Annotated in this window: 66 protein-coding genes (1 of these 66 cut by a window edge); 60 read left to right on the top strand and 6 right to left on the bottom strand. The window is 39.5% G+C overall.

Features of this window, described 5'->3' with window-relative positions; all coding sequences use genetic code 11:
- Window positions 1–102: 102 nt before the first annotated feature.
- Entirely contained in the window at window positions 103–1248 is a 1146-nt protein-coding gene (gene rpsA, locus PDT38_RS03005; protein ID WP_270798941.1) for a 30S ribosomal protein S1, read from the top strand.
- A gap of 13 nt (window positions 1249–1261) precedes the next feature.
- Complete coding sequence (gene fni, locus PDT38_RS03000; RefSeq protein WP_270798940.1) at window positions 1262–2311, top strand: type 2 isopentenyl-diphosphate Delta-isomerase; 1050 nt, start codon at window positions 1262–1264, stop codon at window positions 2309–2311.
- A 124-nt stretch (window positions 2312–2435) separates the two neighbouring features.
- On the opposite strand, the gene PDT38_RS02995 is transcribed toward fni, so the two are convergent.
- Entirely contained in the window at window positions 2436–2567 is a 132-nt protein-coding gene (locus tag PDT38_RS02995) for a YpzI family protein (RefSeq protein WP_270798939.1), read from the bottom strand.
- A 71-nt stretch (window positions 2568–2638) separates the two neighbouring features.
- Between PDT38_RS02995 and PDT38_RS02990 the strand changes: the two genes are divergently transcribed.
- The 36 genes from PDT38_RS02990 (at window position 2639) to ypjB (ending at window position 34597) form a co-directional block, all read left to right on the top strand.
- Window positions 2639–3241, top strand: a complete 603-nt coding sequence (locus tag PDT38_RS02990; RefSeq protein WP_270798938.1) for a YphA family membrane protein — start codon at window positions 2639–2641, stop codon at window positions 3239–3241.
- Window positions 3238–4137 carry a YIEGIA family protein gene (locus PDT38_RS02985; protein ID WP_270798937.1) on the top strand — a complete coding sequence of 300 codons (900 nt, stop codon included), beginning with the start codon at window positions 3238–3240 and terminating at the stop codon, window positions 4135–4137. Before PDT38_RS02990 ends, PDT38_RS02985 begins: the two co-directional genes overlap by 4 nt.
- Complete coding sequence (locus tag PDT38_RS02980; RefSeq protein WP_270798936.1) at window positions 4134–4328, top strand: capping complex subunit for YIEGIA; 195 nt, start codon at window positions 4134–4136, stop codon at window positions 4326–4328. The genes PDT38_RS02985 and PDT38_RS02980 overlap by 4 nt, the downstream gene beginning before the upstream one ends.
- 129 nt (window positions 4329–4457) lie before the next feature.
- Window positions 4458–5768 (top strand): ribosome biogenesis GTPase Der, encoded by a 1311-nt coding sequence (der, locus tag PDT38_RS02975; protein ID WP_270798934.1) that lies wholly within the window; start codon window positions 4458–4460, stop codon window positions 5766–5768.
- Between the two features lie 15 nt (window positions 5769–5783).
- The gene (locus PDT38_RS02970) at window positions 5784–6824 is read left to right on the top strand and encodes an NAD(P)H-dependent glycerol-3-phosphate dehydrogenase (protein WP_270798933.1); all 1041 of its coding nucleotides are present in this window, start codon (window positions 5784–5786) and stop codon (window positions 6822–6824) included.
- A gap of 532 nt (window positions 6825–7356) precedes the next feature.
- The gene (locus PDT38_RS02965; RefSeq protein WP_172295244.1) at window positions 7357–7560 is read left to right on the top strand and encodes a DUF2768 domain-containing protein; all 204 of its coding nucleotides are present in this window, start codon (window positions 7357–7359) and stop codon (window positions 7558–7560) included.
- Window positions 7561–7580: 20 nt separating this feature from the next.
- Window positions 7581–8297 (top strand): hypothetical protein, encoded by a 717-nt coding sequence (locus PDT38_RS02960; protein WP_270798932.1) that lies wholly within the window; start codon window positions 7581–7583, stop codon window positions 8295–8297.
- A gap of 188 nt (window positions 8298–8485) precedes the next feature.
- Window positions 8486–9964 carry a stage IV sporulation protein A gene (spoIVA, locus tag PDT38_RS02955; RefSeq protein ID WP_270798931.1) on the top strand — a complete coding sequence of 493 codons (1479 nt, stop codon included), beginning with the start codon at window positions 8486–8488 and terminating at the stop codon, window positions 9962–9964.
- Between the two features lie 374 nt (window positions 9965–10338).
- The gene (gene hbs, locus PDT38_RS02950) at window positions 10339–10617 is read left to right on the top strand and encodes a non-specific DNA-binding protein Hbs (RefSeq protein WP_172295250.1); all 279 of its coding nucleotides are present in this window, start codon (window positions 10339–10341) and stop codon (window positions 10615–10617) included.
- A gap of 187 nt (window positions 10618–10804) precedes the next feature.
- Window positions 10805–11377 (top strand): GTP cyclohydrolase I FolE, encoded by a 573-nt coding sequence (gene folE, locus PDT38_RS02945; RefSeq protein WP_270798930.1) that lies wholly within the window; start codon window positions 10805–10807, stop codon window positions 11375–11377.
- A 24-nt stretch (window positions 11378–11401) separates the two neighbouring features.
- Window positions 11402–11632, top strand: a complete 231-nt coding sequence (gene mtrB, locus PDT38_RS02940; protein ID WP_172295254.1) for a trp RNA-binding attenuation protein MtrB — start codon at window positions 11402–11404, stop codon at window positions 11630–11632.
- A gap of 118 nt (window positions 11633–11750) precedes the next feature.
- Window positions 11751–12521 carry a heptaprenyl diphosphate synthase component 1 gene (locus PDT38_RS02935; RefSeq protein ID WP_270798929.1) on the top strand — a complete coding sequence of 257 codons (771 nt, stop codon included), beginning with the start codon at window positions 11751–11753 and terminating at the stop codon, window positions 12519–12521.
- Between the two features lie 4 nt (window positions 12522–12525).
- Entirely contained in the window at window positions 12526–13224 is a 699-nt protein-coding gene (locus PDT38_RS02930; protein WP_270798928.1) for a demethylmenaquinone methyltransferase, read from the top strand.
- Window positions 13225–13251: 27 nt separating this feature from the next.
- Window positions 13252–14214 (top strand): heptaprenyl diphosphate synthase component II, encoded by a 963-nt coding sequence (gene hepT / locus PDT38_RS02925; protein WP_270798927.1) that lies wholly within the window; start codon window positions 13252–13254, stop codon window positions 14212–14214.
- A 319-nt stretch (window positions 14215–14533) separates the two neighbouring features.
- Window positions 14534–14983, top strand: coding sequence for a nucleoside-diphosphate kinase (ndk, locus tag PDT38_RS02920; protein ID WP_270798926.1), 450 nt, complete (start codon window positions 14534–14536; stop codon window positions 14981–14983).
- A 128-nt stretch (window positions 14984–15111) separates the two neighbouring features.
- Complete coding sequence (locus PDT38_RS02915; protein ID WP_270798925.1) at window positions 15112–15879, top strand: CheR family methyltransferase; 768 nt, start codon at window positions 15112–15114, stop codon at window positions 15877–15879.
- Window positions 15880–15950: 71 nt separating this feature from the next.
- Entirely contained in the window at window positions 15951–17123 is a 1173-nt protein-coding gene (gene aroC, locus PDT38_RS02910; RefSeq protein WP_270798923.1) for a chorismate synthase, read from the top strand.
- The gene (gene aroB / locus PDT38_RS02905) at window positions 17123–18208 is read left to right on the top strand and encodes a 3-dehydroquinate synthase (protein WP_270798922.1); all 1086 of its coding nucleotides are present in this window, start codon (window positions 17123–17125) and stop codon (window positions 18206–18208) included. Before aroC ends, aroB begins: the two co-directional genes overlap by 1 nt.
- On the top strand, window positions 18209–18592 hold the full coding sequence (aroH, locus tag PDT38_RS02900; RefSeq protein ID WP_270798921.1) for a chorismate mutase: 384 nt from the start codon (window positions 18209–18211) through the stop codon (window positions 18590–18592).
- Between the two features lie 254 nt (window positions 18593–18846).
- The gene (gene trpE / locus PDT38_RS02895) at window positions 18847–20364 is read left to right on the top strand and encodes an anthranilate synthase component I (RefSeq protein ID WP_270800102.1); all 1518 of its coding nucleotides are present in this window, start codon (window positions 18847–18849) and stop codon (window positions 20362–20364) included.
- Entirely contained in the window at window positions 20336–21361 is a 1026-nt protein-coding gene (gene trpD / locus PDT38_RS02890) for an anthranilate phosphoribosyltransferase (RefSeq protein ID WP_270798920.1), read from the top strand. Before trpE ends, trpD begins: the two co-directional genes overlap by 29 nt.
- Window positions 21342–22106: an indole-3-glycerol phosphate synthase TrpC gene (gene trpC / locus PDT38_RS02885; protein WP_270798919.1), complete on the top strand. Its 765-nt coding sequence runs from the start codon at window positions 21342–21344 to the stop codon at window positions 22104–22106. Before trpD ends, trpC begins: the two co-directional genes overlap by 20 nt.
- Entirely contained in the window at window positions 22099–22737 is a 639-nt protein-coding gene (locus PDT38_RS02880) for a phosphoribosylanthranilate isomerase (RefSeq protein WP_270798918.1), read from the top strand. The genes trpC and PDT38_RS02880 overlap by 8 nt, the downstream gene beginning before the upstream one ends.
- Window positions 22737–23939, top strand: coding sequence for a tryptophan synthase subunit beta (gene trpB / locus PDT38_RS02875; RefSeq protein ID WP_270798917.1), 1203 nt, complete (start codon window positions 22737–22739; stop codon window positions 23937–23939). The genes PDT38_RS02880 and trpB overlap by 1 nt, the downstream gene beginning before the upstream one ends.
- Window positions 23932–24744, top strand: a complete 813-nt coding sequence (trpA, locus tag PDT38_RS02870) for a tryptophan synthase subunit alpha (protein WP_270798916.1) — start codon at window positions 23932–23934, stop codon at window positions 24742–24744. The genes trpB and trpA overlap by 8 nt, the downstream gene beginning before the upstream one ends.
- 6 nt (window positions 24745–24750) lie before the next feature.
- Window positions 24751–25833, top strand: a complete 1083-nt coding sequence (gene hisC / locus PDT38_RS02865; RefSeq protein ID WP_270798915.1) for a histidinol-phosphate transaminase — start codon at window positions 24751–24753, stop codon at window positions 25831–25833.
- 38 nt (window positions 25834–25871) lie between these two features.
- A complete protein-coding gene (locus tag PDT38_RS02860) occupies window positions 25872–26987 on the top strand; it encodes a prephenate dehydrogenase (RefSeq protein WP_270798914.1) in 1116 nt (371 codons plus the stop codon).
- A gap of 10 nt (window positions 26988–26997) precedes the next feature.
- Complete coding sequence (aroA, locus tag PDT38_RS02855) at window positions 26998–28284, top strand: 3-phosphoshikimate 1-carboxyvinyltransferase (RefSeq protein ID WP_270798913.1); 1287 nt, start codon at window positions 26998–27000, stop codon at window positions 28282–28284.
- Window positions 28285–28472: 188 nt separating this feature from the next.
- A complete protein-coding gene (locus tag PDT38_RS02850; RefSeq protein ID WP_270798912.1) occupies window positions 28473–29747 on the top strand; it encodes a tetratricopeptide repeat protein in 1275 nt (424 codons plus the stop codon).
- A gap of 71 nt (window positions 29748–29818) precedes the next feature.
- The gene (locus PDT38_RS02845) at window positions 29819–30370 is read left to right on the top strand and encodes a ReoY family proteolytic degradation factor (protein ID WP_270798911.1); all 552 of its coding nucleotides are present in this window, start codon (window positions 29819–29821) and stop codon (window positions 30368–30370) included.
- Between the two features lie 62 nt (window positions 30371–30432).
- On the top strand, window positions 30433–30879 hold the full coding sequence (locus PDT38_RS02840; protein ID WP_270798910.1) for a YpiF family protein: 447 nt from the start codon (window positions 30433–30435) through the stop codon (window positions 30877–30879).
- A gap of 146 nt (window positions 30880–31025) precedes the next feature.
- Window positions 31026–31532 carry a QcrA and Rieske domain-containing protein gene (locus PDT38_RS02835; protein ID WP_172295292.1) on the top strand — a complete coding sequence of 169 codons (507 nt, stop codon included), beginning with the start codon at window positions 31026–31028 and terminating at the stop codon, window positions 31530–31532.
- Between the two features lie 2 nt (window positions 31533–31534).
- The gene (gene qcrB, locus PDT38_RS02830) at window positions 31535–32209 is read left to right on the top strand and encodes a menaquinol-cytochrome c reductase cytochrome b subunit (RefSeq protein ID WP_172295294.1); all 675 of its coding nucleotides are present in this window, start codon (window positions 31535–31537) and stop codon (window positions 32207–32209) included.
- Window positions 32210–32241: 32 nt separating this feature from the next.
- Window positions 32242–33009: a menaquinol-cytochrome c reductase cytochrome b/c subunit gene (locus PDT38_RS02825; protein WP_270798908.1), complete on the top strand. Its 768-nt coding sequence runs from the start codon at window positions 32242–32244 to the stop codon at window positions 33007–33009.
- A gap of 130 nt (window positions 33010–33139) precedes the next feature.
- A complete protein-coding gene (locus PDT38_RS02820) occupies window positions 33140–33724 on the top strand; it encodes a DUF1405 domain-containing protein (RefSeq protein ID WP_270798906.1) in 585 nt (194 codons plus the stop codon).
- A 69-nt stretch (window positions 33725–33793) separates the two neighbouring features.
- Window positions 33794–34597: a sporulation protein YpjB gene (gene ypjB, locus PDT38_RS02815; RefSeq protein WP_270798905.1), complete on the top strand. Its 804-nt coding sequence runs from the start codon at window positions 33794–33796 to the stop codon at window positions 34595–34597.
- Window positions 34598–34659: 62 nt separating this feature from the next.
- Here ypjB and PDT38_RS02810 read toward each other — a convergent pair whose 3' ends face one another.
- Window positions 34660–35532, bottom strand: coding sequence for a YitT family protein (locus PDT38_RS02810; RefSeq protein ID WP_270798904.1), 873 nt, complete (start codon window positions 35530–35532; stop codon window positions 34660–34662).
- Window positions 35533–35665: 133 nt separating this feature from the next.
- On the opposite strand from PDT38_RS02810, the gene PDT38_RS02805 reads away from it, so the two are divergent.
- The 18 genes from PDT38_RS02805 to PDT38_RS02720 all read left to right on the top strand — a co-directional run bounded on the left by PDT38_RS02805 (window position 35666) and on the right by PDT38_RS02720 (window position 51806).
- Complete coding sequence (locus PDT38_RS02805) at window positions 35666–36001, top strand: nucleotide pyrophosphohydrolase (protein ID WP_270798903.1); 336 nt, start codon at window positions 35666–35668, stop codon at window positions 35999–36001.
- 12 nt (window positions 36002–36013) lie between these two features.
- Window positions 36014–36817, top strand: coding sequence for a 4-hydroxy-tetrahydrodipicolinate reductase (gene dapB, locus PDT38_RS02800; RefSeq protein ID WP_270798902.1), 804 nt, complete (start codon window positions 36014–36016; stop codon window positions 36815–36817).
- 22 nt (window positions 36818–36839) lie between these two features.
- A complete protein-coding gene (mgsA, locus tag PDT38_RS02795) occupies window positions 36840–37253 on the top strand; it encodes a methylglyoxal synthase (RefSeq protein WP_270798901.1) in 414 nt (137 codons plus the stop codon).
- Window positions 37246–37947, top strand: coding sequence for a bacillithiol biosynthesis deacetylase BshB1 (gene bshB1 / locus PDT38_RS02790; RefSeq protein ID WP_270800101.1), 702 nt, complete (start codon window positions 37246–37248; stop codon window positions 37945–37947). Before mgsA ends, bshB1 begins: the two co-directional genes overlap by 8 nt.
- Complete coding sequence (gene bshA, locus PDT38_RS02785; protein WP_270798899.1) at window positions 37947–39125, top strand: N-acetyl-alpha-D-glucosaminyl L-malate synthase BshA; 1179 nt, start codon at window positions 37947–37949, stop codon at window positions 39123–39125. Before bshB1 ends, bshA begins: the two co-directional genes overlap by 1 nt.
- Window positions 39085–40278, top strand: coding sequence for a CCA tRNA nucleotidyltransferase (locus PDT38_RS02780; RefSeq protein ID WP_270798898.1), 1194 nt, complete (start codon window positions 39085–39087; stop codon window positions 40276–40278). Before bshA ends, PDT38_RS02780 begins: the two co-directional genes overlap by 41 nt.
- Window positions 40263–41243, top strand: a complete 981-nt coding sequence (locus PDT38_RS02775) for a biotin--[acetyl-CoA-carboxylase] ligase (protein WP_270798896.1) — start codon at window positions 40263–40265, stop codon at window positions 41241–41243. The genes PDT38_RS02780 and PDT38_RS02775 overlap by 16 nt, the downstream gene beginning before the upstream one ends.
- Before the next feature lie 249 nt (window positions 41244–41492).
- Entirely contained in the window at window positions 41493–42326 is an 834-nt protein-coding gene (gene panB / locus PDT38_RS02770; RefSeq protein ID WP_270798895.1) for a 3-methyl-2-oxobutanoate hydroxymethyltransferase, read from the top strand.
- Between the two features lies 1 nt (window position 42327).
- Window positions 42328–43191: a pantoate--beta-alanine ligase gene (panC, locus tag PDT38_RS02765; RefSeq protein WP_270798893.1), complete on the top strand. Its 864-nt coding sequence runs from the start codon at window positions 42328–42330 to the stop codon at window positions 43189–43191.
- Window positions 43191–43574, top strand: a complete 384-nt coding sequence (gene panD / locus PDT38_RS02760; RefSeq protein WP_270798892.1) for an aspartate 1-decarboxylase — start codon at window positions 43191–43193, stop codon at window positions 43572–43574. The genes panC and panD overlap by 1 nt, the downstream gene beginning before the upstream one ends.
- Before the next feature lie 86 nt (window positions 43575–43660).
- On the top strand, window positions 43661–46447 hold the full coding sequence (gene dinG / locus PDT38_RS02755) for an ATP-dependent DNA helicase DinG (protein ID WP_270798891.1): 2787 nt from the start codon (window positions 43661–43663) through the stop codon (window positions 46445–46447).
- A gap of 140 nt (window positions 46448–46587) precedes the next feature.
- Complete coding sequence (locus PDT38_RS02750; RefSeq protein WP_172295322.1) at window positions 46588–46758, top strand: YpmA family protein; 171 nt, start codon at window positions 46588–46590, stop codon at window positions 46756–46758.
- Between the two features lie 9 nt (window positions 46759–46767).
- Window positions 46768–47256 (top strand): cell wall elongation/penicillin-binding protein regulator TseB, encoded by a 489-nt coding sequence (gene tseB / locus PDT38_RS02745; protein ID WP_270798890.1) that lies wholly within the window; start codon window positions 46768–46770, stop codon window positions 47254–47256.
- A 23-nt stretch (window positions 47257–47279) separates the two neighbouring features.
- A complete protein-coding gene (locus PDT38_RS02740) occupies window positions 47280–48464 on the top strand; it encodes a pyridoxal phosphate-dependent aminotransferase (protein WP_270798889.1) in 1185 nt (394 codons plus the stop codon).
- A 107-nt stretch (window positions 48465–48571) separates the two neighbouring features.
- Window positions 48572–49864, top strand: a complete 1293-nt coding sequence (asnS, locus tag PDT38_RS02735) for an asparagine--tRNA ligase (RefSeq protein WP_270798888.1) — start codon at window positions 48572–48574, stop codon at window positions 49862–49864.
- A gap of 78 nt (window positions 49865–49942) precedes the next feature.
- A complete protein-coding gene (locus PDT38_RS02730; RefSeq protein WP_270798887.1) occupies window positions 49943–50638 on the top strand; it encodes a DnaD domain-containing protein in 696 nt (231 codons plus the stop codon).
- Between the two features lie 17 nt (window positions 50639–50655).
- Entirely contained in the window at window positions 50656–51318 is a 663-nt protein-coding gene (gene nth, locus PDT38_RS02725; protein WP_270798886.1) for an endonuclease III, read from the top strand.
- Window positions 51315–51806, top strand: a complete 492-nt coding sequence (locus PDT38_RS02720; RefSeq protein ID WP_270798885.1) for a YpoC family protein — start codon at window positions 51315–51317, stop codon at window positions 51804–51806. Before nth ends, PDT38_RS02720 begins: the two co-directional genes overlap by 4 nt.
- Before the next feature lie 159 nt (window positions 51807–51965).
- On the opposite strand, the gene PDT38_RS02715 is transcribed toward PDT38_RS02720, so the two are convergent.
- Window positions 51966–54620 (bottom strand): PBP1A family penicillin-binding protein, encoded by a 2655-nt coding sequence (locus tag PDT38_RS02715; protein ID WP_270798884.1) that lies wholly within the window; start codon window positions 54618–54620, stop codon window positions 51966–51968.
- A gap of 58 nt (window positions 54621–54678) precedes the next feature.
- Window positions 54679–55275: a Holliday junction resolvase RecU gene (recU, locus tag PDT38_RS02710; protein ID WP_270798883.1), complete on the bottom strand. Its 597-nt coding sequence runs from the start codon at window positions 55273–55275 to the stop codon at window positions 54679–54681.
- A gap of 53 nt (window positions 55276–55328) precedes the next feature.
- Between recU and PDT38_RS02705 the strand changes: the two genes are divergently transcribed.
- Entirely contained in the window at window positions 55329–56294 is a 966-nt protein-coding gene (locus PDT38_RS02705) for a DUF2515 domain-containing protein (protein ID WP_394356210.1), read from the top strand.
- A 25-nt stretch (window positions 56295–56319) separates the two neighbouring features.
- Here the strand turns inward: PDT38_RS02705 and sspM are convergent, their stop codons facing one another.
- Window positions 56320–56424: an acid-soluble spore protein SspM gene (gene sspM / locus PDT38_RS02700; protein ID WP_270798882.1), complete on the bottom strand. Its 105-nt coding sequence runs from the start codon at window positions 56422–56424 to the stop codon at window positions 56320–56322.
- Between the two features lie 185 nt (window positions 56425–56609).
- On the opposite strand from sspM, the gene PDT38_RS02695 reads away from it, so the two are divergent.
- On the top strand, window positions 56610–56807 hold the full coding sequence (locus PDT38_RS02695; protein WP_270798881.1) for a DUF5446 family protein: 198 nt from the start codon (window positions 56610–56612) through the stop codon (window positions 56805–56807).
- Between the two features lie 60 nt (window positions 56808–56867).
- Window positions 56868–57221 (top strand): YppE family protein, encoded by a 354-nt coding sequence (locus PDT38_RS02690; protein WP_270798880.1) that lies wholly within the window; start codon window positions 56868–56870, stop codon window positions 57219–57221.
- Between the two features lie 55 nt (window positions 57222–57276).
- On the opposite strand, the gene PDT38_RS02685 is transcribed toward PDT38_RS02690, so the two are convergent.
- Window positions 57277–57480, bottom strand: a complete 204-nt coding sequence (locus tag PDT38_RS02685; protein ID WP_270798879.1) for a YppF family protein — start codon at window positions 57478–57480, stop codon at window positions 57277–57279.
- Window positions 57481–57648: 168 nt separating this feature from the next.
- On the opposite strand from PDT38_RS02685, the gene PDT38_RS02680 reads away from it, so the two are divergent.
- On the top strand, window positions 57649–57671 hold the 5' portion of the coding sequence (locus PDT38_RS02680; protein ID WP_270798878.1) for a YppG family protein. Its footprint extends 343 nt past the window's final position; the window shows 23 of its 366 coding nt (coding positions 1–23); it begins with the start codon at window positions 57649–57651; its stop codon lies off the right edge, out of view.

The raw sequence follows: 57671 nt of genomic DNA, 5'->3' as shown, positions 1-57671 counted from the left end.
ATATCCATTTTTGAATGGTTCTCTAATACATATTCGGTCATCTGAATTTATGGATACCGTTTTTAAAAAGCTGTGTAGGTTTGGACCAAGGAGGTTATTGAAATGACAGAGGAAATGAATCAAATTGATGTTCAAGTACCAGAGGTTGGAGATGTAGTGAAAGGTATTGTAACTAAGGTTGAGGATAAACATGTCGATGTTGACGTTCCCAACTGCAAGCAAACCGGTATTATTCCAATTAGTGAATTATCAAGTCTTCACGTTGAAAAAGCAGCAGATGTTGTAAATGTAAATGATGAGCTTGAGCTAAAAGTCACAAAAGTTGAAGAAGATGCTTTGATTTTATCTAAACGTGCCGTTGATGCAGACCGCGCTTGGGAAGACCTAGAGAAAAAATTTGAATCAAAAGAAGTTTTTGAAGCTGAAGTAAAAGACGTCGTTAAAGGCGGTCTTGTTGTTGATATTGGAGTGCGTGGGTTTATTCCTGCTTCACTTGTCGAAGCGCACTTTGTTGAAGAATTTACAGACTACAAAGGAAAGACATTGACATTAATTGTAGTGGAGCTTGACAGAGAAAAAAACCGTGTGATTTTATCTCATCGAGCAGTTGTTGAACAACAGCAGGAAGATAAAAAACACGAATTTTTACAAACACTTGAAGCAGGACAGGTTCTTGACGGGAAAGTTCAGCGCCTGACAGATTTCGGTGCATTTGTTGATATCGGTGGAATTGATGGACTAGTCCATATTTCACAACTTTCACATACACATGTAGAAAAACCATCTGATGTTGTTGAAGAAGGTCAGGATGTGAAAGTGAAAGTTCTGTCCGTTGACCGTGACAATGAACGCATTTCATTATCGATTAAGGAAACACTTCCTGGACCATGGGCTAATATCGGTGAAAAAGTAAAATCGGGAGATATTTTAGATGGGAAGGTTCAGCGTTTAGTAAGCTTTGGTGCTTTCGTTGAAGTGCTTCCAGGTGTTGAAGGACTTGTTCACATTTCACAAATTTCCAATAAGCACATCGGTACACCTCATGAGGTGCTTGAGGAAGGTCAGGATGTGAAAGTGAAAGTTCTTGATGTGAATGAAGAGGAAGAACGCATTTCTTTAAGCATGAAAGAGCTCGAAGAAAATGATAAATCTGAACAGGAAGATTATCGCCAATATCAAGCTAAAGAAGAATCTTCCGGATTCCAACTTGGTGAAATGATTGGAGATAAACTGAATAAATTAAAATAATTTGGTGATAAATGTGACGCGAGCCGAGAGAAAAAAAGAGCATATTGAACATGCCCTGCAAACGAAACAAAACCGTTTGACAGGATTTGATGATATTACATTTGTTCATGTCAGCCTCCCAGAAATGGCATTGTCACAAGTTGATATATCAACCAAAATAGGCGAACTGCTTCTAAGTTCGCCTATTTTTATCAATGCGATGACAGGAGGCGGCGGACAACAAACACTTGAAATTAATAGGGCTTTAGCAAGAGCTGCTGCTATAACAAATATACCGATTGCAGTGGGTTCGCAAATGTCCGCATTAAAAAATCGCGATGAGCGCCCCTCATATGAGATTGTCAGAAAGGAAAATCAAAAAGGGCTTGTCTTTGCCAATCTCGGCAGTGAAGCGACGGTTGAGCAGGCCAAACAGGCAATCGACATGATTGAAGCAGATATGCTTCAGATTCATCTGAATGTTGTACAGGAAATTGTCATGCCTGAAGGAGATCGCTGCTTTACTGGTCGTTTGCGCAAAATCGAGGAGATTTGCCAAAAAGTCAAGGTTCCTGTTTCTGTTAAGGAAGTCGGCTTTGGAATGAGCAAAGAAACTGCAACAAAACTTTTTCATGTAGGTGTGACTGCGGTAGATGTCGGTGGCTTTGGTGGGACGAATTTCTCAGAAATAGAAAATTTGCGCAGAAAAAAAACGATCGATTTTTTCAATGATTGGGGCATTACAACTGCCAGCAGTGTCGCAGAAGTTAGTTCTGCCTGCTCAGATCATCCGATCATTGCATCAGGAGGCATTTCTAGTGCTCTTGATGTGGCGAAATCAATTGCTTTAGGAGCATCTGCTGTTGGTATGGCTGGTTATTTTCTAAAAGTACTGAAAGAGTCTGGTGAAGACGCTTTAATTGAAGAAATCGGAAATGTGATAAAAGATTTGAAGAGAATTATGACTGTATTAGGATCGAACACGATCGAAGACCTTCAAAAGACCGCTCTTGTCTTAAAAGGGGATACGTATCATTGGCTAAAAATGAGGGGAATGGATCCTTCTAAGTATAGCAAGCGTTAAATGTTTTATACGGTATGAGTTCTGTCGTTGAACTCATACCGTATTTTTTTGCCTATCTATCAGAACGAACCGAACCATAATAAAAAACCTCTTAAGAGCATTTGCTCCTTAAGAGGTACATCTTTTATGAATTCCGCTTTCTGGCTTCTTCAGCACTTTCTAAAGAAGTAGCACCATTATGCTCGATTGACTGATCACGATCAGATTCAGTTCTCCGCTGTTTTTTTAATTTTTTTTCCTGTCGATCTTTTCCCACTTCTGTTCACTCCTTGTTTCACGTTTAAAAATCTTTTTGTCATCCAATACTTCATAATGGAGGTCGAAAAAATGGATGAATTCTACTATTTTTGGTCAATGTGGATGATGTGGGTTTTGACAACTTTTATTCTTGAGAAAAATAGAACCCGTCTCTTGGCCTCAGCTTTTATTCTGCTCAACATGACATTAAGTATGTATCAATTGAAGATTATTTTGTTTTTTAATGTTGCTTATTTATTGTTTTATACAGGTGGATATGTGATGGGGGGTTATTTTTCACTATATAAAAGTATAAGACGATTATTCATTCACTTAACAATGGTTTTTGCTTATGGTTTTGTATTTCTTTTTGCATTATATGATCCAGTTTGGTTTATCCTAAAACCTGAGTGGTTGATCATTATGCTATTTGTCATGCTAACGGTGGCTTTTGAAAAAAAGTTTATAAACCGCTTAGTGATGTTTACACTTGGCATGTGTCAGGGAGAGTTTTTATATGCTCTTGTACTGAAGAAGATTTATGCAGATGTGATTGTCGGGGGATTCACTTGGCTATCAATGTGTTCGGGGGGTGTCGTTTTAATTTGGGGTATTTCCCAATATGAACAGCTTGTGCAGTATATTTATCAAAAATGGAAACGAATCAATAAAGGAGCAACAAAAATGTCATGAGTCAGTATACTTATCCGATTATCTTAGGTATTCTTGCTGGAATTGTTGTTAGATTGTACATGTTAAGAACGGATTATCGCCAGTATCCCACTTATCTACACGGAAAAACGATACATATCGCGCTCGCACTAATCGCTGCAAGCATTGGTTCGATCATTATACCTTCTATATTAAAATCGGATTATACTGCGATCACATTCTTAACGTTGGCCGCTAGTCAATTCAGGGATGTCCGCAACATGGAACGGGAAACTTTGACCCAATTAGATGGTTATGAACTTGTTTCAAGAGGCAGCACTTATATTGAAGGGATTGCGATCGCTTTTGAAAGTCGGAATTACATTGTCATTTTTACGTCGCTTCTGACTACTTTATGTTATATTATCTTTTCATCGATCTGGGCGGGATTAGTGATGGCATTTTTTTGTTTAATTGCCGGGAAAGTCTTGATGTCAGGCAGTTTTATAAAAGACATCGTTGATATCGAATATAAAAAACCACATTTTGATGGAAAGGGGCTTTATGTGGAAGATATTTATATTATGAATATTGGACTTCCTGAGAAACAAAAGCTAATTCTTGAACACGGTATGGGGTTTATATTGAAGCCGAAAAACTTTAATGCTGCAGTAACAATTGCAAATCTCGGGCAAAGACAGGCGATTTTGTTTGATGTCTCTAATGTGCTTGGCGTTTACCGAGATACTGGTGAACCAGCTCTGACACCTTTGGCGAAAAGGGATATTGATGATGGAAGAGTTGCGGTCTTTGTTTTACCTGCTATAAAAGATAAGGAAACAGCCATCAAGGTCATTGGAGATGTACCGACGCTTGAAAATGCGATCCGCATGCCGATGGAGTTTATCAATGAAAAGCATAAAAAGGTGATTCGATGAGTCAGTCAATTGAGAAATTTATACTAGCAGTCGTAACAACGAAACGCGATCGGGTCATTGGAGGCACAGCAGCATTTTTTTGTGATAGTCAAGAAGAAATGAATACGTATGCTAAAAATCTTGAAGCAATACTTGATGGAATTGCCCACGGAATTGGAGATGATCTCTACTTGATTGTGAAACATTTTTAATTACAGTTGTGATCTTCTTAGAAATTGATATAATATATTAGTTAAGCCCTTCTGTGTTGAGAAAAAGAAGGGCTTCTTTCTGAACATTGATGAGAAAATGCTTCGAAGAGAATTGAAAGGAAGGGTTCTATGGGAAAACCTGTCGTAGCCATAGTTGGAAGACCCAATGTTGGGAAGTCTACGATTTTTAACCGGATTGCAGGCGAAAGAATTTCAATTGTGGAAGATACACCTGGTGTGACCCGGGATCGGATATATAGTTCTGCTGAATGGCTGAATCATGATTTTAATCTGATTGATACCGGGGGAATTGAAGTTGGTGATGAACCGTTTTTAGCACAAATTCGACATCAGGCTGAAATCGCTATGGAAGAAGCGGACGTCATTATTTTTATGACGAATGGGCGTGAAGGTGTCACTAGTGCAGATGAAGAAGTGGCAAAAATATTATACCGAACAAAAAAACCAGTTGTTCTTGCGGTTAATAAACTTGATAATCCCGAAATGAGAGCAAATGTCTATGATTTTTATTCACTCGGTTTTGGTGAACCTTTCCCAATTTCAGGTACACATGGACTTGGATTAGGCGATTTACTTGATGCTGTGAGTGAACATTTTAAAAACATACCTGAGACTAAATATGAAGATGAAGTGATTCAATTTTGTCTGATAGGCCGGCCGAATGTGGGAAAATCGTCACTTGTGAACGCTATGCTTGGAGAAGAGCGCGTCATTGTTAGCAATATGGCTGGGACGACACGTGATGCCATTGATACAAGGTTTACATACAATCAACGCGACTTTGTCATTGTTGACACTGCTGGGATGAGAAAGAAAGGAAAAGTCTATGAGTCAACAGAAAAATATAGTGTGCTCAGAGCTTTAAAAGCGATTGATCGTTCAGAAGTTGTTGCTGTTGTGTTGGACGGTGAAGAAGGTATTATTGAACAGGATAAGCGAATTGCCGGATATGCACATGAAGCAGGGAAAGCTGTTGTCGTGATTGTGAATAAATGGGATGCAGTTGAAAAAGATGAAAGTACGATGAAAGAATTCGAACAAAATATAAGAGACCACTTTCAATTTTTAGATTATGCGCCAGTTTTATTTATGTCAGCATTAACGAAAAAGCGGATCCATACAATGATGCCTGCTATCATTACCGCGAGTGAAAACCACTCGATGAGGGTTCAAACCAATATTCTAAATGATATTATCATGGATGCGGTGGCGATGAATCCAACGCCGACTCATAATGGACAACGTTTAAAAATCTATTATGCAACCCAAGTGGCTATTAAGCCGCCGACTTTTGTTGTGTTTGTTAATGATCCGGAGCTTATGCATTTTTCTTATGAGCGATTTTTAGAAAATCGGATCCGTGATGCGTTTGGATTCGAGGGAACACCCATCAAAATTTTCGCAAGAGCAAGAAAATAAAAGAGGTGTAAGGAAATGAAAAAAGTAACGATTCTTGGAGCTGGAAGCTGGGGAACTGCCTTATCACTCGTTTTAGCAGATAACCGCTATGATGTGATGGTATGGGGAAATCGAGAAGAACAAATTCGGCAAATCAATGAACAGCATGAAAACAGCGATTATTTGCCAGGTGTCAAGCTGCCTGACACAGTAAACGCTACAATGGATTTGCAAGCTGCACTAACCGATATTGACACCGTGATTATAGCTATTCCAACAAAAGCAATTCGCGAAGTACTTAGACAAGCAGTGCCTTTCATTAAGAAAAAAATTATTTTTGTCCATGTTTCTAAAGGAATTGAGCCTGACTCACTGCTAAGAATTTCAGAAATGATGGAAGAAGAAATACCAGCAGATATTAGAAAAGACATCGTCGTTCTCTCTGGTCCAAGTCATGCTGAGGAAGTAGGCTTGCGCCATCCAACAACAGTGACAGTTTCTGCACAGAATAACATTGAAAATGCCCAAGCGATACAAGATATGTTTATGAATCAGAACTTTCGAGTGTATACCAATCCTGATATTATCGGAGTCGAGCTGGGTGGCTCCTTGAAAAATGTCATTGCGCTTGCCGCTGGAATTACGGACGGCTTAGGTTATGGTGATAATGCAAAAGCTGCTTTGATTACACGGGGGTTGGCAGAAATCGCTCGTTTAGGAACAAAGATGGGCGGAAACCCGCTAACATTTTCTGGTTTGACGGGAATTGGCGATCTCATTGTAACATGTACAAGTGTCCATTCACGAAATTGGCGTGCCGGTAATATGCTAGGTAAAGGCTGTAAACTTGAAGAAGTGCTTGAAGAAATGGGTATGGTTGTTGAGGGGGTACGCACTACAAAAGCGGCATACCAGCTCTCACAGAAATATCATGTTAAAATGCCGATCACTGAAGCGTTGCATAAAGTATTATTTGATGGTAAAAAAGTTGAGACAGCTGTCGAAGGATTGATGGCAAGAGTGAAAACTCACGAGATGGAAGATATCGTCAATACATTTGAAAACCGAATGAAATAAATAGACTGTACAGACTCTTTCCTGAAATTTGTTATAAAAGCTGAAACATTTTGGTGACTTAGGCAAGAGAGGATACATTTGTCCGAAGACTTGCATAAAATACAATCGAAGTCTAGAAGAGCTGTATCTAAACATCTGGGTTTTATAGTCTGATTGTCAGCCTGAAGTAAAGTCCCCCTCTTTGCTTCAGGCTTTTTTCTATTTTCTATACTGATATAAAATTGGGAATTTTGTTGAAGTTCTGGTTTTTCTTATATAAAATGAAATGTAGCGCTTCCAGATTTCTCGAGCTCGGAAGCCCACTTCTTGAAATGTGGATTTGCAAAACATAAGAATTTAGTCGAGTGCCATGAATAATCGATGGTTATCATCAATCAGTCATCTTGAGACACCCTTATCATGAAAGAAGGCTGTTCAAAACAGAAATGGATTGCGAACGTGTAGTCCTTCAAGAATCTCACCCGTCGCATCGTAAGGTGCAGGGTTTGAGGCTTTAGCTGTGGGAGTCACAATAAAGAAGGAGGGTTTTTGTGTGAGTCTTGGTCTGTTAAAAATGTGGTTTGCCTTGGGATCAATGGGACTAATGTTTTTAGCGGTGATAGCCATCTACATAAGTAGATATAGATTGAAAAACCGCTTTTTCAAAATATTTATATCATGTTTGGCATATTCATGTATGGTTGTCTCTGGAGTGATTGTCTTTATTGTTGTCTTCAGTGGTCCTGTCAATGATTAATGTTTAAAAGGAAGATGAAGATGAAAAAATTTCATGTGCTGATTTCATTCTTGTTTACAGCATCTATTTTAAGCGGATGCTTATACCCTGAAGAAAGAAAGTCACAGAACAATGTTTCCTATCAAAATCAGCTCGCTGTGGTACAAGCAGCGGTAGATAAGTTTAAAGAAGCGACGGGAGGGCTTCTGCCAATTAAAACAAGGGATATGTCTGTTCCGGTCTATCAAAAATATCCTATTGATTTTAATAGATTGACACCTCGCTATTTAGAAGAAGCACCTGGTACTTCTTATGAAAATGGAGGGGAATATTTATATGTTTTAGTAGATGTAGAAAAAAAACCAACAGTTAAGCTGATTGATGTCAAAATGTCTGAAACGATCAGCGACCTGAAACTTCGAGTGGATATGTATAAACAACAGTATCGTTATCCGCCATATCAAAAAGTGGTCTCTAAACATTTATTTATGCTTGATTATCATAAATTAGGCTTAAAAGACGCACCATCTGTTACCAGTCCGCTTACAGGTACCTCCTTGCCGCTTCTCATTGATGAAAAAGGGGACATCAAAGTGGATTACCGCCTTGATTTAGCCTCACTACTTAAAAAATCAGGAAAAAAAATAAAACCCGGTGAACAAATCCAAGATTTGATCTGGAAGGAAACTCCGTTTGTTCCAGCGTTTTCAGTCAAATACACTGTAAATGACAAACAGGAGCCTGTTTTTTTACAATGAAAAGAAGTTGTCATGAACCTTTCTCCTCTGCATACAATTAGGAGAAAGGTTTTTTCATGCATGGCGAGAAGAACTTTACTTAAAGCTGTCATATTGAAATAGGACAACGTCATACAATGTAGTGTCCTGTTTTTGATTGGTGAAGTAGTGAAAATTTGACAAGGATTGGAAGTCCGGGAGGGGATCACTTGGAAAAGGTCGATATTTTCAAGGATATCGCTGAACGAACAGGAGGCGATATATACTTAGGTGTCGTGGGTGCTGTACGTACAGGAAAATCTACGTTTATTAAAAAATTTATGGAGCTGGTGGTGCTCCCAAATATCAACAATGAAGCAGACCGGGCGCGGGCACAAGATGAGCTCCCGCAGAGCGCTGCTGGTAAAACGATTATGACAACTGAACCGAAGTTTGTTCCAAACCAGGCGATGTCAGTTCATGTCAGTGATGGACTTGATGTGAATATAAGGCTTGTTGACTGTGTCGGCTACACAGTACCTGGTGCAAAAGGTTATGAAGATGAAAATGGTCCGAGAATGATTAACACACCTTGGTATGAAGAACCGATTCCGTTTCATGAAGCAGCTGAAATCGGTACGAGAAAGGTTATTCAGGAGCATTCAACAATTGGTGTTGTCATTACAACTGATGGTAGCATCGGAGAAATTCCTAGACAGGATTACATTGAAGCGGAAGAAAGAGTGATCGAAGAGCTTAAAGAGGTAGGAAAACCATTCATCATGGTGATCAATTCCGTTCGACCGCATCATCCTGAAACAGAAGCACTCCGAAATGAATTGATGGAGAAGTATGATATACCTGTTCTTGCAATGAGCGTTGAGAGCATGAGAGAAACTGATGTCCTCAGCGTGCTTAGAGAAGCACTATACGAGTTTCCCGTTCTTGAAGTCAATGTTAACCTGCCTAGCTGGGTGATGGTTCTAAAAGAAAATCACTGGCTTCGTGAAAACTATCAGGATTCAGTTAAAGAAACCGTCAAAGATATTAAAAGATTAAGAGATGTCGATCGTGTTGTTGGCCATTTCAGCGAATTTGACTTTATTGAGCGAGCAAGCCTTGCTGGCATTGAGATGGGGCAAGGAATTGCAGAAATCGACTTGTATGCCCCAGATGATTTATACGATCAAATCTTAAGAGAAGTCGTTGGTGTTGAAATTAGAGGCAAGGATCATTTGTTACAGCTGATGCAGGATTTTGCCTATGCAAAGACAGAATATGACCAAGTATCAGATGCATTGAAAATGGTCAAACAAACTGGCTATGGAATTGCCGCTCCAGCACTAACTGACATGAGTCTTGATGAACCTGAAATCATCAGACAAGGTTCAAGGTTTGGTGTCCGTTTGAAGGCGGTCGCACCATCCATTCATATGGTTAAGGTTGATGTAGAAAGTGAATTTGCACCAATTATCGGAACCGAAAAGCAAAGTGAAGAGCTTGTCAGATATTTAATGCAGGATTTTGAAGACGATCCACTATCCATTTGGAATTCCGATATTTTTGGCAGAAGTCTTAGCTCGATTGTCAGAGAAGGGATTCAAGCAAAACTGTCACTCATGCCAGAAAATGCAAGATATAAACTAAAAGAAACATTAGAACGCATCATCAATGAAGGTTCTGGTGGTTTAATTGCGATTATCTTATAAAAAGGAAGACCTCTTAAGACTGGGAGGTCTTTTTTGTTTATCATGAAGTTCCCATTTGGAAATATCGGAAAAATATTGAGTAAAAAAGTAAAAACAGGAATATTTGTTCGCGTATTTCAGTTTAAACCTTGACGAATAAGGGATCTAAGCTTTAAAATGCTTGATATGGCTTTTCATATGTGTTAATCTACATACAGAAAATCTTCACTCTATTGGACAAACGCTCCTCTAGAGATGAAATTTTCTTTAAAAGCTGTGAAATGCCTTTTCTATATTTATTTGAAATTTCTTTCAAACAGGTATAGAAACAGGTTGAACTGTGAAGAAATGATGATAATCTATTGATTGATCCCTTTTGGGAGGAGGTGAAAGGCATGAACAAGACAGAACTAATTAATGCAGTTGCAGAAGCAAGTGAACTTTCTAAAAAAGACGCTACTAAAGCAGTTGATTCTGTTTTTGATACAATTTTAGAAGTACTTAAAAACGGTGAAAAAATTCAATTGATCGGTTTTGGTAACTTTGAGGTTCGTGAGCGCTCAGCTCGTAAAGGACGCAACCCTCAAACTGGTGAAGAAATCGAAATCCCTGCAAGCAAAGTCCCTGCTTTCAAACCAGGTAAGGCACTTAAAGACGCTGTAGCAGGAAAATAGTAGTATGTATAATTTATACATACGATGTTGTTTCTTCACAAAAAAGCCCCTTTTATAAGGGGCTTTTCATATTTAATAGAGTGGTGCTAAAACTTGACTGTCAAAAAGTCTTTCATTTTGCTTTTATAAGCTGAAGTATGCTAGAATCTGTATTAAATGTATGCGTTTTTTGGAGGATTATAAAATCATGAGAGAAATGAATAAAGAACAGATTGAACAAGCAGTTCGGCTTATATTAGAAGCAATTGGCGAAGATCCAAACAGGGAAGGTCTTCTTGATACACCGAAAAGGGTGGCAAAAATGTATACTGAAGTGTTTGCCGGATTAAATGAGGACCCTAAAGAACACTTTAAAACGATTTTTGGCGAAGATCATGAAGAACTCGTTCTCGTTAAAGATATTCCTTTTTATTCAATGTGTGAACATCATTTGGTTCCTTTTTATGGAAAAGCACATGTCGCTTATATTCCGCAAGGAGGCAAGGTAACAGGTCTTAGCAAGTTGGCAAGAGCGGTTGAAGCGGTGGCAAAACGTCCTCAACTACAGGAACGGATCACGTCAACGATTGCCGATAGCATTGTTGAGACTTTGACACCTCATGGAGTAATGGTGGTTGTTGAAGCAGAACATATGTGTATGACAATGAGAGGTGTTAAAAAACCAGGAGCAAAAACGGTCACGTCTGCAGTCAGGGGAACATTTAAAGAAGATGTTGCTGCCCGCTCTGAAGTTTTGGCGCTCATTAAACATCACGATTAAAAAATGAAAAGGTGTGCAACGAATATGAACAATAATCAATTAAATGATTTTGTGGTCATTAAAGCCGTTGAGGACGGTGTCAATGTGATTGGTTTAACAAGAGGAACAGATACAAGATTTCACCATTCGGAAAAACTCGATAAAGGTGAGGTCATGATCTGCCAGTTTACCGAGCATACTTCTGCTATAAAAGTCCGTGGAGAGGCTCTCATTCAAACAGCCTACGGTGAGATGAAAAGTGAAGCAAAAAAATAAAGACTTTTCTTAATGAATTAAGGTATAAGCCGATAATTTTCATCATATTATGTTATACTTGAATTTTCTTCGTCGAATTACGAGAAAATCTGCGAATTTTGGGACAAGGGTGATATCTTTGCAAGACATCTACGGACATTTATCACATTTAAAAATGAAGCTGAATCAAAAACTGTCACATCCATATCTAGCTAAGCATCTGACTGCACCGAAGGTAGATGAGGATAAGCTGTTTCTTTTGAATGCTCTGTTTGATGAAACAGATTTAAAAGAAGCTGACAAGGAGAATTACATTTTAACGGCGATGCTTGTTCAGACAGCCCTTGATACCCATGATGAAGTGACAACAGCAGCTTCAATTAGACAGGATGACGATAAAAATCGTCAGCTGACAGTTTTAGCAGGGGATTACTTTAGCGGCATGTACTACTCTCTGTTATCGGGTATGAAGGATATTTATATGATTCGGATACTTGCTGCTGCAATTAAAGAAATAAATGAACATAAAATAAGAATTTACGATCATTCAACAAAAGACTTAGACAGCCTTAAGAAAAGTATCAGCATAGTCGAAGCTTCACTTTTCCATCATCTTGCTGACCATTTTCACTTACCTCATTGGAAGTCTGTTGCCAATGACTTTCTTGTGTTTAAGCGGCTTGTTGTTGAAGCGAAACATTCACGATTAGTCGAGACGATTTTGCAAGAAGAATTCTCAACGGATCCGGCTACATGTGAGCAATTAGCAGAAGAGGCTTATGAAAAAGCAAAAAATGAGATCCGCCAATACCTTGTGAAACAACCTGGCGTTCAGAAATGGCTCTTGGATCGTTTGCAGGAGATTAAGCCTGAAAAGCGAACCTATCATCAGAAAGTGGAAGAAGGGTAAGATCATGGAGCAGTCTAAAGAACAGCGTGTACACGGGGTTTTCGAAAAAATATCTCAAAATTATGATCGGATGAATTCAGTTATCAGTTTTAAACAGCATAAAAAATGGCGTGACAAAACGATGAAGATAATGAATATTCAAAAAGGAGCAAAAGCGCTCGATGTCTGTTGTGGAACAGGTGACTGGACCATTGCACTTGCCGATGCTACCGGAGAGACAGGCGAGATTAAGGGGTTAGATTTCAGTAAAAATATGCTCAAGGTTGCAAAGGAAAAGACTAAACCCTACAGACAGGTTGAATTGCTTCATGGAAATGCAATGGAATTGCCATTTCCTGATGATACGTTCGATTGCGTCACCATCGGTTTTGGACTTCGCAATGTTCCAGATTATTTAACCGTCTTAAAAGAGATGACGCGAGTGGTAAAACCTGGAGGACAGGTCGTATGTCTTGAAACGTCTCAACCGGAAATATTCGGGTTTAAGCAGCTGTACTACATTTATTTCCGTTTTCTTATGCCGGTATTTGGAAAGCTATTTGCAAAAAGTTTTAAAGAATATTCTTGGCTTCAAGAATCAGCAAGGGAATTCCCTGGTATGAAGAAACTTGCGGGTTTATTTGAGGAGGCAGGATTAGAAAATGTTCAATATCATGCATTCACAGGCGGTGTAGCAGCTACACATGTCGGTTGGAAGCGATGATGCTGATAGGACTTAGGTGAAATCAATATGAAATTAACAACGTTATATTCTTTTTTAAACGAAGATATTGATTTAATAGAAAAAGAACTTGAAAAAACTGTGCATTCTGATTACCCTTTATTGAGTGAAGCCAGCCTTCACTTGTTGCAGGCTGGAGGTAAACGGATTAGACCGGTGTTTGTCCTCCTTTGCGGCATGTTTGGAGATTATGATATTCATAAGATTAAAAATGTTGCTGTTTCTTTAGAGTTGATGCACATGGCTTCACTCGTGCATGATGATGTCATAGATGACGCTGAGCTCAGAAGAGGACAACCGACAATTAAAGCAAAATGGGATAATCGAATTGCGATGTATACAGGGGATTACTTATTTGCCCGCTCACTTGAATCCATGACCAAAATAAACGAACCAAAAGCCCATCAAATTTTATCACAAGCTCTTGTTGACGTATGTCTTGGAGAAATTGAACAAATCAAAGATAAATATAACATGGAGCAAAATCTCAGAACCTATTTAAGAAGGATCAAGCGAAAAACGGCGCTATTAATTGCAGCCAGTTGTCAGCTGGGTGCGATAGCTTCTGGAACTACTGAAAAAGTGCATCAAACCCTTTATTGGTTCGGCTATTATGTAGGAATGTCTTATCAGATTATTGACGATATTCTTGATTTTACTTCAAGTGAAAAAGAGCTTGGTAAACCGGTGGGAGGCGACTTATTGCAAGGAAACGTTACACTTCCGGTGTTATTTGCTCTTCAATTTCCTGAGCTAAAAGCGAAATTAAAACTTGTCAACAGTGAAACAACCCCACAGCAAATTAAACCTATTATTGAAGAACTGAAAAAAACCGATTCGATTGAAAAATCGTTTAAAGTAAGTGAAATGTATTTGAATAAAGCGTTTCGCCTTCTTGAAACATTGCCAAAAAACCGAGCGCGAATAACACTTTCTCAAATTGCAAAATACATTGGAAAACGCAGGTTTTAGCTTAATCAGCGAGAAATTGCGCACCTCTATAGGGGTGATGTAATGAATCGCTTTTTTTGTTTCAATTATGTTAAAACTAATGGTACTCTCGGAAGACCTTTATGCAATGGATTGGTGGTGAGGGAAATGATAAGCAAAAGGAGATTGTTTTGTCATAACGAGTCAAGTTTCTGAGCGATGTGTAAGCGGGGGTGCTCAAATTAGACAAATGAATCTATAGTATGAATATTGAATACCCTTTATTGATTAATTGTTCGAAAAATGTTATATTTCCGATGTAGTATTTGAAAGCCTATACATATAGTGGGGTGGAGAATTGATGATGGAAAAAACGTTTGTGATGATAAAGCCTGACGGTGTTCAGCGTCAGCTTATCGGTGAAGTCTTATCAAGGTTTGAACGAAAGGGTTTACAGTTAATCGGAGCAAAACTAATGAAAATTTCCGAGGAAACAGCTGGAAAACACTATCAAGAGCACAAAGAAAAACCTTTTTTTGGCGAACTTGTTGACTTTATCACATCAGGTCCAGTGTTCGCTATGGTATGGAAAGGTGAAGATGCGATTTCGATTGCTAGACAGCTCATTGGTAAAACAAACCCTAAAGAGGCTTTACCTGGTACAATACGCGGCGATTTTGGGATGATTGTTGGAAAGAACATCATTCACGGGTCAGATTCTTCTGAAAGTGCTGAACGAGAAATTAATTTGTTTTTTCAACAAGAGGAGCTTGTTGAGGAAGAAAAATTAATCAACAAATGGATTTATTAAAATAGAAACATAAAAAACACTTGTTTCCACATTAAGGAAACAAGTGTTTTTACGTTAAATATACAATTTTTTATGAAAACAGGCTATAATTGTACACATATCATCATGAGTGAATGAGGAGAGAAGACATGGACAATTATAACTTCTTTGTAGATAAATGGAAAAATATAACTGGTGTAGATTTAACTTTATATAAAGAAACCCAAATGAAAAGAAGGTTAGCTTCTCTTTATGCTAAGAAGGGCTACCGTGATTTTAAGGAATTCGCACTGGCACTTGAAAACAATGACAGTCTTCTTCAGGAGACGTTAGATAGAATGACAATTAATGTTTCTGAATTTTATAGAAACTATAAAAGGTGGGATGTACTTGAAAAAACAATTCTTCCCTTATTAAAACCAACCAAAAAATTAAAGGTATGGAGTGCGGCATGTTCAACAGGAGAAGAACCATATACATTGTCAATGATCCTAAGCCAACAACCAGACCTGACCGCCTATCAAATTATTGCAACTGATATAGATGATAAAGTATTAGCTAAGGCTAAAGAAGGAATCTACCAGGAAAGATCCTTGCAGGAAGTTCCGAAAGCGATGAAAGAAAAATATTTTACACAAAACGGAAGTTATTATACCGTTAAAGATGACATCCGAAAAAATATTCAGTTCCAAAAACACAACTTATTAGCAGATCCATATGAAACAGAGTTTGATATCATTGTCTGCCGTAATGTATTGATATATTTTACCGAGGAAGCAAAAGAAGCGATTTTTCACAAATTTAGCCGTAGTTTGAAAAAGAATGGAGTATTGTTTGTGGGAAGTACAGAACAGATTTTTAATCCGGAAAAATTCGGTTTTAAATCAACAGATACGTTCTTCTATCAAAAAAGTTAGCTGACTTTTGTATAAGGGGTGTGTTATAGTTTTACTTAAAAGCGTTAATGTGATGAAGGGAGATTGGAATCATGAGATATTTAACAGCTGGCGAATCTCACGGTCCTCAGCTTACAGCGATTATTGAAGGAGTCCCTGCAGGACTGCAGATCACGAAAGAAGATATTAACCATGAACTTTTGAGACGGCAAAAAGGATATGGTCGGGGCCGGCGTATGCAAATTGAAAAAGATCAGGTGGAAATTACAAGTGGTGTCAGGCATGGTCGTTCTCTCGGATCTCCGATTGCACTTGTCGTTGAAAATAAAGACTGGGCCCACTGGACTAAAATCATGGGCTCAGAACCGATTTCAGAAGAAGAAGAACAGGAAATGAAGCGGCAAATATCAAGACCGAGACCAGGGCATGCTGATCTAAACGGTGCGATTAAATATGGCCACAGGGATATGCGAAATGTACTCGAACGTTCTTCAGCTAGAGAAACAACTGTCCGGGTTGCTGCAGGTGCGGTTGCCAAAAAAATCTTGTCTGAGCTTGGTATTCAAGTGGCAGGGCATGTTTTGGAAATTGGCGGAATAAAGGCAGAGCATACAAATTACACTTCAATTGAAGACTTGAAAAAAGTGACGGAAGATTCACCTGTCAGATGCGTTGATAGTAAAGCTGGGAAAGAAATGATGGCTGCAATTGACAAAGCGAAAGAAAATGGTGATTCGATCGGTGGAGTAGTTGAAGTCATTGTAGAAGGGGTGCCTGTTGGGCTCGGTAGCTATGTGCATTACGATCGCAAACTCGACAGCAAGCTTGCTGCTGCGATTTTGAGTATCAATGCTTTTAAAGGTGTTGAGTTCGGAATTGGCTTTGAAGCAGCAAGAAAAAACGGCAGTGAGGTTCACGACGAAATTATTTGGGATGATGAAAAAGGATATACACGGTCAACAAACCGACTTGGAGGACTAGAGGGCGGTATGACAACCGGTATGCCAATTGTAGTCAGAGGTGTGATGAAGCCAATCCCAACTCTATATAAACCACTAAAAAGTGTTGATATTGAGACGAAAGAGCCGTTCAACGCCAGCATTGAACGTTCTGATTCTTGTGCAGTCCCAGCGGCCAGCGTTGTGGCCGAAGCAGTTGTAGCTTGGGAAATTGCGAGTGCAATCGTTGATCAATTTGGCGTTGATCAAATGGAACGGATCGCTGAAAATGTTGAGAAAATGAGAGAATTGGCGAGGGAGTTTTAATGAAATCACTTCACATTGAAACAGCTTCTTTGACTTATCCGATTTTTATTGGTGAAGGCATTAGGAAAAATGCAGTTGAACTTCTGTCGTCTTTGAATTTGCCGATGACAAAGCTTCTCTTGATTACTGATGAAGAAGTTGATAAGCATTATGGAGAAGAGCTGTTTAATCTGCTACATAGCCATTGGCCAGTTAAAAAGGTAACTATCCCTAGTGGCGAACAAGCCAAATCCATTGATATGTTCATGAAACTGCAGACAGAAGCGATTCAGTTTCATCTTGATCGTTCATCTTGTATGATTGCTCTTGGTGGGGGTGTCATCGGTGATCTTGCTGGTTTTGTCGCAGCAACTTTTATGAGAGGTATCGATTATCTTCAATTTCCGACAACATTGCTAGCTCATGATAGTGCAGTTGGGGGTAAGGTCGCAATCAACCACCAGCTCGGTAAAAATTTAGTAGGTGCTTTTCATCAGCCTAAAGCTGTTATTTATGATACAGAATGCCTTGCAACTCTACCCGAAAAAGAACTGAGATCAGGACTTGCAGAGGTCATCAAACACGCCTTTATTCATGATGAATCATTTTTAAAAGATCTTTTTACAATTGATTCACTTGAAAAAATCACAACTGAACAACTGAATGACATGATATATAAAGGTGTTTCAATTAAAGCAGCGATCGTTTCGAAAGATGAGCGAGAAGAAGGAATCAGAGCCTACTTAAATTTTGGTCATACATTAGGCCATGCTGTTGAAGCTGAGTACGGTTATGGTGAAATGACACATGGTGATGCCGTGGCATTAGGTATGCAGTTTGCTTTGTTTGTCAGTGAACAGGTTTTGAATTGTCCACTTGACCGAAAACATATTAAGAACTGGTTGGGGAATATTGGGTTTCCGGTAAAACTAAAACGAGAAGTATCAACAGAATCATTGGTCAATCGAATGATGAGTGATAAAAAGACACGTGGAGGAATCATTCAGTTTGTCCTGCTTGACCAGATCGGCAGTGTCAGTCTGCACTCTTTTAAAGCTGAAGAGATTGAACGATGGCTGAATGTCTGGAGAATGGAGGAGATTTGAATGATGATTCGCGGTATTCGAGGAGCAACCACTGTTGAACACGATACAGAAAAAGACATAACCGAAAAGACAAAACAACTGATTGACAATATGATCATTGAAAATCAAGTGAAACCAGAAACAGTGGTCCACATTTTGATATCGGCCACACCTGATCTTCACGCTGCCTTTCCTGCTAAAGTCGTAAGAATGTTTGAAGGTTGGCAGTATGTCCCTGTGATGTGCATGCAGGAAATGGATGTAACTCATGGTCTGAAACAGTGCATTCGCGTCATGATGACTGTGCAAACTGAAAAACGGCAAAATGAAATCTGTCATGTTTATTTAGAAAATGCCGTTTCCCTTCGACCTGATTTATCATTGACAAAAAAGACTGAATTATAATACGATTATAAGAACCTTAGAAATACACAGGAGTGTGTATAAAGGTTAGTTTGAGATGAGATTAGGGTAGTTTGAGAATGAGTTTTTAGATGAGCTGAGTATAAAACGTTTATTCATTCTACCCAAAAGACATCGTCTTTTGGGTTTGTTTACTTTCACGCAAATATCCAACCTGTTTTTCCTTCTCATGCTGTCTCTCATTCTCCTTCACCTACAAAAAGGAGAGAGAAACTTTGAATAACTTTTCCTCGTTTATGGAGGACACTGTACATTTCAGAACGATTCCTATTGTTGAAAGTTATGTTGTGGATACACTAACCCCGATTCAAGTTGTCGAAAAACTGGAGAATGAGATCGTATACTTGCTTGAAAGCAGAGATGATTCTTCGGTCTGGTCGAGATATTCTTTTATCGGTCTTGATCCATTTTTGACGATTAAAGAGAAAAACGGTCAAGTTCACGTATATGATCAAGATCAACAGAAGCTTTATAGCGCTTCACAATTAAAAAGAGTTCTTGAATGGATGTCACAAACATGTTTAATCAAGACGCCTGATTTAGAAATTCCGTTTGTCGGCGGGGCTGTAGGATATTTAAGCTGTGATTTTATGTCCCTTGTTGAACCATCTATTGCCAAACATCAACATGACACCGATTTTGAGAAATGTCTGTTATTTGTCTGTAGAAAGATGGTTGCCTATGATCATGAGTTGAGAAAGGTTCACTTGATTCATTATGCGAGGCTTGATGGCACTGAAACAGAAACAGAAAAGATCAGGATTTATAAAAGTGTTAAACAGGAACTCAACCAGCTTAAACAGAAGTTGAGCGACCGGAAAACCGCAAAGGAATTATTTTTTTCTCATCACCACGACTTACCATTGAGTGTTGAAAACATTCAATCAACACATGAAAAATCACAATTTTTAGTTGGTGTTGAGAGGTTGAAAGAATACATGAAAGCTGGAGATATCTTTCAAGGGGTATTGTCGCAAAGATTTGAAATTCCGGTGAAAGTCAGTTCATTTGAATTATACAGAGTGCTGAGGTTGGTGAATCCTTCACCATATATGTACTATATAAAGCTGCCTGATCGTGAACTTGTTGGAAGTTCGCCGGAACGTTTGATTCATGTTCAAAATGGACATCTCGAAATTCATCCGATTGCAGGGACAAGAAAACGGGGAACCAGTCAGGCTGAAGATGAGCGTTTGCAGAAAGAACTTTTGGCTGATGATAAAGAAAAAGCGGAGCATTGTATGCTTGTTGATTTAGCTAGAAATGATATTGGCAGAGTGGCTGAATATGGGTCTGTCAAAGTGAATGACTTCGGTAAGGTTGTCTCATTTTCCCACGTTATGCACATGATTTCGGTCGTTACCGGTACTTTAAAAACAGGTGTTCACCCGGTTGATGCTTTAATGAGCGCGTTTCCGGCCGGCACTTTAACAGGCGCTCCGAAAATAAGAGCCATGCAGCTTCTGAACGAACTTGAGCCAACTCCGAGAGAGACGTATGGAGGTTGTATCGCATATATCGGCTTTGACGGAAATATCGATTCTTGCATCACAATCAGGACGATGAGTATCAAAGACGGGGTGGCGACGATTCAAGCTGGCGCTGGGATTGTGGCTGACTCGGTCCCTGAAAAGGAATGGGAAGAATCATTCAATAAAGCTAAAGCATTGCTCAAGACGATCCAAATTGCAGAAAAGATTTTTCTAGGGAGAGAGGGGTACGGAAATGAACGAACTGCTGAAATCTTGCATTAACGGGCGTACAATGAGTGAAACTGAGGCGAAAGAGATCATGGACATGATGATGTCAGGCTTATTGAGTCCGGCTGAAACAGGTGGACTGCTTTCCGTTCTTACTTACCGGGGAGAAACAGTTGAAGAAGTGATCGGTTTTGTCAGAACAATGCGGGAGAAGGGATTAACAATAGAAGGACCAAAAGGCCTTGTTGATACGTGTGGAACAGGAGGTGATGGCCTTTCTACTTTCAATGTTTCAACAGCAGCTGCTATTATTGCTTCTGCCGCTGGTGCTAAAATTGCCAAACACGGAAATCGTTCAGTTTCATCGAAAAGTGGAAGTGCAGATGTACTTGAATATCTTGGAGTGAACATTCAGACAACACCTGAAGAAGCAAAACGCAGCATAGAACAGTATAATATGGGTTTTTTATACGCACCAAGCTATTATCCTTCTATGAAGCATGTGGCAGGAGTAAGGAAAGATCTCGGTTTTAGAAGTGTATTTAATCTACTCGGCCCGCTTAGCAACCCGATGAATGCCAAACGGCAGGTGATCGGTGTCTATTCAATTGAAAAAGCAAAGTTGATGGCTGGAGCGTTAGCTTTTTTCGAACCAGAGCATGTTTTATTTGTTTCAAGCAGGGAAGGTCTTGATGAATTTTCGATTACATCACCGACAAATGTGATTGAATTAAAGGAAGGTAAGCGGTTTGAGTATACTGTTGAACCATATGACGTCGGTCTGTCGTTTGGCAACCTAGCAGACATTCAAGTCAACACAGCAGAAGAAAGCGGTCAAGTCATCATCGATATTTTCAAACAAAACAGTACAGAGTCTGCTCTTCATATCGCTGCGTTTAACGCAGGAGCCGCTTTATATGTAGCAGACCAGGTGTCTAGTTTAAAAGAGGGCGTGGCCATTGCTATTGAGACGATTGAAAAAGGAAAAGCTCTTCATCAGCTGTTCCAGTTAAAAAGAGAGGAAGAGCGCTATGCTGGATCAAATGATTGAGAGAAAACGAGCAGAGTTGTTAAACATTGAACTACCTGAGGATCTAAAACTACCGAAACGTTCTTTTAAAAATGCGCTCCTTTCCCCGAATCGGTTTGTCGCTCTCATTGCTGAGATAAAAAAAGCTTCGCCATCAAAAGGGTTGATAAAAGAGCGATTTGATCCTGTGGAAATTGCCAAACAGTACGAACAGGCTAAAGCTGATTGTTTGTCAATCTTAACAGATGAACATTTCTTTCAAGGGAAGAACGAATATTTGACAGCAGTTAAACGTGTTGTTTCACTACCCATTTTACGTAAGGATTTTATCATTGATTCAGTTCAGGTTGAAGAAGCGAATCGAATTGGAGCCGATGCAATTTTATTGATTGGTGAAGCACTTGACTCGAGTAAGCTTTATGAACTGTATGAAGAAGCTGCTCAAAAAGGAATGGATGTCTTGGTTGAGGTTCATGATGAAAAGACTCTTGAAGGGATTTTGAAGTTGTTTATTCCTGAGATGATCGGTGTGAACAATCGAAACCTGAAAACCTTTGAAACTTCCATCAGCCAAACAGAACGAATCGCAAAACTCGTTCCCGATGGTACAATTCTTATTAGTGAAAGCGGGATCGGCAAAAAAGAGGACTTGATTCTTGTGAAAAACTGCGGTGCACAAGCTGTTCTTGTCGGCGAATCACTGATGAGAGAACCATCACAGCAAACCGCAGTCAATCAATTATTCGGAGAAATAAACGATGATTAGACCAAATCTGAAATATTGTGGGATTCATTCGTTACATGATTTAAAGGTGACAGCTTGCTCTCTAGCTGATTACCTCGGTTTTATTTTTGCGGAAAGTAAACGATCTGTACATCCTCTTGATGTGAACAGATGGTGTAAACAAGTAGATTTAGTAGACAAAAAACTTGTCGGTGTCTTTGTCAATGAGTCAGCTGCCACTATTGCTGAGACTGTTAAAACCGTTCCTTTAGACGTGATTCAGCTTCATGGAGATGAAACAATAGAGGATATTAAACAACTAAGCGTGATGACAGATTGCGAGATTTGGAAGGCGCTTCCTCATGAAAGTGGTACCATCCACACCATGAACAACCTCATTTCTACTGTAGACGGATTTATCATTGATTCATCTGTGCATGGGGTAAGGGGAGGATCTGGCATAGCTTTTTCATGGGAGCACGTTCCTTTTTATAAAGAAACAGCAGCAAAAGAAGGAAAACGATTATTTATCGCTGGGGGTGTTCATCCCCAAAACGTAACCAATCTGTTAAAATGGCAGCCACCAGGCATCGATCTGGCAAGCGGAATTGAAGAGAAAGGTCAAAAGAGTGAAAGGCTGATCAGCCTTTTCGAAGAAAGGGTGTTTATGTAATGTATCAATATCCGAATGAACAAGGCAGGTTTGGCCAATTTGGAGGAAAATTTGTCCCGGAAACTTTAATGCAACCCTTGGAAGAGATTGAAACAGCGTTTATGGAACTAAAAAACGATCCATTGTTTAAAAAGGATTATCAACAGTTGCTATATGACTATTCAGGACGGCCGACTGCATTGACCTTTGCGGAACGACTGACAAATCATTTAGGTGGAGCTAAAATATATTTAAAAAGAGAAGATTTAAACCATACCGGCGCGCATAAGATTAATAATGCTCTTGGCCAAGCGCTGCTTGCCAAAAAAATGGGCAAGACAAAATTAATTGCTGAAACTGGAGCTGGGCAACACGGTGTTGCCGCAGCAACTGTTGCTGCAAAGTTTGGTATGTCTTGCCTTGTTTTTATGGGTGAGGAAGATGTGGCAAGACAATCGCTCAATGTATTTCGCATGAAACTGTTAGGAGCTAAAGTTGTTTCGGTAACGAGTGGAAATGGAACATTGAAGGATGCAACAAATGAAGCGATTCGTTATTGGGTCCAGCATTGTCGCGATCATTTTTATATGATCGGTTCTGTAGTCGGCCCCCATCCGTATCCATGCATGGTCCGGGAGTTTCAGCGGATCATTGGTGATGAGGCCAAGGCTCAATTTTATAAAACGGAACAATCTCTTCCTGACAAAGTGATCGCCTGTGTTGGAGGCGGAAGCAATGCGATTGGGATGTTCAGTGCCTTTATCGATGAATCTGTTCAGTTGATCGGCGTTGAGGCGGCTGGAAAAGGAATTGGAACACCAAATCATGCCGCAACAATAACGAAAGGCTCTAAAGGTGTCATCCACGGTTCTTTAACTTATTTGCTTCAAGATGAGTACGGTCAGATTGTTGAACCGTATTCCATATCAGCTGGACTCGACTATCCTGGAGTTGGGCCAGAACATGCACACCTTCATCAATGTGGACGTGTCCAATATGAAGCTGTTACAGATGATGAAGCCATTTCAAGTTTAAAGCTGCTTGCTGAGACAGAAGGGATTTTACCAGCAATTGAATCTGCCCATGCTTTGGCAAAAGCTTTTGAAATCGCGAAGGATATGGGAAATGATAAAAGTATTCTTGTTTGCCTTTCTGGCAGAGGAGACAAAGATGTCAACACCTTAATGAAGGTGTTGGAAAAAGAGGTGAGTCAAGATGTTTAATTTGAAAAAAGAGCCGCTTGAGAAATGTTTTGTCCCGTTCATAACAGCCGGTGATCCGCAATTTGAAATCTCCATAGAATTGGCGAAATCTCTGCAAAAAGCAGGGGCAACCGTTCTTGAATTAGGTGTCCCTTATTCTGATCCCTTAGCAGATGGTCCTGTTATTCAACGAGCATCAAAAAGAGCGCTTGATAGCGGGATGAACATCATTGAAACGATAAAACTTGCAGGTGAAATGAAAAAAAATGGTGTCAATATTCCGATTATTCTCTTTACGTATTATAATCCTGTGTTACAATTAGATACAGAACGCTTTTTCGCTTTACTGCAACAAAATAAAATAGATGGATTGCTTGTTCCAGATCTACCGTTTGAAGAAAGCACCATTTTGAGAAGGAATTGCGAAGAACATGGGATTACTTATATTTCCCTTGTTGCACCGACAAGTGAAAGCCGAATTCAGCAAATTATTGAGCAGGCTAAGGGATTTGTATATTGTGTATCTTCGCTTGGCGTGACGGGCGAACGGAATCAATTTGATGATTCTATTTCTTCCTTTATCAGGTCAGTCAAAGCAATAAGCACTGTACCTGTCGTTGTCGGTTTTGGAGTATCAAGCTCTAAACATGTCAAAATGATGAATGAACTTGCAGACGGTGTTGTCGTCGGAAGCGCTCTAGTCAAAAAGATAGAGGAGCTAAAAGATGATCTTCTCTCGCCTGAGACAAGAGAACAAGCCTTAAATATGTTTGAAGAATATGCTAAAACATTTAGCCCATCGTCGTACATTGCAAACCTGAGGTGACCATGAATGCAAATCAAGAAACAATTAGCACAATTAACACCATATCAGCCCGGAAAACCAATTGAAGAAGTGAAACGTGAGTTTAATCTAAAGACCGTTGTAAAGCTAGCCTCAAACGAAAATCCGTTTGGTTATTCCGAATCGGCAAAAGTTGCATTACAATCAGAGATTTTACAAATGCCCCTTTATCCAGACGGCTCCAGTCATTCGTTAAGAACAAAGCTTGCCAAACATCTTGGTGTAAATGAGATGAAGATCATCTTTGGAAATGGTGCAGACGAGGTGATCCAAATCATTTCCCGATCAATGCTTAACAGCCACTCAAACACTGTGATGGCGAGCCCGACATTTTCACAGTATAAACATAATGCAGTCATTGAAGGGGCAGAAGTACGAGAAATCAATCTGCTTGAAAACGGCTGCCATGATCTAGATTTGATGCTTGATGCAATTGATCAACAAACAAAAATTGTCTGGGTATGCAGTCCAAATAATCCGACGGGAAGTTATGAACCAGAACAAAAACTGCTGCGTTTTCTAGATCAGGTTCCTAAACACGTGCTTGTTGTGATAGATGAAGCGTATTATGAATATGTGACTGCAGAGGACTATCCGAAGACCATTGCACTTTTAGATCGCTATCCCAACTTAATGATTCTGAGAACTTTTTCAAAAGCATACGGTTTGGCGGCTTTAAGAATTGGCTATGGTATTGCTTCAGAACAGTTGATTCAAGCGATAGAGCCAGTGAGACAACCGTTTAATATCAATCGGCTAGCACAAGCAGCTGCACTCGGAGCTCTTGACGACCAGACTTTTATAAAGGATTGTGTTAGAAAAAACAGGGAAGGGCTTCAGCAATATTACGATTTTTGTTCAACACATGGATTAAAATACTATCCTTCACAAACAAATTTTGTCTTAATTGACTTTAACCGGGATGCGGATGTGCTGTTTGAGGAGCTGCTTCGCCAAGGTTATATTGTAAGGTCTGGAAAAGCGCTTGGATTTCCGACGTCACTTCGGATATCGGTAGGCTCCAAAGAACAGAATGAAGGGTTTTTGAATACGCTAATAAGAATGTTATAAGAAGTGATGACTAATAGACCTAAAACTAGGTGATAAAGATGACACAATCTAATAAAACGATATTATTGACTGGATTAGGCTTAATTGGCGGTTCGATTGCTCTTGCCATAAAAAAGCAATATCCAAGCTACCGAATCATTGGATTTGATGTATCAGAAGAGCAGATAAAGGCTGCAAAAAAGCTTGGTGTCATTGACGCATCATCCGGTTCTTTTTTGGAAGGAATAAAAGAAGCATCAATTGTCATTTTAGCTGTGCCTGTTGCACAGACACTCTATATGCTTGATGAGCTAGCTGCTTCAGGCATCGAGAAGCAATTGCTCATTACGGATGTAGGTAGCACGAAACAAAAGGTTGTCAACCATGCTGAACAAGTTTTGCCAAAAGAGTATCAATTTATCGGCGGACATCCGATGGCTGGCTCTCATAAATCAGGTGTTGCGGCAGCTAAAGAGTTGCTGTTTGAAAATGCGTTTTATATTTTGACGCCTTGTAACTCGACTAAAAAAGAAGCTATTGTCTTGTTAAAACAGCTTTTAAAAGGAACAAACGCCAAGTTTGTTGAAATGTCGCCGGAAGACCATGATGCCATCACAAGTGTGATCAGCCACTTTCCCCATATTGTAGCAGCAAGCCTAGTTCACCAGACCGAGAAATTCAAGGAACAATATCCTCTGATCAAACGCTTTGCGGCGGGAGGATTCCGTGATATTACAAGGATTGCCTCAAGCAGTCCTGCGATGTGGCGAGATATTCTTTTGCACAATAAAGTTGAAATTTTAGAGCGGTTTGAAGAATGGAAATGTGAAATTGGAAGAATTCAGTCTATTGTTGAACAGGAAGATGCTGATGGTTTGTTTGCATTTTTCCAACAGGCAAAAGAGTATCGGGATGATTTGCCATTGCGACAAAAAGGCGCGATTCCCTCCTTTTACGACCTTTATGTTGATGTCCCTGACCATCCGGGAGTCATCTCGGAGATCACGGCGATTCTCGCCGATGAACTGATCAGCATCACGAACATTAGAATTATCGAAACGCGAGAAGAGATAAACGGTGTTCTCAGAATCAGTTTTCAATCTGATCAAGATCGCAAACGTGCAGAAAAATGCATTCAAACGCGGGCTAAATATGAGACATTTTACGCTGATTGAGGTGGAGCACATGAAAAGAGAAAAAATCAGTTCACTAAAAGGAGAACTTCATATTCCGGGAGATAAATCAATCTCCCATCGTTCTGTTATGTTCGGCTCTATTGCGGTAGGTACAACAGTTATTAAAAACTTTTTGCCTGGTGCAGATTGTTTAAGCACAATTGACTGTTTTAAAAAAATGGGGGTTGAAATCAAACAGGAAAACAGTGATGTAACAGTCTATGGAAAAGGTCTTGATCATCTAACAGAGCCTAAAGAGCTTTTGGATGTCGGAAATTCTGGCACAACGATTAGACTGATGCTCGGGATTTTGGCCGGCCGTCCATTTCATAGTATAACAGCAGGTGATGAGAGCATTGCGAAAAGACCGATGAAACGTGTCACAGATCCTCTTCGGAAAATGGGTGCGCATATTGACGGACGTAGTGGTGGAGAATATACACCGCTTGCTGTTCGCGGTGGACATTTAACAGGAATAGATTTTCAATCACCTGTAGCCAGTGCACAAATTAAATCGGCCATCTTGTTGGCCGGTCTCCAAGCAAATGGTACAACAACAGTGACAGAACCCCATAAATCGAGAGATCATACGGAGCGTATGCTTTCTATGTTTGGGGGAAAACTCGAGGAAGACCAAACATCTGTCTCCATCGTGGGTGGTCAAACATTAAAGGGAACGGATGTGTTTGTGCCAGGAGATATTTCTTCAGCAGCCTTTTTCCTAGCAGCTGCTTCTTTTGTCCCAAATAGTGAAGTTGTTCTTAAAAATGTCGGTTTAAACCCAACAAGAACCGGAATCATCGATGCATTGAGAAAAATGGGTGCGGATCTTAAGATCGATAGAAAAGATCATGGTAGCGCTGAGCCCTACGGCGATTTAACGGTCAAGACTGCTGCCCTAAAAGCCACTGAAATTTCAGGCGATTTAATTCCACGCCTCATCGATGAAATTCCAATTATCGCACTTCTTGCCACACAGGCTGAAGGAACGACTGTCATAAAGGATGCTGCTGAACTTAAAGTAAAAGAAACGAACCGCATTGATACGGTTGCATCAGAGTTAACAAAGCTTGGTGCCCGAATTGAACCGACAGAAGATGGAATGAAGATCCATGGTAAAACACCTTTACTTGGAGGGACAAGTGTATCAAGTCATCATGACCACCGAATTGGCATGATGCTGGGAATTGCTTCCTTAATTTGTGAGAATCCCATTGATATTTCTCATCCAGAAGCTGTCAAAGTATCTTATCCGACATTTTTTGATCATATTGACAAGCTTACCGAAAAAGCCTGAAACCGACGCGTTTCAGGCTTTTTCATAGCTTTTGCATAAACAATGCAGTTCCGGCATAGCTTGTCTTTGAAGGCAACATATTTGCTTTAAAACCGTCCAGTGAATTATGATAATAAATATCTAAACAGTGTATTTTCGGCTTTAGGGTGGCCGGGTGATGATTCGAAAAAAGAAAGGGACGTTTTGATTTGAATACTTCGATCCAAGAAGCCATAAAATTAATAGAAGCAGGCCATACTGAAAGCGGACTTAAAAAACTTAGTGATATTGAACCTGTTCTTCATGATGAAGATAAAGCAATTGTAGCTCAACTATATTATGAATGGGGTATGATTGACAAAGCGATTCATATCATCAGTGATTTGTATGAATTATACCCTGAGGAAACAGAATTGACCTGTTTTTATGCAGAGCTCCTCATCGAGACCGACAATGAAGAGCGGGCGATCAGCGTGTTGGAAACGATCCCTGAGACAGATCAGACCTATCCAGAAAGTCTTCTTTTGCTGGCTGATTTATATCAAATGCAGGGGTTATATGAAGTAAGTGAGCAAAAGTTGTTGAAGGCAAAAACGATTTTACCAGATGAACCGGTGATTCATTTCGCGTTGGGTGAGTTGTATTTTACGCAAGGTGCTTATGCCAAAGCAACGCGCTATTTTCAACAAACTGCCTGTGAAAAAGCAATGATCGGAGGTGTCAATGTTTATCAGAGGCTTGCCGAATCACTCAGCTCTTCAGGCGAGTTTGAAGAAGCGTTAAAGTGGTATGAAAAAGCGGCCAAAGAAAGCACTGAACCTCATACTTTATTTGGTTTTGGGCTTACAGCTTTAAAAGCGGGATCTCCTAAAACGGCAATCAAACAATTAACAGAGCTGAAAGAAATGGATCCATCTTATTCTTCCCTTTATAAGCCTTTGGCGCAAAGCTATGAAGAAGAAGGACTATATGAAGAAGCATATGAAACAGCTAAAGAAGGTATTCGTTTAGATGAATTCACTAAGGAGCTTTATCTCTCTGCAGCAAAGTCTGCATTAAAAATAAAAAGGCTTTCTGAAGCGAAATCATTACTTTCTGAAGCACTTGCACTTGACCCTGGATATTTGGAAGCCGTTTTCACTCTGCTTTCTCTTCATCTTGAAGAAGAAGATTTTGAGAGTATGATCGATTTGGTTCAAGAGGTCCGAAAATATGGTGAAGATGACCCCAAATTTAGCTGGTTTCTCGCAGGTGCTTACACGCAAACAGAAGAGTTTGATAAGGCGAGACAAGAATATGAAAAAGCGTTATTGCATTATCAGAAAGATGAAGATTTTCTCTATGAATACGCAAAATTTTTGCTTGAAGAAGGAAAGCAGAAAGAAGCGTTGCCATATTTGAAAGAAATTCCGAATCATCATCCTGCATACGAGGAAATCCAGGAAATGATTTTCAGAATCGAAGATGAAAATTACCTTGAATAAGCAGGATATTATCGGTTTGTGTGGTATTATTAAATTATACACAAGATATGATAGATAGAGGAGGGAATAACATGCAGACCCCTGTTTCTGTCAATGAAAAAAAAGATTTCATCCGCTGGTTTTTAAACAATTATCAGCTAAAACGAAGAGAATGTGTATGGATTTTGAATTATTTAATGAGTCATAACTCCTTAATGGAGAAAGTCCATTTTGTCGAGCAGGCCGAGTTTTGTCCGAGAGGCATTATCATGTCTACCCACTGTGTCGAAGAAGTGCCTTTCCGTTTTTATAAAGAAAATGTCATGACAACAGACGCAGAAAAATCATTTCACGATATCAGGCTGAATAAGCAGCAAGATCTATTTATTCAGCTCAACTTTCGCTCAGCCTATCATTCACCTGAATACGCAGCTGTAATGGAGACCAATCCCCATATTCCAAAAGACCTTTATGAAAATGAAAGAGATAAAATTGTTGCTGAACAAATTTTAGAGCATTCTATTACCACTTTTCAAAGACGAAAACTATTGGAGGAAATAGACGAAGCCCTTGATCGCCAAGATAAGGAAAGCTTCGAAAGACTGGCGAAACAATTAAGTCAACTACAACAATCCCATCGTTAACAAGCCTTGCTGAGTGCAAGGCTTGTTAAGGTCGGGGTAACTGAATAAAGGGGGATTACCGCGTGAAATGGTGTGCACAAGATGCGGATGTTTATCTAGATGCAAAAGAATATATTGATACCGCTGTCATTCCGCTTATTTCTGTTCATTTAGACCACCAGTTTAAGTCAACCGTTTCAAAAGGAGAATTTACAATCAAGCTTGTAGAAGAGCTTGAAGGACAACTAAAGGGACGTGTCTATTTATTTCCTCCGTATACATATTTGCATGTTTGTGATCAATCGGTGGAAGATATTGCCGATTTGAAAGACATGACCCAAAATCATTTTAAGCATGTCATTTTTTTAACAACGGATGAGCGTTGGAAAGAGGTGCTTCAAGGTGAACAAAAACTGCTGTGGATTCCAGCGCTGCCGCTAGAGCATATGAAAGATTCTCTCAAACAAAAACTCTTGGACGATCAAATTGAGCAAATATTGAACATTTTGTTACAATACTGGAATTCCTAATAAAAACACTTACATTTACTATTTTTAATGTTTTTGGGAATGTTGACCTTCCTAAAATATTGATATATTATGAGGATGTCCTCATTTTATGAATATTTTTCTAGTTTAGTTATATTGTAGTTGGGGACATGAGGGGGGATATGAAGATGAGCGGAAACAAACATCAGGTATCCAGACGTCAATTTTTAAACTATACGCTGACAGGGGTTGGCGGGTTTATGGCGGCTGGAATGATCATGCCTATGGCTCGCTTTGCGCTTGATCCGGTTTTAAGGCCGACTGAAGATCAGGACTTGGTTCAGGTCGTTAGTGTTGATGAACTGACGGAGGAACCTCAACGATTTGACTTTAAAATCAAACAAGTAGACGCCTGGTACAAATCCGAAGAATCGAGATCAGCGTGGGTATTCAAAAATGGGGGAGAAATTATCGCTTTATCACCGGTTTGTAAACATTTGGGGTGTACGGTCAATTGGAACAGTGACCCAAAAAATCCGAACAGATTTTTTTGTCCGTGCCATTACGGACTTTATGAAAAGGATGGTACAAATGTACCCGGAACTCCACCTCTTGCTCCATTGGATCATTATGAGCAAAAGGTTAAAGACGGCTATCTCTATTTAGGGAAAGCCAAGCCGAGGAAGGATGGGTGATCATGCTAAACAAAATTTATGATTGGGTGGATGAAAGACTGGACATTACACCGCTTTGGAGAGATATTGCTGATCATGAAGTTCCAGAGCATGTCAATCCTGCTCACCATTTTTCCGCTTTTGTCTATTGTTTTGGCGGGTTGACATTTTTTGTGACAGTGATCCAGGTGCTATCTGGCATGTTTTTGACAATGTATTATGTGCCAGATATTAAAAATGCTTGGGAATCGGTTTATTACCTACAAAATGAAGTAGCGTTTGGGCAAATTGTCAGAGGAATGCACCATTGGGGGGCAAGTTTGGTCATCGTCATGATGTTTCTTCACACACTAAGGGTTTTCTTCCAAGGAGCTTATAAAAAACCACGGGAATTAAATTGGATTGTCGGTGTCCTCATTTTCTTTGTCATGCTTGGATTAGGTTTTACAGGCTATCTCTTGCCTTGGGATATGAAAGCTCTGTTTGCGACTAAAGTTGGTCTGCAGATCGCTGAGGCAACACCTTTAATTGGCACTCAGATTAAAACACTGCTGGCCGGTCATCCAGATATTGTTGGCGCACAGACATTGACAAGATTTTTTGCAATACATGTCTTTTTCTTGCCAGCCGCTCTGTTCGGTCTTATGGCTGCACACTTTATCATGATCCGTAAACAAGGGATTTCAGGGCCGTTGTAAGCAAGTGATTCAAAAAAGAAGGAGGGGATGGCATGAAAAGGGGAAAGGGAATGAAGTTTGTCGGAGATTCGAGAATACCCGCGGAAAGAAAACCGAATATTCCAAAAGATTATTCGGAATTTCCAGGCAAAACGGAAGCATTCTGGCCGAACTTTTTACTTAAAGAATGGCTTGTTGGAGCCGTTTTCCTAATTGGGTTTCTCGTGTTGACCATCGTTCATGAGCCTCCACTGGAACGAATGGCTGACCCGACAGATACTGGTTACATACCTTTACCAGACTGGTATTTTCTATTTTTATATCAATTGCTTAAATATGAATATGCAGCTGGACCGTATACTGTAGTTGGAGCGATTATTATACCGTCGATTGCTTTCGGGGCGCTTTTGCTGGCACCATTCCTTGACAGGGGCCCTGAAAGAAGGCCGTTTAAGCGCCCGGTCGCTGTTGGATTGATGTTGTTAGCATTATCAGCCACTGTCTTTTTAACTTGGCAATCCGTTGTGACCCATGATTGGGCAGCTGCGGAAGAACAAGGGAAAATCAAAGAGGAAGCTAAAGTTGATAAAAAAGCCGCAGGTTATAAAGTGTATAAGGAACAAGGTTGCATTTCCTGTCATGGTGATAACATGCAGGGAGGGGCTGGCGGGCCGTCTCTAGTAGATAGCGGTTTATCTCCAAAGGAGATTGGAAAGATCGCCAAGGAAGGAAAGGGCAAAATGCCTGCTGGCGTTTTTAAAGGGTCTGATAAACAGTTAAAAGAACTGGCGAAATTCATATCGAAAACAACAGCTAAGTAGTTGTCAAGAAGAGGTACAGATGATAAGCTGACGCTAAGTCGGTCTCTCGAGACTATCGACAATGTCGATGGTCTTTTTAAAATTCTAACATCAATACCATACGTTTTCTAAGATTGTGAGTTGAATGTGGGTGAAATTATTTTTTTACATACTTGGGCAAAGGTCTATCATCTTTTTACTTTTGATCATTAATTTTTTTGGTACGATTTATGGGTATTATTGGTACATGTCACAACTGATTCATACACCAATTAAATTTTTAATTTTTGTTCCGGACAGTCCAACTGCTACTTTGTTTTTTTTATTTGTTTTGTTGGGGTTTTTATTTAAGCGAAATGCCGTTTTGTTTGAAGCGCTCGCATTGGTAACACTCGTTAAATATGGGCTTTGGGCCGTATGTATGAACCTTCTTATCCTTTTAACAACGGGAAGTCTGCATTGGACGGGCTATATGCTGATTGCATCCCATTTTGCAATGGCTCTCCAAGGTGTTCTATATGCACCTTATTACAAGTTTAAAGGGTGGCATCTGCTGATTGCAGCCATTTGGACGGTTCACAATGACGTGATTGACTATGTGTTCAAAATGATGCCTAGCTACTCGATGCTGACGCAATTTATGCCACAAATCGGTTATTTTACATTTTGGCTTAGTGTTGCATCAATCGGTTTAGCTTATTATCTTGTACTCTCTAAAAAAGCGTTTAAGTTGTGATAAACAATCTTGGTCTAACCTTGTCCCTCTCCTCATAACTTAAAGTAGAAGGAGTGGGAGGGACCGTAAATGATACGTAAGGTGATCCTTTGCATAGTGATTGCGCTTGTTTTTCCTGCGGGCGGTTTAAAAGCGGAGGATTCAACCGCTTTAACGGAATTGAATGAACTGTCTGATACAGTATTCCAGTTAACAAGACAGTCGCATTATGAGGAAGCACTTCAAATTGTTCAATATTTTAAAGATCGGTTAAAAACCGCCGAAAAAAACGGAACATTAAAAACGATGAATCGTTCGCAGATTCGCCGGGTCATATTGGCTTGTCATGAAATGCAAAAAAGTTTACGGAGCAAGGAAACACGAGAAAAAGATAAACTCAAGGCAGCCGTCCAATTCAGAATGCTGATGGATGCGATACATTCCGACCATGATCCGATTTGGGGATCGTTAAAAAAACCGATTATGGAATCTTTTAAAGCACTTAAAGCTGGTATTATTCAAAAAGAAGACAGTTTAACGTTTCAAGAAAAGTGGAATCATTTTTTGGCTTTGTATGATATGATTTACCCGAGTTTAACGATCGATGTTTCCCAAAAACAACTACAAAATGTCTCTAACCATATCGAAGTTGTCCAACATGGAGACTTTCAGAACATGTCGGAAAGTAGCAAGCTTGAACGGTTGACTACTCTGCAAAAAGATTTGGAGGACGTATTTAATCAAACCGAAGAAGATGACGCAGACCCTTCCCTTTTATGGGTTATTCTGACAACAGGGAGCATCATCCTTTCCACACTGACCTATGTTGGATTCCGAAAGTATAGAGGGGAAGCAGACAGCCGCAAGAAAAGAGAGAATGATTGGCCTAAATAAGAAGCCAAAACATGGTCTGAATTTGGTCAGAAAAACTGGAAGCTCACTACATGTGAGCTTCTTTAACGTGTAATCGGATTCTTATTTTCATCAAGTGTAAAACCTTCCCCCATCACATCGTGAACATCGTTTACGACTACAAAAGCATGTGGATCAATTGAAGTGATGACATTTTTTAAAAGAAAAACTTCATTTTTCGGAACGACACAGTATAAAACGTCTCGTTCTGTTTTTGTATAGGATCCCTGTCCTTTTAAAATCGTAACCCCACGATCCATCTCTTCCATGATTTTATGTTGGATTAGTGCATTTTTTTCAGAAATAATCGTTGCACCCTTTGCTGCATAGCCACCTTCCTGCATAAAGTCAATCACTTTAGAAGCAACAAATACTGCGACAAGTGTATACATGGCTTCCTTATATGAGAGGTAAAATATGAGTGATAATGTAATAACAAAGGCATCAAAAACGAACATCGCTTTACCCATCGCGATATGAAAATATTTATTGATGAGTCGTACGATAATATCAACTCCACCTGTTGTCCCGCCATACCTGAAAATGATGCCGAGCCCTGTTCCAATAAAAACCCCGGCAAAAAGGGCTGCAAGGACAAGGTCATTTTTCAGAGGCATATGGATTTGATAAATTTGAAAAATCCACAAAAAAACAGACAGACTGACTGTTCCGAGAATGGTATATAAAAAAACGGTTCTGCCGAGCAACTTCCAACCGATTAAGAAAACGGGAATATTTAAAACTAAATTGGAAATGGAAGGATCGATCTGAAACAGGAAATAAAGCAACAAGGTAATCCCGGTAAAACCGCCTTCTGACAGGTTGTTTTGCATATTAAAATGAACAAGTCCAAAAGAAAAAATAGCGGCGCCTAATAATATAAAAAAAACATTTTTAATTTTTATTTCTCTAAGCATAAAAAACCACTCCTTCCATTAGTTGGCGTTAATATTATAGTGTATCTTTTAAAAATGGGCAAACCGATCTTAAACGTTTGTCAAAATTAGTTGAATTCGCTAACATGTAAGAGATGATAGGAGGTTTTGCCGAATGACGAATGAGAAAACGATGAAAGAGATACAGCGTGAGGTTGATGAATATATCGGACAATTTAAAGAAGGCTATTTTAGTCCGCTGGCCATGATGGCTAGACTAACAGAAGAGCTCGGCGAATTGGCAAGAGAAGTCAATCATCATTTCGGAGAAAAACCAAAGAAGGAAACTGAAACTGAAAAAAAGATTGAAGAGGAAATCGGCGATGTTTTATTCGTGTTAGTTTGTTTAGCTAATTCACTTCATATTTCATTAGATGAAGCGCATGATATGGTCATGGATAAATTCAACACACGTGACAAAGACCGCTGGACAAGAAAAGAAGGAAAGTAGAGGAGATTGATCATGTCAAAAGAAACAATCAAGATTGCCATTGCTGGACCGCGAGGAAGAATGGGAAGTGAAGCCGTTCAACTTGTTGAAAACACAGATCATTTTCAACTTGTAGGAGCCATCGATATTACATACGATCGCAAGAAACTGTCAGAAGTATTATCCTGTCATTCTGAGGCACTCATTTATACGGATATACACGAATGTTTTGCTGAAACAAATCCAGATGTACTCATCGATTTGACGACACCAGAAGTCGGCAAAGTTCATACGAAAATTGCCGTAGAACATGGCGTCCGTCCTGTAGTAGGAACGACTGGATTTTCTGAAAAGGATCTTGAAAATCTGAGGGGATTGACCGAAGAAAAAGGAATTGGAGCCATTATTGCCCCAAATTTTGCTTTGGGAGCTGTTTTAATGATGAAATTTTCCCAGATGGCAGCTCAATATTTTTCCGATGTTGAAATCATTGAACAGCATCATGACCAAAAGCTTGATGCACCTAGCGGAACTGCTTTAAAAACTGCGGAGATGATTTCCGTCGTCCGGGATGCGAAAAAACAAGGACATCCTGATGAAAAGGAAATTCTACCTGGTGCAAGAGGTGCAGAGCAAAACGGAATTCGGCTGCACAGTGTTCGATTACCGGGGTTAATCGCCCATCAAGAAGTCATCTTTGGCGGAGATGGACAAACTTTGAAAATTCGCCATGACTCGTATAACCGTACGTCTTTTATGTCAGGAGTAAAGCTAGCTGTTGAACAAGTAATGAAAATCGATCAGCTTGTTTATGGCCTTGAAAATATCATGGAATAACGAAAAGAAAGAGGGGATCGCATTGAGAATTGCCTTAATTGCCCATGATCGAAAAAAACAGGATATGATTCAATTGACAACCGCTTATCGAGGTATTTTGCAAAAACATGAATTGGTTGCTACCGGTACAACGGGTTTAAAAATAGCTGAAGCAACCGGACTTTCTATTAGGCGTTTTCAATCAGGACCGCTTGGCGGCGATCAACAAATTGGTGCCATGATCGCCCAAAATGAAATCGATCTGGTTATTTTCTTGCGGGACCCATTAACAGCTCAGCCGCATGAACCAGATGTTTCTGCATTAATTCGCTTGTCTGACGTCTATTCTATTCCGCTTGCAACAAATCTAGGGACAGCGGAAATTTTGATCCGTTCTTTGGAAGAGGATGCGTTCGAATTCAGGAAGCTGGTTCATGGTGAAGGAAAAGATGCTTGATATATTGGCTTTTGGTGCGCATAGTGATGATGTAGAAATCGGTATGGGAGGAACGATTGCCAAATATATTAACAAGGGGTTCCGCATTGGCATTTGCGATTTAACAGAAGCTGAACAATCTTCAAATGGAACAGTTGCCATAAGAAAACGTGAAGCGGCTCTGGCGGCTGAAACGTTAGGTGTTAGAGAGCGAATTTCTCTTACCCTTCCTGACCGCGGTTTATTTTTGACACAAGATGCGATAAGAGAAATTGTGGCCGTTATTCGAATGTATCAGCCCAAAATTGTTTTTGTTCCCTACAAAAAAGACAGACACCCAGATCATGGACATGCGGCGGAAATAGTGGAAGAAGCGGTTTTTTCCGCTGGTATACATAAATATCAAGATGCAAAAAAACAGCGAGCACACAAAGTGCAAAACATCTATTACTATATGATCAACGGTTTTCATAAACCTGAATTTGTGATCGATATAACAGATACAATGGAACAGAAAAAAGCAAGTCTCAGGGCATACATGAGTCAGTTCAGCCGGACAGAGCAATCGATAGAAACACCTTTGACAAACGGTTATATTGAAACAGTTGAAGCGAGGGAAATGCTTCTTGGAAAAGAAGTGGATGTCACATATGCAGAAGGATTTTTTTCTAAGCGGATCCTTTTGTTAGACAATGATTTATTCGGGGGTGGATGATGAGAAAATTAAAAATTGGGATTACATGTTATCCGAGTGTTGGGGGATCGGGAGTTATTGCAACAGAGCTCGGTAAATTGTTGGCGGAAAAAGGGCATGAAATTCATTTTATTACATCAAGCGTTCCGCATAGGCTGAATAAAGTTTATTCCAATATTTATTTTCATGAAGTTGAAGTCAATCAATACGCAGTTTTTCAATATCCACCTTATGATCTGTCTTTAGCCAGCAAAATGGCCGAAGTGGCAAAACGAGAAAATCTAGATATTTTGCATGCCCATTACGCTGTTCCTCATGCTATTTCTGCATTCTTGGCAAAGCAAATGTTAGAAGGCACGATCAAAACTGTTACGACACTTCACGGCACTGATATTACGGTTCTCGGGATTGATCCGTCTTTAAAAGATTTGATTCGATTTGCGATTGAATCCTCTGATCGGGTAACTGCCGTTTCATCAGCTCTTGCGGCCCAGACGTATGATCTAATCAAACCGAGAAAAAAAATAGAGACCATCTACAATTTTGTTGATGAGCGTGTGTATGTAAAAAAAACCCACTATTCATTAAAAGAGCAATACGGAATAACCCCTGATGAAAAAGTCATCATTCATGTTTCAAATTTCAGGAAAGTAAAACGGGTTCAAGATGTGATTCATGTCTTTCACCGTATTGTAAAACAAATGAAAGCAAAACTCCTTCTTGTTGGTGACGGTCCGGAAATGACTGTAATATGCCAGCTTGTCAGGCAGCTCGGTTTACAAGATGCTGTTCGCTTTTTAGGTAAACAGGACGGTGTGGAAGAGCTTTATGCCATCAGTGACTTAAAACTTCTTTTATCTGAGAAGGAAAGCTTTGGTCTTGTTCTTCTTGAAGCAATGGCTTGTGGTGTTCCGTGCATTGGAACGAATATCGGTGGTATTCCTGAAGTGATTATCGATGGCACATCAGGTTATCTCGTAAATGTGGGTGATGTTGATGAAGCATCTGAAAAAGCCCTTCATTTATTAACGGATCACGAGTTGCATCACCGTTTTGCTGAAGCTGCACTACAAAATATTAGAGAGCGTTTCTCATCAAGGAAAATCATTAGCCAATATGAGGATATTTATCACCAATTAATAGACGGGGAGTGTGACAATGGAGGATCTGTTTTTAAAAGCTCTACCTCTCCTTCATGAACTGAAAAAACACGGCTGGCAGGCTTATTTTGTGGGCGGAGCAGTGAGAGACACACAGATGAACCGCACTGTTGGAGATATCGATATTGCAACTGACGCGGCTCCTGAAGAAATAGAAAAAATCTTTCCTAAAACAATTGATGTTGGAAAAAAACATGGAACGATCATTGTGTTGTGGGAAGGTGAGTCCTATGAGGTGACTACGTTTCGAGCAGAGCTTGAATACGAGGATCACCGAAGACCAAGCGGTGTTCATTTCATTCACTCGTTGAAAGAAGATTTAAAGCGGCGTGACTTAACGATCAATGCAATGGCAATGGATACGGATGGTAGACTCATTGATTATTTTGGAGGTCTTCACGATATTCAAACAAAACTAATTCAAACGGTCGGTAACCCGGCTGAACGATTTCATGAAGATGCGCTCCGCATGTTGCGGGCGCTCCGTTTTATGAGTCAGCTTGATTTTGCGCTTTCCCCACATACAAAACAAGCAATTTGTGAGAACCGGCATTTACTAGCACATATTTCAACAGAGCGCAAAACAACTGAATTTGAAAAACTACTACAAGGGAAAGCGGTAAACGCAGCTCTTATCATAGCGATTGAAACAGGTCTTTACAAAGAACTTCCTGGACTGGAAGAAAAAAGGGAAGGCCTTCTCACTGCATGCTGTTTTCCGTTTCATCAGCTGGAAACAAAAGCACAACTTTGGGCAGCTTTCATTGATAAACTGGCTATCCATCCAGATCAAGCTCAAACATTTTTAAAAGCTTGGAAGCTCCCTGGGAAGGTGATTCAAGAGGCATTAAAAATTACCGGCTACATTGATCAACACTGGGATCGTTTGGCCATGTATCAGGCAGGTGAAGAGACACTTATTTCTGCAGTCATGATTCATATGCTAAAGGAGAATCAGAGTATTGACAGACGTAAATTAGCAGAAGTGAGACAAAGTTATCAAAGACTGCCAATTAAAAGCTTGAAAGATTTAGCTGTAACTGGAAACGATCTGATCTTGATGAAAAACAACCCTCCTGGTAAATGGGTATCTGAGGATTTAACACGGATCGAACAAGCTGTTTTATGTGGAGAACTTGACAATCAAAAAAAAGCCATAGAGGAGTGGCTAGACAAATGCAATCAAACTTAAGGACAAAACTCATCCAATTATTTGCAGAAGCTGATGGCGAATTTCTTTCAGGCCAAAAAATCAGTGAAGAACTAGGCTGCTCGAGAACGGCTGTTTGGAAACACATTGAAGAACTAAGAAAAGCGGGTTATGAACTTGAAGCGGTTAGGAAACTTGGCTATAAAATGAAAAAAAAGCCTGATAAAGTCAGTGAAAATGAAATCAGATTCGGCTTAAAAACGGAAAAAATGGGACAAGTCATTTATTTCAAAGATAGCGTTTCTTCAACTCAGAAAATCGCTCATGAGCTGGCAAATAACGGATCACCAGAAGGGACAATTATTGTTGCAGATCAGCAAACAGAAGGAAGAGGGAGAATGGCTAGAGTATGGCACTCTCCAGCAGGTAATGGCATTTGGATGAGCCTTATCTTAAGGCCAACAATTCCAGTTCAAAAAACACCCCAGCTGACACTTTTGGCGGCAGTAGCCATTGTCCAAGCAATTGAGGAACAAACAGGAATCAGTCCGGAAATTAAATGGCCGAACGATATTTTGGTCAATGGCAAAAAAACGGTCGGAATTTTGACTGAATTACAGGCTGAGGCAGATCAGGTTCATTCGGTTATTACCGGAATAGGAATTAATGTCAATCAAGTAGCTTCCGATTTTCCGGATGACTTGAAAGAGACAGCTACAAGTTTGCGCCTTGTTAGTGGTAAAAAAATTGATCGAGCAGCACTTATTCAAACAATTCTGCTTACATTTGAAAAACGGTACCAAGACTATACTCGTCACGGTTTCCAACCAATTAAACTTTTATGGGAAAGCTACGCTTTGACATTAAACCGTCAATTAACAGCGAGAACATTGAATGGAACATTTCATGGAAAATCACTGGGGATTGATGATGAAGGCGTGCTGCTTTTAGAAACAAGTGAGGGAATAAAAAGAATCTATTCTGCTGATATTGATATCAGTTCGTGATAGTTGGAACAGATGCCATGTTTTTGGTATACTTCGAGTGGGCAGTATCCTTTTAAATGGAACTGCACCTAATGTGATTGGAACTTATTTTTTTTGAAAAAGTCTGCCTTGATCCAAAAAGGACTGGGACAGAGGGATGATTCTTGCCGATTAGCGGCGCTTTAAAAATCCTTCTTCTGAGCAGAAGGTTTTTTATTGCCCAAAAATAGCTGGCAGCTCATCTCCTCTGAAAGAAGAGGAGGAGAAACTTTGAAAACGAAACTTGATTTTTTAAAAATGAAACAGCAGGGGGAACCGGTTGTCATGGTGACAGCCTATGATTATCCAGCAGCAAAGCTTGCTGAACAAGCTGGGGTAGATATGATCCTTGTCGGTGATTCACTTGGCATGGTCGTACTCGGCTTGGACTCGACCGTATCTGTCACAGTCGCCGATATGATTCACCATACAAAAGCTGTACGACGCGGAGCAAAGGACACATTTATTGTGACAGACATGCCGTTTATGTCCTATCATTGCTCACAGGAAAGCACTCTCCAAAATGCAATGAAAATGATTCAGGAAAGTGGGGCAGATGCCTTAAAGCTTGAAGGTGGCGAAGGTATATTTGAGACGATTACAGCACTGACAAGGGGCGGAATTCCGGTGGTTAGCCATTTAGGCTTAACACCTCAATCGGTTGGTGTTTTAGGGGGCTACAAAGTACAGGGAAAAGATCAAGAAAGCGCCCAAAAACTGATCGAAGACAGTAAGCATTGTGAAGAGGCAGGGGCAATCGCACTTGTTCTTGAATGTGTTCCAGCCCGACTTGCAGAGTTGATTTCAACACAATTGACCATTCCTGTCATCGGGATCGGTGCAGGTGCCAATACGGATGGACAGGTTCTAGTTTATCATGATGTTGTTGGCTATGGTGTCAGCCGTACACCGAAATTTGTTAAACAGTACACACAAATTGATCAGACGATTGAAGTAGCACTTTCGTCATATGTCATGGATGTCAGAAATGGTGTTTTCCCTGAAGATGTTCACTCCTTCAATATCGATCAACAAGTGCTTGAAGGTTTATACGGAGGAAGATAGCATGATTGAGATCCAAACAACAAAAGATATCCAAAAGCTGATGAAAAATTATCAGAAAGAAGGAAAAACAATCGGATTTGTTCCGACGATGGGTTTCCTTCATGACGGTCATTTGTCACTTGCAAAACAGGCACGAACAGATAACGATATTGTCGTGATGAGCATTTTTGTCAATCCTCTTCAATTCGGTCCTGGGGAAGATTATGAGACATACCCAAGGGACATAGAAAGAGACCGAAATCTTGCGGCTAATGCCGGAGTTGATATTTTGTTTATGCCAAGTGTTGAAGACATGTACAAACAGGAATCGACTGTGCTTGTCCATGTTAAAAAAAGGACAAATGTCCTTTGTGGTCGTTCCAGAATTGGACATTTTGACGGTGTGGCAACTGTGCTAACAAAACTATTCCAGCTGATCATGCCGACAAGAGCCTATTTTGGAAGGAAGGATGCACAGCAAGTTGCTGTTGTCGATGGTTTAATCAACGAGTTTTTCATGAATATTGAGCTTGTCCCTGTTGAGACAGTACGGGAAGAGGATGGTCTTGCTAAAAGTTCAAGAAATGTCTATCTTACAGAAGCCGAACGTAAGGAGGCCGCTGTTCTCTACCAATCACTTCAGCAAGGTGCCCGACTGATTCAAAGTGGAGAAAGGGATCCGGGAGTAATCAAAAAACAGATTTGTACCATGTTAGAAAAGACAACCGGCGTGATTGATTATGTTGAGTTATACTCCTATCCTGACCTTGAGAGTCTGGAAACTTTGACTGGGAAATGTATCATAGCGGTGGCTGTACAATTTTCTAAAGCCCGCTTAATTGATAATCTCATCATCGATATCCCAAGTCGAAAGGAGGGCAAATGATGTACAGAACATTAATGAGTGGGAAACTGCACAGAGCAAGAGTAACAGAAGCCAACTTAAACTATGTCGGCAGTGTGACAATTGATGAAGACCTATTAGATGCTGTCGGAATGATGGCAAATGAAAAAGTTCAAATTGTCAATAATCATAATGGAGCTCGTCTTGAAACATATATTATTCCTGGAGAAAGAGGGAGTGGTGTCATTTGTCTGAATGGCGCAGCGGCTCGCCTTGTTCAAGAAGGGGATGTCGTCATTATTGTCTCATATGCGATAATGACAGAAGAAGAAGCAAAAACCCATAAACCAAAGGTTGCTATTTTGAACGAAAACAACGAAATCGAGCAAATGCTTGGCCACGAACCAGCCCGCACTATTTTATAGCCCCCAGACATGGGGGTTTTTATTTCTCAAATCTCGAAAACGTGTTACACTTTTGTCGAGCGTATCAAAATTGAGGTGTCCATTTAATGAACAATCAACGTTATGTAGTCATTGATGTGGAAACGACAGGGAATTCACCAAAAAAAGGTGACAACATTATTCAAATTGCAGCGGTTGTGATTGAAAATGGACAAATTACCGAACGTTTCTCTAAATATGTAAATCCGAATCAGCCTATTCCTGCTTTTATTGAACAGTTGACAGGAATCACAAATGACATGGTCGAAAATGAAGAGCCGTTTTCAGCCATTGCTGAAGATATCTATAGACTGTTACATGAAAGCTGTTTTATCGCTCACAATATTCACTTTGATCTTGGATTTGTTGAGCATGAATTAAAGCGGGCTGGTTTTCCACATCTTGAATGTGATGTTCTTGATACGGTAGAATTAGCACGGATCGTATTTCCGTGTTTTGATGGATATAAGTTGACCGAGTTGAGTGAAGAACTTCAGCTTGAGCATGAAAATCCACATCGAGCAGATAGTGATGCGGAAGTAACCGCAATGATTTTTTTACATATTATGAGCAGATTAAAGGCGTTACCGCTTCCAGTTCTTAAAGGGATGAGAAGATTATGCTGGCATCTGATTAGCGATATGAAACCACTGCTAGATATGCTGATCTTTGAAAAGGATCATCACCTTGAAGATGGTTATATGAAAGTAGGCTCTTTTGTCATCAAAACACCTGCCGAACTTCCAGAAGAACCGATGGTAGAACAAGAATTATCGTTTGATCAGCCGATTTGGGAAGCAGAAGAGGGGCTTCATTCTTTATTGTCCGGGCTTGAAAATAGAAGAGGACAAATGTTAATGATGAAAGAGGTCTGGCAAGCGTTTGTAAATCGTGAACACGCACTTATTGAAGCGGCAACTGGAATCGGCAAAACACTTGGTTATCTTGTACCTGCTACTATTCATGCAAAAACAACCAAAAATCCGGTTGTGATCAGTACATTTACGACATTGCTGCAAGATCAGATCTTGAATAAAGATATTCAACTCTTGGAAAAGATCTTTCCATACAAGATCACTGCTGCTGTTTTAAAAGGACAATCACATTATTTATGTATTGATAAATTTCAGCATGTTTTACAGGAAGAAGATGATAATTATGATTCAGTTCTCGCAAAAGCGCAAATTCTGGTTTGGTTGACAGATACAAATACCGGCGACTTATCAGAAATTAACATGCCTTCAGGAGGAAAGTTTCTCTGGGAACGAATTGCCCGCTCTCATCCTGTAAAAGGTCAGTTAAAAGAATATTGTTTTTATGAAAGAGCTAAACAAAAGGCAAAAGTTGCAGATATTATCATTACGAATCATGCACTGCTACTATCTCAAGAGGTCAATCAAGGACTGCCAATGGAACATGCAGATACTTACATTATTGATGAAGCACATCAATTTGAACGGGTGGCAAGCGAACAATATGGAACAAGAGTGGATTATGTTTCATTACATAAAAAATTGATGCAGCTGGGAACTCTAAAACAACAAGGATTTCTCAGAAAAGTTGAACGTTTGTATCGTGCTGTCGATGTTTCAAGAGAATCTTTTTTCAAACTGAGTGAATGGCTTGAATGTCTGCTTGAAGAAAGCGATATGTTTTTTACATCTGTCCACTCTTTTGTGAAGCGAAGGAAACGTAACCACACTTTAAACCGTCTGCTTTATAAGGTTGATCAATATAGTGAATCTCGCAGCTGGCAAAGTCTACAAGAAGGGGCTGGAAGGCTGTGCTCGATGTTGGTTGAGCTCCATCAGTTGTTTTCCGAACAAAAACAACAATTAGACGAAAAAACAACTTCATTTACCAGTCATCAATTGTTTGTTCTTGAAGAATATCTTTCTTGTATGGTCTTTCTGGAAGAATACGAAAAAAAGCTGGGTCATTTGTTTTTTGAGAATAATGAAGATGAAGTAGTCTGGATTGAAATTGATGCAAAAGGAGCTAAAAACGCGGTCACCGTTTATGCTCAACCTTTAGATGCAGGAGAATTACTAGCCGATCGATTTTTCACGTGTAAAAAAAGTGTTGTTCTGACATCAGCAACACTTGTTGTAGAAAACTCATTCAACTATATGATTAAAAAGCTCGGATTACGTGATTTTTACCCAAGGACTTTACAAATCGAGTCACCTTTTTCTTTTGAAAAGCGCATGGAAATTATCATTCCCAAAGAAATTAGCCTGATTAAAAACGATGATCAACAAGCTTATATTGATGATATTTCCCGCTACATCAAAACATTTTCAATGAAGAAAAATGTCAAAGTGCTTGTGTTATTTACATCCCATGCTATGTTGCGCGATGTTTATCAGACTTTGAAAAACGATTCAGACTTACCCTGCCAAATTCTTGCCCAAGGGATAACCGGAGGAAGTCCACTCAAGATGATGAAATCATTTAAGCTGCTTCATCATGCTGTTTTACTTGGAACAAATCATTTTTGGGAAGGTGTTGATTTTCCCGGTGATGAATTGACGATGCTGATCATTGCAAGGCTTCCATTCAGACCACCTGATGATCCGGTGGAATCAGCTAAATGTGAAAGGGCAAAGATAAAGGGAGAAAGTCCGTTTCAAACGGTCTCACTGCCTGAAGCTGTTCTAACATTTAGACAGGGGATTGGCAGGCTTTTACGTTCAGCAGACGACAGTGGCACAGTTGTCATTCTTGACCGTCGGATTCGAACCTCTTCTTATGGCAAAGTTTTTATGAAGGCACTGCCTAAAGCTTCTGTATTAGAACCAATCTTTTCAGAATTGGAAGCGAAGTTTTCAGAAAAGAAAAAGCCGCATGAATAGCGGCTCTTAAAATGAATGGTGTGGGTTAGGTTTTATTTTTTGGCTATATCTTAACGGTTTAATCCGTTGTAACAAATAGTTTGGCTTGTAGCAGCAAAAGTATGAATGACAATTATTGTTTGATACGGAGGTACTGAAAAATGGATAGCAAAATTGAAATTCTGTCAACCGTTAGTGTTCAACACTCAGAAGACCTTTATAAAATCGTTGACCTTTTAAATCGGACGCTTAAACGCAATGATTTAATGTTTGGCCTTGCCCTTAATGAAGAAGATCAAAAAAAAGCAACATTTACGATTTATAGAACGTAGGAGAAGAAAATGGGGAAAAAAACATTAATTTTTACACTTGTATTTGGTAGTATTATGTTGGTAGCGATTCTTCTTGTAAGTGTAAATGTCTATCAAACAGCGATGGCCCAGAAAGAAAGCGGCCATCAATCAGCGGTTGAAGTCGCAAAGAAAAAAGCTGATCTAAAACAAGTTGACAATGTAGAAACATTTGTTGGTAAAGAAAAACAGTATATTGTTGAAGGTGAAAATCAAAAAGACGAGAAAATCTATGTCTGGGTTCCAGCTGACAAAAAACAAAAATTGATGTTCAAAAGAGCCAAGGATGGTATCACAAGCAAACAGGCAGTTAAAACGGTTCAAGATCAAGGTCACTTATCTGAACTAAAAGGAGTTCATTTGGCCAGAGAAGGAAGTACTTTATTGTGGGAAGTGACTTACTTCAATCAAAATGATCAATATAGTTTAAGTTATGTCGATTTTACAAATGGAAAAGTTCATAAAAACATGACGCCTTAAAGATAAGTCAGGGGGAAAATGAGTTGAATTTAGCTAAAAGAGTATCAGCATTAACACCGTCTGCAACATTGGCCATAACGGCAAAAGCAAAAGAATTAAAAGCTGCTGGGCATGATGTGATTGGTTTAGGCGCAGGAGAACCCGATTTTAACACTCCTAAACATATCATTGAAGCCGCTGTCCGCTCTATGAACGAAGGGCACACGAAATATACACCTTCAAGTGGACTTGCCGCCCTTAAAGAAAGCATTATCGAAAAATTTAAGCGCGATCAACAAATCGAATATAGCCAGTCAGAAATCATTGTTTGTACAGGTGCAAAACATGCTCTTTACACTCTTTTTCAAGTGTTGTTGGATGAAGAGGATGAAGTGATGATCCCGACTCCATATTGGGTCAGTTATCCAGAACAGGTTAAACTCGCAGGAGGCCGCCCTGTCTTTGTGGAAGGTCTGGAGAAAAACAACTTTAAGATCTCCTCAGAGCAACTGGAAAGTGCAGTAACAGATAAAACAAAAGCAGTGATTATCAATTCTCCAAGCAATCCTACCGGTATGATGTATACAGAAGAAGAACTACAAGCGCTTGGAGAAGTTTGTCTTCGCCACAATATCTTGATTATCTCTGATGAAATTTATGAAAAACTGATCTATGGTGAGAAGAAACATGTGTCAATCGCTCAGCTTTCTTCACAGCTAAAAGAGCAAACAATCATCATTAATGGCGTGTCGAAATCACATAGTATGACAGGTTGGCGTATTGGGTATGCAGCCGGAAACCAAACGGTGATCAAAGCGATGACAAACCTTGCCAGCCATAGCACATCAAATCCAACATCTATTGCTCAATATGGCGCGATTGCAGCGTACAATGGACCATTTGAACCAGTTGAAGACATGAGAAAGGCTTTTGAGGAGCGGCTTGATAAAGTGTACCAACTACTTGTGGATATTCCTGGGTTAACTTGTGTAAAACCGGAAGGCGCTTTTTATTTATTTCCAAATGTGAAAAAAGCAGCTGTAGCATGCGGATTTACAGAAGTAGATCAATTTGCGGAAGCGTTGCTTGAAGAAGAAAAAGTCGCGATTGTTCCGGGATCTGGTTTTGGTGCACCAGATAATATTCGGTTGTCATATGCTACATCTCTTCCGTTGTTGGAGGAAGCGATTCAACGCATTCACCGGTTTGTCACTGAGCATAGTCGCTAGGGAAGACATTGACCACATCTGTTTAAAGAAGGTATAATATACGTTATGGATGTCAGAAAGAAATCGGTCGTGAACCTATTTCTTTCGTTTTTTGGAGGGAAACGATAGTGAAAACAACAATAAACCAAGTGTACAATCATGTTGGTGAAGAAGTAACAATTGGTGCCTGGATTGCGAATAAACGTTCAAGCGGCAAAATCGCGTTTTTGCAGTTAAGGGACGGTACGGGTTTTATACAAGGAGTTGTCGTTAAAGCTGAAGTAGATGAAGATACGTTTCAAATGGCTAAATCAGTTACACAGGAAACTTCTTTATATGTGAAAGGGATTGTCAAAGTGGACGAGCGCTCACCGCTCGGATATGAACTTGCTGTAACCTCACTTGAAGTGATTCACGAAGCAAAAGATTACCCAATCACACCTAAAGAACATGGAACAGAATTTTTGATGGATCATAGACATTTATGGCTTCGTTCCAAACGACAGCATGCGATTATGAAGATCCGTAATGAAATTATTCGTGCTACATATGAATTCTTTAATAAAGAAGGGTTTGTAAAAGTTGATCCTCCGATCTTGACGGGGAGTGCCCCAGAAGGGACGACAGAGCTTTTTGCTACAAAGTACTTTGATGAGGATGCTTATTTATCACAAAGTGGACAACTGTATATGGAAGCTGCGGCTATGGCTTTAGGAAAAGTATTTTCCTTCGGACCGACTTTCAGGGCAGAAAAATCAAAAACAAAGCGCCATTTGATTGAATTTTGGATGATAGAGCCTGAAATGGCATTTGTTGAATTTGATGAAAACCTGGAAATTCAAGAAAACTATGTTTCATTTATCGTTCAAAGTGTGCTTGAAAACTGTAAAATTGAACTCAAGACACTTGGAAGAGATACGGCAAAACTTGAGCAAATCAAAGCGCCATTTCCACGCATCACTTATGATGATGCCATTCAGTTTCTAAAAGATAAAGGGTTTGATGATATTGAATGGGGAGACGATTTTGGAGCACCTCATGAAACAGCAATTGCTGAAAGTTATGACAAACCTGTGTTTATTACACATTATCCAACTTCTATCAAACCGTTTTATATGCAGCCAGCATCAGATCGGGAGGAAGTTGTACTCTGTGCCGATTTAATCGCCCCTGAAGGTTATGGAGAAATTATCGGTGGATCTGAACGCATCCACGATCAGGATCTGCTTGAAGCCCGACTGAAAGAACACGGTCTAGCATCTGATGCATATCAATGGTATGCTGAGCTTCGACAATACGGTTCAGTTCCTCATTCAGGTTTTGGACTCGGTTTGGAAAGAACTGTTGCTTGGATTAGCGGTGCACCCCATGTCCGTGAAACGATTCCATTCCCTAGATTGTTAAATCGCTTATATCCTTAACTTGAAAAAGTCTCCTGTTATGACAGGAGACTTTTTCACAGTCATTCATGATATACTGGACAAGAGAGGTGTATCAAAATGAAAAAGCAGGAGTTTATTAAGATGCAGGAAATGGGATCTATGAGCATTCCTAATCTACTCTTCATGAATTACCGGGAACTTGGACTGAATGAAACAGAGTTTATCCTGCTCTTAAACATTAAAATGCATGTTGAAAAAGGTGCTTTTTTCCCGACACCAGAAGAATTATGCAAAACGATGACAATACCACCTGAACATTGTATGAACATGCTAAGGGTGTTTATCCAAAAAGGGTTGATTTTGATAGAAGAATGTGAAGATCAAGAGGGGATTAAGTATGAAAAGTACTCGTTAGAGCCCCTTTGGAGCAAACTGTTTGACTATCTTGAGTTGGCTGAGAAAAAGAAATATAATGAGCAGCAAGAGGAAGAACAGAAAAGCATTTATACTATATTTGAAGAAGAGTTTGCAAGGCCTCTTTCCCCTTTGGAATGTGAGACACTTAGCATTTGGATTGACCAGGATCATCACGATGTTCACCTCATTAAACAAGCTTTAAGAGAGGCAGTTATTTCGGGAAAATTGAATTTCCGCTATATTGACCGGATTCTTTTTGAATGGAAGAAAAATGGGATCATGACAATAGAACAAGCCGCCAACTACAGCCAAAAATTCAGGCGCAAGACAACTCAGAAGGGCGGGCAAAAGGAGTATACAAAGCAGGTTCCTTTTTACAATTGGCTTGATCATTAAAGTGAAAAGGTGAAGTTATGTTAACGAAAAAACAAATCGAGTTTTGTTTAGAAACAATAGGTGATATGTTTCCCAAAGCAGAGTGTGAGCTAGTTCACGGAAATCCGTTTGAGCTTGTCATTGCTGTTGCTTTATCCGCACAATGTACAGATGCATTGGTTAATAAAGTGACAAAAACATTGTTTGAAAAATACAGAAAACCAGAAGATTATTTGGCTGTTTCCCTGGAAGAACTTCAGCAGGATATCAAGTCAATCGGGTTATATCGCAATAAAGCAAAACATATTCAAAAACTTTGTCAAATGCTTCTAGATGAATATGATGGGGAAGTCCCTAAAGACAGAGATGAATTAGTAAAGCTACCAGGGGTAGGAAGAAAAACGGCCAATGTTGTAGTATCTGTTGCATTCGGTGTTCCTGCGATTGCTGTAGACACTCATGTGGAACGGGTCTCTAAAAGGTTAGGTTTTTGCCGCTGGAAAGATTCAGTGACGGAAGTAGAAAAAACACTGATGAAAAAAGTCCCAAAATCTGAATGGTCTCTAACACATCACCGACTGATTTTTTTCGGAAGGTACCATTGTAAAGCACAAAAACCAAACTGTGAAGAATGTCCGCTGTTTTCTTTGTGCCGAGAAGGACAAAAACGTTACAAAAAAGGGCTGGTGAAACGGCCATGACAAATGATTTATTACTAGATACATTTGCAAAAACATTAAGAGAGAAAAACATAGACAGTCAAGAAACCCGAGTTATTCTGTTAGAGAATCCGCTTTATTTCGATTTTTCTCTGAAAGAGGGAGCTGTTAAACCATGGGAACATCCTCAAGAATGGGTACCGCTTTTGTTTCAAACGTGGGAGGAAAGAAAAAAACGGCTCCTTCCTGTTTTTCAAACAAGAAAATCAAGGTGTAGTCAAGATGAAATGTTAACAGGTGTTTGTTGTTTTATTGCAAGCCTTTACTGGACGATGGGAAAACCAGTCACAACTTTGGCTTGGAAAACGCTTATTCAAGAAAACTTTCCTGTTAAACCAATTAACTGGGCAGAACGGCTCGAATTTATTTTGTTAAAGCCGACCCAATACCATTGTTTTATTCAGCTTGATGAATTATTCACAGAAATGAAAAAGCAGTTTTATAAATATGTTGTGATGAATAAATTGTAACAGGGCTGTCCGAGAAAGTCAGGACAGCTTTTTTGATATAAAAATAGGGTGTCCAGTAAGTCGAATTTTGACTTATTGGACACCCTTTTTGCTGAAAGTCAGCCATCTTGAATCATGGCTTTTTACAATGTTGCTCTATTCGACCAAGTCCAAGGCTCATCAGTCTCCTGAGTTGTCTCCAGTATCTTTTTTATTGTCGTCGCTTGGACTTCCATCAGTTGGTTCACTACCGGGCTCTTCTTTTCTTCCATCCACTTTGTCTTTGTCAGGTGAACCGTTTTGATTTTGTTGATCAGAGTTATCTCCGGGATTTTGTTGCTGTTGATCTGGTTGTTTTGTGCTTTGATCATCTTTTTTCTTTTTGTCTTCCTCGGTTTTTTTCTGATCATCTTCTTGCTTTTGCTGATCTTGATCAGCTTTTGAATCGTCTTCCTGATCTTCATCTCCAGCAGTCACTTTAAGTGTCACTGCAGCAGGACTACTTTCACCATCATCAGTTACAGCTGTGACTTCGAATCTGTAGGTAGATCCTTGTTTTACATTCGAGATGACAGCTTCTGTTTGACTGCTGTTTTGAATCTCGCTAGATTTGCCACCATCAACCGATTGCGTGACTTTAAATGATGCATCATCATCACCTGAATATGACCATGTTACTTTAATGCTGTTTGATTCTTTATCATAATGGGCACTCAAACCAGAAGGTTTTTTCACATCTTCTTCTTTTTCCTCGTATTTGTTTGAAACTGTTGTCGGTTCTGTTCCTTTAACAAAATACTCGGTTAGCTTTTTATCAGCAGGAGTGTTGCTGCTTGCTAAAGCGGCTGGATTTGATCCTTTTAAGACGGTTGCTTCAACGACACTGTCCGGTTTCTTAAATGAGCCGCTACCATCATCAACTTTTGTGATAATTTTTTTAAATAATAGTTTAGCGATTTGTTGTTCACTTTGATTGAGCGAGTTTCTACCTTCTTTACCAGTCCAAACCGCTGCTGTATATTGCGGTGTATAACCGACAAACCATGAATCTTTGGCACCGTCACGACTGATACCGTATTTCTTAACGTCAGCCTCATCAAAGTTTGTTGTACCTGTCTTTCCAGCTACAGTAACACCAGGAACTTGCGCTTGTGTTCCTGTTCCAGAATTAACAGCTGTTTTGAGCATATCTGTCATCATAAATGCGGTATAATCACTCATTGCCGGTTTTGCTTCTGGTTTTAAGTCAAGTTTTGTACCATCATTGAATTCTACAGCAGTTACAAAGTGTGGTGTATTGTAATAGCCATTGTTACCAAATGCACTGTACGCTCCAGCCATTTGAAGAGGAGACACACCGTTTCCAAATCCGCCGATCGCATAGGCTTCAAATAATTTATCTTCAGGAATCGATAGACCAAGACCTTTTGCAAATTGTGCAACGTTTTTCTTCTCGGCCGCCTGAAAGGCCTTTAAAGCTGGAATATTTCGCGAGTCAGCAAGCGCCTTTCTCATTGTTATCCAACCTTTATGTTTATGGTCATAGTTATTAATTTCCTGTCCAGTTGAGTAATGGTACGGTTCATCTTTAATCTGCTCATAAGTTGACCATTTTTTATGTTCGATAACAGGTCCATAATCAAGGATCGGTTTGATCGTTGAACCGGGTTGTCGTTCAAGGTTTGTTGCATAGTTGAATCCGCCAGCAGGTCGATTGCGCCCACCGCCGATTGCACGTACTTCACCGGTTTTTGTATCGAGCAGGACTAAGCCAGCTTTCATTTTCTCGGTGTACGGTACTGAATCTCCATCCATCATCTCATCTACATAATCTTGTGCCTTTGTATCAATCGTTGTATAAATTTTTAATCCATCTGTTAAAGGATTGACATTCGTTTTTTCTTGGACTTCTTCAACAACCTGTTCAATAAATGCATTGTATTTCTTATTACCAGCTGATTTTGCGTATTTTTCAGGAGATACAAGCCCTTTTTTTACAGATACTTTTTTTGCTTTATTATAGTCTGCTTCTGAGATAAATCCATTTTGCTTCATCAAATTTAGAACAACATTTCGTCTTTTTTCTGCTCTGTCTGGATGTTTAATAGGGTTGTAGTTATTTGGACTTTGTGGCATGCCAGCAAGTGTTGCCGCTTGCGAGATCGTTAAGTCATTTAAATCTTTTACCCCATAAAACAATTCTGCTGCTTTTCCAACACCATAAGCTTGGGATGAGAAAAAGATCCTGTTTAGGTACATTTCTAGTATTTCGTCTTTTGAATACTTTCTCTCAAGCTGGAATGAAAGCCATACTTCCTGAACTTTACGTTTCATTGTTTTGTCATGGGACAAGAACGAATTCTTTACAACCTGTTGTGTGATTGTACTTCCACCCTCAGAACCGAACCCACCTTCAAAGTTAGCAATAAGGGCTCCACCGATCCGAATTGGATCAACTCCATGGTGTTCATAAAAACGGGCATCCTCTGTTGCCAGAAAGGCATTTTTCACGACATTGGGTATATTTTTAATCGGTACATATTTCCGTTTTTCTGATCCAATTTCCCCGATTTTTTTCCCGTTTATATCATAAATCGTGGAAGAGTATGGGGTTTTTAATTTTCCTTCGTCAAGAGACGGAGCATCAGCAATCATAAATGCAAATGTGGCTCCTCCAGCAATTAAACCGAGGACACCAATGATTAAAATTGATAAAAGAATTTTCTTGAAAAGCCCCATTTTCTTCTTTTTCTTGGGTTTTGACTGAGTATTAGACCTACTTTTACCTTGTTGGGCTTTTCGCCGTTCCTGGCGGCTGTTAAATTGATCTGACATAACATCTCAACCTTTCGTAGTTAAACCTTTCCGCTACACATGACTTTAAAAGCATAAATTATGATGGCGAAAAATACAACTGATCAATCATTTTAATATAATCTATTCTTGGGGCGTACCCAAGTGAAATAGAATAAGCGGATTCTTGCAATTCATCTTTTCGAATCGATTTTCTACCATTTTGTTTTTGGCGGTTCCAAAAATAAAATAATTTTTCCGCTTCTAAAAAATAAACCTCGTCAAATGCGGATATAATAACAAAGCAAATCCCACCTTGGGAGACCACTTGCTTCATATGTTCGATTTGATGTTCATGGAAGTTTTTCAGCGGAAAAGATGTCTGATTTTTCGTTTCCTTGGCTTCAAAATCGATATAGCGTCCTTTATATATTCCATTATAATCGGTTGTTGAAGACTGTTTGAAATACGCCTCTTTGATGACAGCCGCACTTCTTGCCGGGTAATCAACTTGAACGATTTGAACAGGTGTCGGTTTTTTATGGATAACCGCTATCGAGTTCGTTAGATAATATAAATTCGTTTCATTTAGATCATCTTCGAGGGTCATTCCGCGATTACTGTATGACGGCTTCTTCTTTATAGATGGGACCGCTTTTGTCGGCTGATATGTTTTGCCGTTTGGATAACGAAACACTTTCTTCAACCTCCTTTTCAAAAAAATCTAAAAACAAACGGAAGTGAATCATTTTGCACAACAAGATCTCCGGAGTAGGATTGCTGCATCAAATCAAAGAACAAACTAATAAACTAAACAAAGATAATATTTCACGAACCAATGCTTATAAGCATTATTTTGACCATCACCCGGAGATTAAGTGGGCATTTTTAGCTTCATTTGTTTCACGAAATGCTGGTTGGTCAATGACTGATTTAAAAGGTAGTTTATTTCAACTTGGCCTCACAGCGAACCAGCAGCAGTGGTTGTTTATGACATATGAAAGAGCGAATTGGTTGATCTTTGCTGATGCATATCCACAGCTTTTATTGTATCAATGGTCTAAGGTAATTGGACAGCCGTTTTTTCATTTGCTGCCCGATCTAGGTGTTTCTTCATTTATGCGCCTGGAATGGGAGCGGTTTTGGCATAACCAGGACACAAAGCGTCTCATGTATGCTCTTATCATAAATGAACAAAACACTATCCAAAATCCTATTATACAAAATCCTTTGTTTAAAAAGAATGTTTTTCACTCGATTCCTTTCTATATATGTGAGTATTTTCACTTTAATACTGTGATTTTTCCGACTGTTGAAGGTGTTTTTTACGGTCTGTCTGTCAAACGTTTTACAAATGTAAACGAAAGAATTAAGCTAGGTAAACAATTAAGTGATCTTTTGTTTAGACCTGAGCTTTTCCCAGCTTTTTTTCATTTTACATCTTTTGTTCCTCATACAGGTTCACGCTTTGATATGGAACGATGGACAGGAATTTTCAAAAGAACTTCACCGTTTTTGAGAACGAGTTATCCTGTGATCGATCATTCATTAGACGGAGTAAAAAGAGATTGGTTTCATGGAGAAAACAGGGAGAATATGTTTAAAGATGAAACATTACCAGAAACGATTGAAGTAACCGAATGGTATTTTCAGAAAAGAAGGCAGTTACAGGTTGTATTCACATTAGAAAATTGGTTTAAAAAGAATCGGAAGTAAAAAAAGCAAGGGATTCCCTTGCTTTTTAAGTAGATGGACGATTTGGGCCGCCTAATTTTTTATCTAATGTATCTCTTGTTTTTGGATCAGCTTTTTTGTTAGCAGGGGCTTTTTTCTTGTTGTTTTCCACAGTAGACACCTCCTTACATCATAGTTTCTGCATAAATCACGCTGTTCATACACATTTCTGCAAGGTTTGTTGAAACAGTAGGAAGTTGGTGTTCTTTGCCGGTTTTCTTCTAGTTTTGTCAAGCATGAAGGAGAGACGATGGAAAAAGAAGAATGCGTAAGAGGTCATAAAAAGGAGGGAAGTAAATGAGCGCTTCTGTCAGTAAAGCATCAGCTCTGAAATTGCTAATGGAAACTGAAACTGACCTTGTCTTAGTAGAAACAAAACTGGTTAAGGCTGTGAGCAAAATGAAGGTTGAAAAAGAAATGGCCTTTAGAAAGCAACTTGATCTTATTGATAAAGAACTGGTGGAACTCTTGCCTTATTTGTTGGGAACAAATTGATGGAAATGCTTGTTGTTTTGACTTGGTTTGTTTGATACGATAATTGCTGAGGTGAATGTCGTGGATAAACAATCTTTTCTTAAACAAACAAAGAACTTGATCTATGTAACAAAGGAAGCGGCTGACCGCTATCAAATAGGCGACGAATACGATTTTTTCAAAACCGTTAAACCTGCAGCTGACCGTTGTGAACAGACAATTAAAAGCTGGCTTGAAAACGGTTTGGCATATATTGAGGATCATCATCCAAAGTATATTCATAAAGAACAGTTAAGTGCAGTAGAAGAAAACTTGAAGGAGATTGTTTTGCAATCTTATTTTTGCAAAATCCACAAAAAACGGTTTAAAGATCTAACAGAATCTGTGCTTTATACACTCAGAAGTCTCGAAGAAGATTTGAAGGTAAAAGGATAGATTTGATCGCGATCATTTCACCCCAATTGTTCACATTAACAATTGGGGCGAACTCTCATTTTTCTGTGTCTGAATACTTGCCGTAGGTAGGGTGCTGAGCTCCATTCGCCTCAAGAACTTTCATACCTGTCCGAAACTCGTTTAAAGTCAAATGTCCTTGAATATACAAGAACTTGACAAAATCCATCAGTTTATCCATACAATCTGTCTCATACTGTTTCATCTCAGCAAAACAATTTCTTAAGTATGATACGTTCAATAGCACATCCCCCTTTCGATTAGATTATTATAATCGTATCATAACAATTCGACTTTTTTCTTTTTTTAAAAAATTCAAACTTTAGACACATTTTCTAATGATTAGGCACGGGAAAACAATTTGCATCATACAGATATAGAAAAAGGGCTCTAGAAGGAGAGATCAAAGATGGAAGAGAGAGCAGCCAGATA

The organism is Bacillus changyiensis (assembly GCF_027706145.1).
GTDB lineage: Bacteria > Bacillota > Bacilli > Bacillales > Bacillaceae > Bacillus > Bacillus changyiensis.
This window is presented reverse-complemented; position numbering and strand designations above follow the sequence as displayed.

Bases quoted from the DNA above. Each gene is read 5' to 3' on its own strand.
- rpsA (WP_270798941.1), top strand. From the start codon at position 103: ATGACAGAGGAAATGAATCAAATTGATGTTCAAGTACCAGAGGTTGGA.
- PDT38_RS02990 (WP_270798938.1), top strand. From the start codon at position 2,639: ATGGATGAATTCTACTATTTTTGGTCAATGTGGATGATGTGGGTTTTG.
- PDT38_RS02985 (WP_270798937.1), top strand. From the start codon at position 3,238: ATGAGTCAGTATACTTATCCGATTATCTTAGGTATTCTTGCTGGAATT.
- PDT38_RS02980 (WP_270798936.1), top strand. From the start codon at position 4,134: ATGAGTCAGTCAATTGAGAAATTTATACTAGCAGTCGTAACAACGAAA.
- der (WP_270798934.1), top strand. From the start codon at position 4,458: ATGGGAAAACCTGTCGTAGCCATAGTTGGAAGACCCAATGTTGGGAAG.
- PDT38_RS02970 (WP_270798933.1), top strand. From the start codon at position 5,784: ATGAAAAAAGTAACGATTCTTGGAGCTGGAAGCTGGGGAACTGCCTTA.
- PDT38_RS02960 (WP_270798932.1), top strand. From the start codon at position 7,581: ATGAAAAAATTTCATGTGCTGATTTCATTCTTGTTTACAGCATCTATT.
- hbs (WP_172295250.1), top strand. From the start codon at position 10,339: ATGAACAAGACAGAACTAATTAATGCAGTTGCAGAAGCAAGTGAACTT.
- folE (WP_270798930.1), top strand. From the start codon at position 10,805: ATGAGAGAAATGAATAAAGAACAGATTGAACAAGCAGTTCGGCTTATA.
- mtrB (WP_172295254.1), top strand. From the start codon at position 11,402: ATGAACAATAATCAATTAAATGATTTTGTGGTCATTAAAGCCGTTGAG.
- PDT38_RS02930 (WP_270798928.1), top strand. From the start codon at position 12,526: ATGGAGCAGTCTAAAGAACAGCGTGTACACGGGGTTTTCGAAAAAATA.
- hepT (WP_270798927.1), top strand. From the start codon at position 13,252: ATGAAATTAACAACGTTATATTCTTTTTTAAACGAAGATATTGATTTA.
- ndk (WP_270798926.1), top strand. From the start codon at position 14,534: ATGATGGAAAAAACGTTTGTGATGATAAAGCCTGACGGTGTTCAGCGT.
- PDT38_RS02915 (WP_270798925.1), top strand. From the start codon at position 15,112: ATGGACAATTATAACTTCTTTGTAGATAAATGGAAAAATATAACTGGT.
- aroC (WP_270798923.1), top strand. From the start codon at position 15,951: ATGAGATATTTAACAGCTGGCGAATCTCACGGTCCTCAGCTTACAGCG.
- aroB (WP_270798922.1), top strand. From the start codon at position 17,123: ATGAAATCACTTCACATTGAAACAGCTTCTTTGACTTATCCGATTTTT.
- aroH (WP_270798921.1), top strand. From the start codon at position 18,209: ATGATGATTCGCGGTATTCGAGGAGCAACCACTGTTGAACACGATACA.
- trpE (WP_270800102.1), top strand. From the start codon at position 18,847: ATGGAGGACACTGTACATTTCAGAACGATTCCTATTGTTGAAAGTTAT.
- trpD (WP_270798920.1), top strand. From the start codon at position 20,336: ATGAACGAACTGCTGAAATCTTGCATTAACGGGCGTACAATGAGTGAA.
- trpC (WP_270798919.1), top strand. From the start codon at position 21,342: ATGCTGGATCAAATGATTGAGAGAAAACGAGCAGAGTTGTTAAACATT.
- PDT38_RS02880 (WP_270798918.1), top strand. From the start codon at position 22,099: ATGATTAGACCAAATCTGAAATATTGTGGGATTCATTCGTTACATGAT.
- trpB (WP_270798917.1), top strand. From the start codon at position 22,737: ATGTATCAATATCCGAATGAACAAGGCAGGTTTGGCCAATTTGGAGGA.
- trpA (WP_270798916.1), top strand. From the start codon at position 23,932: ATGTTTAATTTGAAAAAAGAGCCGCTTGAGAAATGTTTTGTCCCGTTC.
- hisC (WP_270798915.1), top strand. From the start codon at position 24,751: ATGCAAATCAAGAAACAATTAGCACAATTAACACCATATCAGCCCGGA.
- PDT38_RS02860 (WP_270798914.1), top strand. From the start codon at position 25,872: ATGACACAATCTAATAAAACGATATTATTGACTGGATTAGGCTTAATT.
- aroA (WP_270798913.1), top strand. From the start codon at position 26,998: ATGAAAAGAGAAAAAATCAGTTCACTAAAAGGAGAACTTCATATTCCG.
- PDT38_RS02845 (WP_270798911.1), top strand. From the start codon at position 29,819: ATGCAGACCCCTGTTTCTGTCAATGAAAAAAAAGATTTCATCCGCTGG.
- PDT38_RS02835 (WP_172295292.1), top strand. From the start codon at position 31,026: ATGAGCGGAAACAAACATCAGGTATCCAGACGTCAATTTTTAAACTAT.
- qcrB (WP_172295294.1), top strand. From the start codon at position 31,535: ATGCTAAACAAAATTTATGATTGGGTGGATGAAAGACTGGACATTACA.
- PDT38_RS02825 (WP_270798908.1), top strand. From the start codon at position 32,242: ATGAAAAGGGGAAAGGGAATGAAGTTTGTCGGAGATTCGAGAATACCC.
- ypjB (WP_270798905.1), top strand. From the start codon at position 33,794: ATGATACGTAAGGTGATCCTTTGCATAGTGATTGCGCTTGTTTTTCCT.
- PDT38_RS02810 (WP_270798904.1), bottom strand. From the start codon at position 35,532: ATGCTTAGAGAAATAAAAATTAAAAATGTTTTTTTTATATTATTAGGC.
- PDT38_RS02805 (WP_270798903.1), top strand. From the start codon at position 35,666: ATGACGAATGAGAAAACGATGAAAGAGATACAGCGTGAGGTTGATGAA.
- dapB (WP_270798902.1), top strand. From the start codon at position 36,014: ATGTCAAAAGAAACAATCAAGATTGCCATTGCTGGACCGCGAGGAAGA.
- bshB1 (WP_270800101.1), top strand. From the start codon at position 37,246: ATGCTTGATATATTGGCTTTTGGTGCGCATAGTGATGATGTAGAAATC.
- bshA (WP_270798899.1), top strand. From the start codon at position 37,947: ATGAGAAAATTAAAAATTGGGATTACATGTTATCCGAGTGTTGGGGGA.
- PDT38_RS02780 (WP_270798898.1), top strand. From the start codon at position 39,085: ATGGAGGATCTGTTTTTAAAAGCTCTACCTCTCCTTCATGAACTGAAA.
- PDT38_RS02775 (WP_270798896.1), top strand. From the start codon at position 40,263: ATGCAATCAAACTTAAGGACAAAACTCATCCAATTATTTGCAGAAGCT.
- panC (WP_270798893.1), top strand. From the start codon at position 42,328: ATGATTGAGATCCAAACAACAAAAGATATCCAAAAGCTGATGAAAAAT.
- panD (WP_270798892.1), top strand. From the start codon at position 43,191: ATGTACAGAACATTAATGAGTGGGAAACTGCACAGAGCAAGAGTAACA.
- dinG (WP_270798891.1), top strand. From the start codon at position 43,661: ATGAACAATCAACGTTATGTAGTCATTGATGTGGAAACGACAGGGAAT.
- PDT38_RS02750 (WP_172295322.1), top strand. From the start codon at position 46,588: ATGGATAGCAAAATTGAAATTCTGTCAACCGTTAGTGTTCAACACTCA.
- tseB (WP_270798890.1), top strand. From the start codon at position 46,768: ATGGGGAAAAAAACATTAATTTTTACACTTGTATTTGGTAGTATTATG.
- PDT38_RS02730 (WP_270798887.1), top strand. From the start codon at position 49,943: ATGAAAAAGCAGGAGTTTATTAAGATGCAGGAAATGGGATCTATGAGC.
- nth (WP_270798886.1), top strand. From the start codon at position 50,656: ATGTTAACGAAAAAACAAATCGAGTTTTGTTTAGAAACAATAGGTGAT.
- PDT38_RS02720 (WP_270798885.1), top strand. From the start codon at position 51,315: ATGACAAATGATTTATTACTAGATACATTTGCAAAAACATTAAGAGAG.
- PDT38_RS02715 (WP_270798884.1), bottom strand. From the start codon at position 54,620: ATGTCAGATCAATTTAACAGCCGCCAGGAACGGCGAAAAGCCCAACAA.
- PDT38_RS02695 (WP_270798881.1), top strand. From the start codon at position 56,610: ATGAGCGCTTCTGTCAGTAAAGCATCAGCTCTGAAATTGCTAATGGAA.